Here is a 41,799-nt window from a genome sequence, read left to right on the forward strand (position 1 = left end):
ACCATTGCATCCATATTCTTCTTTATTAAAGCAATCTTATCTGCTGGCTGTGACTGCTCCTGCTCAAGTCCATAAAACACCATGGTATTTACCCTTGTTTCAAATACATATCCATATATATAACAATCCCATGTTGTATCCGTATCACTACTTGACTTAGCCAATGTAAGCTTTCCTTCAAACTTCTTCATCTTTATTCCATTAACCTCTGTGTCAGCAACTGATGTTAATGTCACAGGAACATCTTTTGTATATCCACTTATTTGTTCTGAAATACCATCATCAGTCCATACATGCTGTGATATATACTCAGATATCTTTTCTTTAGTTATATCTGATAATGGCTCTGTTTTCTTTGTATCCAAAATTTTTGATATATACAAATCAACCTTATCATTTGCATTAAATATTATTTTCCCTGAATTTCCTATTTTTTTATATCCATTAGGTATTTGTGCTGTATATCCTGTAAAATTTTCACCTTTACTCTCTAACATCGCTTCACTTGAACTTGTCTGCTTTTCTTCACTCTTAGAACTACTTTCCTGCGTCTGGCTAACCTGTGAGTTTCCTTCATTACCAGCAGTTGTTGTATTCTCCTTCTTCCCACATCCTGCTAATACTGATGTAATCATCAATGCTCCCATTACTGCATATGCTATTTTTCTTGTCTGCATTTTAATCCTCTCCTCATTCTCATATTGTACAATTCTTACATAGAATTATTGTGAGAATTATAGCACTTTTCCCCCCCCCATTGTAAATATTTTTATAGTATATCGTGTCTTTTTATCAATCTGAAAAGCAGACTGCCATATTCATAATAAATCCATTTATGTCTGTTTCAAGACTTCTATCCCTAACTCTTTATGAAAATATTGTAATGTTGAAAATCCATATTTTCTATCAAACATTTTTTTATGTAGCTTTCTTTTCCCATTCGTAAATTCCATATATTCTTCTACATAATCAAGTGCATCTTTTTTTATTCGTTCTAAATTTATCATCGTCTCATTATACTCATCTTTATCAACGATAGCATCTGTAGAATCCAAATAATTTGTCTTAGTTATAATGATTATTTTACTATAGTCCAATCCCGATTTATGTGCTTTAGATCTTTTGGTTTTTGAAAAATGAAAAGCATATGGATGATGTATTTCTGTTCTATATGGAATGCATATAAAAAAATCATAATGAGTCTGAAATAATAAGCAATTATATGCTCTCTGGTTCTTCTTCAATACTTCTCTATATGGCGGATCAGGATATGCATTATAAAAATGTTCCGTCAACCTAAGAATCTGATAATCATTCTGTGGTAAATTCATTCAATTGTCTCCTCTGGAAATAGCCACTCGACTGAGTAAAAAGAAACGAGAGACTATACAGCCTCTCGTAATTAGCTTCATCATTCGGTCACTTTTTATTTTACCGTCCTGTCGGAACCGTCACAGGACTCATCGCTCGGTCACTTTTTATTTTACCGTCCTGTCAGAACCGTCACAGGACTCATCATTAATGACGAAGAAGAACATTTCTGTTCTCAATTGTATTATATGCTTTTATAGCATAAATATCAATACTTTTTATTTAATTTTTATTGAATTTCTATTGGATGTTCCTTCACATATTCCCCAATCTTCTTATCCGAAGCAAGTATATGATTAGACAGCCAGCCAAGCAGGAATCCTATAAGATCCATAAGATATTCCTCCTGATTATCATCCATTGCCTCAAGCTCCCTGAAATCAATATTTACAAGCTTTTCTACAAATGCTGAATGTGCCCTTTTCTGTGCTTCAATTTCAGGATACCCGATTTTCTTCATCAGTTCTTCCTCATCACTGAAATGCGTCTCCGTGTATTCCCTCAATTCTGAGAGAAGTCTTATGATTTCATCATATTTATCATGAAGAAGTTCTGCATGTATAACATCATTAGTGTCCCTGATAATATCAAAAAGATGCTTATGCTCCTCATCGACAAGCTCAATTCCTGTTATATATTTGTCTGTAAATGCAAATGCGTCATCAACATTAGTTTCTGGTGCCATCTTTCCAATCATCATGTCGCTGCTCAAGATGTGGCTGTAAAGCCATCTGGTAAGATAAAGCAGCAGCTCATTAAGAGAATTTCTTGCTGCCTCCGGTGAAGATTCATCTAACTTAAATGTATTAATCTTTTCTGCAAATGCTTTGTGTTCTCTCTGCTGTATTGGCAGTTCCGGGTCATGAATACTCTTCATGTATTCTTCTTCATGAGCAAAATGTGTAATAGCATAATCCTTAAGATTATCTATAAGATTCTTCGCAATTGACGCGGCATTATCTGTTTCTTTTACCAGTGCAAATGCTTCATTAAGCATCTGGAACAGTTTTCTATGTTCTTCATCAATATTATCAATGTGTATCATACAGTCTTCTGTAAATTCGTACATATATATCAATCTCCTCGTGCTTATATTTGCCTTGTATTATAACACCTTTTCTTTAATCTGTGCAATGCTGTCCGACTGAAACATTAAATATCTGTTTTTAATGAGTCTATTCGCAAAACAAATGTAGTTTGTCAAAACATTTAAGGCTATAATTAACTTATTGAAAGCATTTTGCTTCGCAAAACAAGGAGGCAATACCTCTGCTCCTGCATGGGCAGTCGCATTTTGCTTCGCAAAACAAGGAGGCAATACCTCTGCTCCTGCATGGGCAGTCGCATTTTGCTTCGCAAAACAAGGAGGCAATACCTCTGCTCCTGCATGGGCAGTCGCATTTTGCTTCGCAAAACAAGGAGGTATGTATGAACATTTATCTTGCTGGAGATTCTATTGTACAGAATTATACTGAAGAAGAATTTATTGCAGGCTGGGGACAGTTTCTGCCACGCTTCTTTAAGCCTGATGTAAATGTATTTAACTATGCCAAGGGTGGCAGAAGTTCAAGACTTTTTATTAATGAAGGAAGATTTGAAGAGATTGACAGACATATTCAGTCCGGAGACTATCTTTTTATAGAGTTCTGTCATAATGATGACGATTCAAAGGATTACAAATCTATGTTTAACCGTCAGACTCCGCTTGGCGTACCAGATGAATCAGGTCGATTTCCTGTTATAGCAGGAGTTAAGATGCCTAAGAATTATATACCACCTGAATATATTGAGGCACTTAATAACGATGATTCGATATCTGATAAACAGGCTGTTCTTAACAGTGTTCTAGCCATAAACCAGTCTTATCCATATGACACTTACTATCCATACTCAAAAGACGCTTCTATGGGCAGTTACAAATGGTTCATCAAACAGTTTATTGATATGGCAAGAAAGCATGATGCATCTCCTGTATTAGTTACTGCGCCTGCAAGAACATTTTTTAATGATGACGGAACAATTATGGACGCTCCCGGCTGCCACGGCGGTAATAATTTCAGCTATATAAGAGCTATGCGCCAGATTGGCGAAGAAACCGGCACTCCTGTACTTGACCTGTTTTCTTATTCAGTTGAACTTTTTGAAAAAATCGGACATGACAATATCCACAGATATACTTCAATCAAAAAAGGTATCAATAAAGGAAAATGGCCTGACGATTTCTTAAAAGAACTTGCCAAGCCAGAAACTGTTTCTGAGAATACACATTTTAACAAGGATGGAGCAATGCTTATCACCGAAGGTCTGGTAGAATTGATTCTTAAATCCAAGAACCCCCAGCTTTGTGAATTGCAGTCTTCCCTGCTTCATAACGTGGTATAAGTATATTACTTATTAATGAATTCCCATGCTTCTTCGGGGCTGTGTACAACAAACTCAGCCCCATTATCCTTTAAGAATTCTTCATCTCTGAAGCCCCAGCCAACCATACATACATCCATTCCTGCATTAGCCGCTGTCTGGACATCTACTTCTGAATCCCCGACATATACAGCCTGTGTTCTGTCAACATCAAACTGTCTTAATACTTCATTAACGCTGTCCGGATATGGTTTTCTTCTTATGCCTTCTCTCTCTCCAACCGCATAATCAAATAGTCCCGGAAAATAATCTTTGCATAAAGTCTGCACTCCATAATCAGCCTTGTTAGATACAACCGCAGTGTACACACCGGCATTTCTTATATTCTCAATAAGTTCTTTTATTCCATCATAAGGTCTTGTCTTATCGGCACAGTGCTTCTTGTAATGCTCTGTAAATGTTTCATGCACCTTAACTATCATGCTTTCTGGTGTTCCCTGTGGTACAGCTCTTTCCATCAGCTTTCTTATCCCATTGCCAACAAAATGTCTGATTTCTTCAATCGTCCTCTCAGGCATATCAAATACTGAAAGTGCATAATTAGTACTATCTGCAAGGTCTTCCAATGTATTAAGTATCGTTCCGTCCAGATCAAATACAACGATTTTGTATTTCATATATCCTCCTTGTTATGGCTTCTTTATCCCAGCAGCTCCTCAATTATATCGTAATGCTCATCAATCGCTGCATTAAGTGTCTCAATATCCTTCTTTATAAGGCTATCATATATCATTTCATGTGTCTTTAAAAGTTTCTTTTTCTTAATTCCATCTGCATGCTTTATGACATAATCTATCCATTCGCGGTAGACTTCAACAACAGCTTCCATCAGTGTAATCCACAGGTTGTTTCCGGTATCTGCAATAAGTTCCTCGTGAAATGCTTTATCAGTATCAACAAGGTTTTCACCTATTACCATGCTCATCTGATTAACCATGCTTTCCAACCGCTCCCGTTGTTCTTTCGTAAGACCTGTATGTATTACTGCATTACACACTGACTTTTCCATCATGCGGCGGAATTCGCATACTTCACGCTTAGTAATAGTCTTTAATGCAATCATCATTAATATAGTCTGCTTTATAGACTGACCGACATTCTCTGATATATAATTACCAGAACCCTGACGGCGTTCTATAAGTCCCATTCCATGCATAATACTTAAAGCTTCTCTTGTTGAATTTCGTCCTATTCCAAGTGTTTCTGCAAGTGCACGCTCAGTAGGCAGCCTGCTTCCTATTGTAAGCTCCCCGCTTTTCATAAGCTCATAAATATATTGAATTGCCTTTTCGTATTCCTGCGATATTTTCTTCTGATTCATATTATCCTGTTTCAGCTTATAACACCCCTGTCTCATTAATATAGGCTTCTATAAGTCTTAGTGCACCATCTTCCCCAACCTTTGAAACATCTATGCATATATCGTAATATTCTGCATTTCCCCATTCTTCACCTGTATAATAATTGTGATATGAACGTCTTCTAAGGTCTGTATCTTCAACTATCTTAGCTGCTTTCTTAGGGCTGACATTGTGCTTCTTTTCTATAAGTTCTGCTCTTTTTTCTTTGTTTCCTGTGAGAAATACTGATATAACATCTTCTCTGTGTCTGAATGCATTATTTCCGCATCTGCCGACAACTACGCAATTTTCATTACCGATTATGTCAGCCATAGCCTTGCGTGGAGTTTTTCCATTATCTGATGTATCATCACCTGCCATTGTGTCAGCATACAGCATCATATCAAGTGGCATTTCTCCATAAAAATATGGATATTTTTCATACAGACCTTTCTCTTTTGCCAGCCTACAAACAGCATCCTTATCATAAAATGGTATAAAATATTTCTCTGCCAGTGCTTTTCCTATCTGGTCACCCATACATCCACATTGTCTTGCAATTGTGATTATCATATATACCTCTTTTCTGCGCACGCTTTTTTGCGCATAACAGGTTTGTGCCAAGTGCGCGCAGGCACAAACCCCGCATGTGAAAATAATATCTTCACACTGTTCTCCTAATTACCTACTATTTCATCATATTTAGCAATCTAGTAGGTCTTTTCCACATTGTTAGTTGATTTGTAATTCTTCTTTTCAACCCAAATACCTACTAAATAAACACTGTTCACACTTTTAGTAGGTATTTTTCTTATATGTCTATAATATCAGACAGTTCTAATCAGCAAAAAGACCTACTATTTTGGCTTAAATTATCAATTTAGTAGGCAATTTTCTTTATCCGCATTAATTATCCTCAGAATTTTCTCTTAATAAACCTACTATTTCATCACATTTAGCAGCTTTAATAGGTTTTTACCCCATTCATACATTAATTTCATATGCCATTTTACACTATCTTTTACATAAATCCAGCAAATACTGATGAAAGTACAACTGTAAGTATACCTGCAACTGCAATTGATAAGCTGCTCATTGCACCTTCAATTTCGCCCATTTCCATAGCCTTGGCTGTTCCTATCGCATGTGCAGCAGATCCCAACGCAAGTCCTTTGGCAATCGGTTCTTTTATTCTGAATATTTTACATATAAGCTCACCAAATATATTTCCAAGAACTCCTGTTACAACAATAACTGCAACTGTGATTGTTACATAACCTCCAAGTTCCTCAGAAACTCCCATACCAATAGCAGTAGTTATTGACTTCGGAAGAAGAGTAACATATTCTGCATGACTCAGATTCATAATTTTAGATAACACAAGTACCGTTGTTAAACTTGTAAGCACACCTGATGCTATTCCTACAACAACTGCCTTGTAATTCTTCTTAAGAAGACTCCACTGCTCATACAGCGGAATTGCAAGACATACAGTTGCCGGTGTAAGAAACCAGCTAAGATACCTGGCACCCTGATTATATACATCATAATCAACACCTGATACTGCAAGTACTATTATTGTTATTATTATTGATATAAGCAGTGGATTGAATATTCCAAGCTTGAATTTTTTCTTAAGCACAGAACCAATAAAGTATGATAAAAGACTTAATGTGACTCCGGCAAAAAGTGATTCTCTGAAAAAATCATTCATTAGTATTAACCTCATTTCTTTGTGCTTTGCGTAATTCTCTCTTCCTGTCAGCACGTATGATTATCTGGGAAGCCTGACCTGTAACCGCCATAACCGTAATTATAGCAACAACCGTAACAACAAGCACCGGCACGAGCATAGGTTTTAATACCCCCCATGAAGACATCAGTCCTACTCCTGCCGGAATGAACATAACAGGCATTACAGCTATAAGAAATTTTCCTGCGTCTTTTACCCAGCTAAGCTTTATAAGTCCGGTAAGAAGTCCAACAAAAAGTATCACCATTCCATATATACTGGCTGGAACCGGCAGCGGAAGCAGATATTTAAGTGCTTCTCCGACAAATGAAATAGCCAGTATTATAAGAAACTGTCTCAATAATTTCATAACATTTCTCCATAAATAAAAATTTGCGGTACAAATTGGTGCTACCAATTCATACCGCAAATTATAATACATTCTTATGTACAATAAAGCAAGGACTTTTTTATGCTCTTCTTGCCTTAGCTGCCTTAAGCAGATGTTTTGCAAGAACTGATGTTGTTACCGAACCTACTCCTCCAGGAACCGGTGTACATACAGAAGCGTTCTCTGCAACATCTTCAAAATCAACATCACCACACAGATTGCCGTCTTCATCAACATTTATTCCAACGTCAATTACAACTGCACCATCTGCAACAAATGATTTGTCAACCATCTTTGCAACGCCTGCTGCCGCAACAAGCACCTCAGCGCCCTTACATACTCCCGGCATATCAACTGTCTTAGTATGACACACTGTTACTGTTGCATTCTTCTTCATAAGCATCATCGCAACCGGCTTACCGATAACAAGACTTCTTCCGATAACTACTGCTCTCTTACCCTTTAAGTCAACTCCTGCATAATCTAACATCTCAATTACAGCTTCTGCTGTACATGGACCATATCCTGTCGGATCCCCTGCATATACCTTTGCAAGATTCATAGGTGATATTCCGTCCAGATCCTTCACACTGGCAATTCTGTTCTCAATTGCCTTCTCATCAAGATGCTTTGGCAAAGGTCTTAAAAGAAGAATTCCGTCAATATCCTCATCTTCATTAATCTTGTCAAATTCTTTCTGGAAAGTATCATTATCAATATCAGCAGGAAATGTATATGAAGTACATCTGAATCCTACTTTTTCCATCTTCTTGGTAGCGCCACGCTCATATGACATATCATCTGGTCTTTCACCAACACGCACAATTGCAAGATGTGGAATTGCGCCCTTCCAGTCCTTCATCTCTTCAATAATCTTCTCATTAATAGCATTAGCAACCGGTAATCCCTTAAGTGTCTCCATATATTCCTCCTTGTTTTGCGAAGCAAAATCCGAGCCTCTCCAGCGAGGAGAGGAATTTTCCTCCTTGTTTTGCAATCTTGTTCTATGGTCTTACAGCATCCATAACTCTTCCAAATGTTTCTTCTTCAATCTGTGCTGCTTCAGCAAGCATCTTATCTGCCTTAAAGTTCATATCTTCAGCAAGTTCTCTGTCCTTCATAAGCTTTGTATTGATAAATACATTAAGCGAAGCACCCTTCATTGCAGCCTCACACATTGTTATGCCGACACCTGCATCACTGATTGCAATTCTGCTTCCAATTACAGATATACGGTCGATAAGCTTCATGGCTTCAAGTATAAGCTCCATCATTGACAGAGGGGCTTCTGAGGCTGTAACAAGTGCCTTTGCCATAATTGCTTCTCTTTCCTTAATCTGTTCTTCTGTATGCTTAGGAAGACCATAAGCTGCTGCAAGAGGCTTAAAGCTTTCAGCATCCTTATCCATGCACTCTGCAAGTTTCTTTGTAAGGTCTGTCGCTTTAACAATAAGTTCTTCAATCTCTTCCTGATACTCTGCATATTTCTTCTTTCCTGTAGTAAGTGCAAGCACCATATTACCAAGGCTCATGCCTACTGCTGCCACATATCCGCACGCTCCGCCGCCTCCCGGCACCGGTTCACTTGAAGATAAAACCGCAAGAAAATTATCCATTGTCATATCTGTCATCATATTAAATATCTACCTCCCCTGTAAATACTGTTTTCGCCGGGCCTTCAAGATATACGGTATTCTCATCTTTATCCCATGTAATCTTTAAGTCACCACCAAGAAGATGAAGTGTTGCTGTTGTGTCGCACATTCCGTTAAGAACAGTTGCAACAAGGCTCGCACATGCACCTGTACCACAGGCAAGTGTCTCCCCGGAACCTCTCTCCCACACACGCATATTAAGATTATTCTTATCTACAACCTGAATGAATTCAGTATTAATTCTCTCTGGAAATGCTTTGTGATTTTCAAAGAAAGGTCCGATTTTTTCAATCTCAAATTTCTTAATATCAATATCTTTATCAAGATAAACAATAGCATGAGGATTACCCATTGAAACTGCTGTTACCTTGTACTCCTTACCTTCTACAACAATAGTCTCATCCACAACAGGTGTCTTAACAACCTTTCCGGCAATTGTCTCTATCTCACAGCCTTTATATTCTTTAAGTTCCTTCGTATCAACAGGAATCTGTGCTGCCTCAAGAATTGGTGCGCCCATGTTAACCCTTGCTGTCTCAACCTTGCCATCTGCACCAGTTTTAAGCTCAAGTATCTTCACACCTGCAAGTGTATCAATAGTAACTGTTGTTTTATCTGTAAGTCCGTTGTCATATACGAACTTTCCAACACATCTTATTCCATTACCACACATCTGTCCCTGCGAACCATCTGCGTTGTACATCTCCATAAAGAAATCAGCTTTATCTGAGTTCTTTATAAGAATAAGTCCATCTGAACCTATTCCAAAATGTCTGTCACTTAAATCAATTGCGACCTGTGACGGATTATCAATTACCGACTGTGTGCAGTCTACGTATATGTAGTCGTTGCCTGCTCCATGCATTTTAGTAAACTTCATACTGCGTCTCCCTTTTCCTATATATTATAAATGCAGTGATAAATCACATTTGTCATACATCCTGATATATTCCCATTACCATAGTTGCTGACTCTACCATTGTATTGCCACTGTCCATGCTACATTTCTGGATATATCTGAATGCCTCCTGCTCTGACATATTATTTCTTTCCATAAGCAGATGCTTTGCATCATCAATTATCTTCTGTTCTTCCGGACTTCTCTTTCTTGGCTGTGACCTTAATTTCCTTCTACGCCTTATCTGTGCCTGAAGCATCATCTCTATAGTTGACACAAGGTCATTAACCTTTATTGGCATTGCCGCACATACAATTCCATTGTCCTGACAATCTTCCCATCTGTTCTGGGACGCAACTAACAACATCTCAAAGCTCTTTGGCTTATATTCATATAATTCAGTATAAACCATATTATCTGACAGCTTATATCCGCATATTATGATTCCATCAGACAAAGTATCAGCCTGATTAATTGCCTGTGCCCCACTTGTACATGGTACAGCGACATCGAAGCCTCTGTGAATCAAAAGATTCCTTACTGCTTTAGCCTCCTCTAACTTAGGAAATGCTACAATCAATGTGGACATCAATTAACTCCTTTTCTACTTAGCATACGCTTTACCATGTTTAATCAATACTTGTAGAGATATTCATCAATTTCCCACTGTGAGACTCTTGTTGTGTAGTTTTCCCATTCTTTCATCTTAGCTTCAACATATTTGGTTGTAATATGTTCTCCAAGTACGCTGCATAAAAACTCATCTGCCACAAGACAGTCAACAGCTTCCTTAAGGTCTGCCGGCATATTCTCTATTCCTGCTGCCCTTCTCTCGCCAGGTGTCATCTCATATATATTGCAGTCAACACTCTTAGGCACTTCTATCTTGTTCTTAATACCATCAAGTCCTGCTGCAAGGCAGAGTGCCAGAACGAGATATGGATTAGCTGTAGGATCCGGATTTCTTAACTCAACTCTCGTCCCATTCCCTCTTGATGCAGGTATTCTTATAAGCGGACTTCTGTTCTTTGCTGACCATGCTATATATACAGGTGCTTCATATCCCGGAACAAGTCTTTTATATGAATTAACAAGCGGATTAGTTATTGCTGACATACCTCTTGCGTGCTTCATAATACCAGCAATAAAATGATATGCATCATCTGATAAACCAATCTTTCCATTCTCATCTGCAAATATATTCTTACCCTCTTCAGTTGCAAGTGACATATTAATATGCATTCCAGAACCGCTGATACCAAACTTTGGCTTTGGCATAAATGTTGCATAAAGTCCATGTCTTTTGGCAATTGTCTTAACTGTCATCTTAAATGTCTGTATATTATCTGCTGTCTTTAAAGCCTCATCATATTTAAAATCAATCTCATGCTGTGCAGGAGCAACCTCATGATGTGAAGCCTCAATCTCAAATCCCATATCCTCAAGAGTAAGAACCATGTCTCTTCTTATATTCTCGCCCAGGTCATTAGGTCCGAGGTCAAAATATCCAGCTTTTTCATGGCTTAAAGTTGTAGGAAGTCCGTTGTCATCTGTATGGAATAAGAAGAATTCACATTCAGGACCGACATCAAAGCGGTATCCCATTTCATTCGCTTCTTTAATAGTTTTCTTAAGTATCCATCTTGGGTCGCCCTCAAAAGGCTTGCCATCTGGTGTATGCACATCACAGATAAGTCTTGCAACCTTTCCCTGCTGTGGTCTCCATGGGAATATTTCAAATGTATCGTAGTCAGGATACAGATACATATCTGACTCTTCAATTCTTACAAAGCCTTCAACAGAAGAACCGTCAAACATGCATTTGTTATCAAGTGCCTTCTCAAGCTGGCTTGAAGTAATTGCAATATTCTTAAGTGTTCCAAAAATATCTGTAAACTGAAGACGTATAAACTCTACATCCTCTTCTTCAACCATTCTGAATATATCGTCCTTAGTGTATCTGCTCATAAGAAACCTCCGTTATAATTATATATTTCTTATTGTGGCTTATTGCCAACTTTTATAAATATACTACATTTTAATCTCTTTGTGTATAATACAAATATTTTTCTTGAATAATTTTGTTTCTTAATGTACCATAGTTATGCATATTTCGTCTTTTTAAGACATATATTAATAATTTTAAGGGAGATAAATTATGGCTAAGAAAACAAATGTACCTCTTAAGAGACGCAGACGCTCTGAGCTTAATGTAAAACTCATTGCTATCATTGCTGCTGTACTCTTTGTTGTAACTATAGGTATCGTATTCGCTGTTATCGGCAGTCACAAAAAAGAAAATAATCCTTCTGTTGCCGATAACCAGAATAATGAGACTACTGCTGAACCAACAACAGAGGAAGAAACTACAACCAAGGTTCCGACTGTCGAAGTCGACCTTATGATGATTGGTGATATGCTTATGCATGAAGGTGTAGTAAAAAGTGGTCTTATGGATGATGGAACTTACAACTTCGACCACCTCTACACTAACATAGCTAAGGATATCAGCTCTGCAGACATAAAAATCGTCAATCAGGAAACAATCCTCGGCGGTTCTGATTTTGCTTACACAGGATATCCAACATTTAACTCACCATGGGCACTTGGTGATGCAGAAGTTAAAGCAGGATTCAATATTATCCTTCATGCTACCAACCACACATTAGACAAGGGGCTTAAGGGTGTTGAGAACTGCCTTTCATTCTGGAAGACTTATCATCCTGATACTACTGTTCTTGGTATCAACGAAACAGAGGAAGACTATGAGAATATATATGTTTATGAAAAAGAAGGCTTCAAGATAGCATTTCTTAACTACACATACGGAACTAATGGAATTCCTATTCCTGATTCCAAGCCTTATATTGTAAACATGCTTGATAAAGATAAGATTACAGCAGATGTAACTAAGGCTAAACAGCTTGCTGATATGGTTATTGTACTTCCACACTGGGGTACTGAATATGTCTACACACCAGATTCTAACCAGAATTACTGGACACAGCTTTTCTTAAGCCTTGGTGTTGATGTAGTTATAGGTACACATCCTCATGTTCTTGAACCTGTCGAGGTTGTATCTGATACTAAGGGGCATGAAATGCTTGTATACTATTCACTTGGTAACTTCGTTTCTAATCAGGATCAGAAGCCTCGTATGATAGGCGGTATGGCTAAGATGACACTTGTTAAAGATGAAACAGGCTGTTATGTTAAGAATTATAATCTTACACCTGTCATAACACAGAAGCTTTTCGGCAAGAAAGCAATCACTACATATAAATTAAGTGATTACACAGAATCACTGGCATCAGGCAACGCAATCCGCAACGATTCCGGCTGCTCTGATTTCAGCCTTTCATACTGCCAGACTCTCGTTAAGCAGATTCTTGGCGATGATTACGATGAAAGCACAAGTGAATTAAATGTTTCACTCCATCCTGATGGTCTTGTTAAAGATACATCTGCAACAGAAAGCAGTTCTTCTGCTAAGTAATGAAAAAAGCAGTAATTTTTTAAAATGTAAAGAGATATATTGATACTAAGCATTATCCGAGGTATCAGTATGTCTCTTTTTTCTAATAAACAAATGCGCATTATATTCATATACTGCGTTATAATCATTTTAGTAATCTGTGGCATAATAACCGCAAGACATAAAAAAACATCATCAGATTCAATTGTAAAAACAACTAAAATCAATAACGAAACATCGGAATCATCAGACACCCAACATACTTCTGACAACACTCCCAATACCGACAGATTACCGCCATACAACTCATCCAATCAGGGAAATGGAATTGGCGGCGGAGCAATCATGGGCAATTGCAGCATAGGCAGCCGTAAACTTCCTATATACTGTGTTGACCTTAGTAAAAAAACTAATCTTGATACCTCCAAAAAATATGTTTCCATATCATTTGACGCCGCATGGGGCGATGAAGATACTATAAAGATTCTTGACATTCTTGATAAATATAATATCAAAACCACATTTTTCATGACCGGAGGCTGGGTGGACAGCTACCCTGATAAGGTTCTTGAAATCTATAACCGTGGACACGACCTCGGCAATCACAGCCAGAACCATAAAGAAATGAGTAAACTTTCTGTAGGTGAGCAGAAAGATGAAATCATGTCTGTTGCCAATAAAATAAAAGAAATCACCGGATATACGAGCTTCCTGTTCCGCCCGCCATACGGTGATTATAATTCAACGCTTATTGATACAGTCTATGGTTGTAACTTCTATCCTATAGAATGGGATGTAGATTCCCTTGACTGGAAGGACTATGGAACAGACAACATAATTAAGACCGTAACAACACATAAAGCTCTTAAGAACGGTTCCATAATTCTTATGCATAACGGTGCTAAATATACAGCCGAAGCTCTCGAATCTGTAATAACCGGGCTGCAGTCCCAAGGCTACGAAATTGTGCCTGTATCGCAGCTTATTAATACTGAGAATTTTCATATGGATGGAACCGGCCTGCAGATTCCTGACTAATTCTTATGCATAAGGTGCTTTATATAAAACTTAGCACCTTATGCAACTTTATTATTATAATCAGTGACATATACCTCACTGGCAATCTCTCTTGCCTTTTCTACAATCTTTTCCAAACGGGACATGACTTCATCTGAAAAATACTTTTCTCCACATTCCTCACATTCCTCACAAGGAACATTCTTAATTATAATTACACAATTATCAAAAGTAACAACATGTGTTGTAACCGATGGTTTTGTTGTTTTACATTTACAATAAAAACACATACTATTGCTCCTTTCTTGTCTTTAAATCTGCTTCAAACTTATCCGTATTAGGGTAATATGCTGTTACTATATACACATTCTCTCCATCATAACCTAATACAACATGTATAACTCTGTTTCTTAATGTATACCCAAATATCAGACAGCTAGGATAAGGATAATCATTAATATAATGTTCAATAATCTCCCCATTCATTATACAATTGATAACATCACTCCTCTTAATATCCCTCTCAGCCATTCTTGCTGCAACATGTACTGACCACTTTATCTTCCTTAATGTACATACTTCTCTTATTTTTTCTATATCCATATATACCCTCTCTTTATCATATTATAATCGTTTTATTTTAATTATACAACTTGCTTTTTTATTTTTATATTAAATATAATATACCAAATATAAAAAGAATTGTAAAGTGGTAAATTATTTTAATTATTTATTAAGTTTTGTATATAAATCATTTATACATATTTACTTGTAAATAACTCGCTATCGCATTATAATTTGGTGGTCAAAATATTTTAAAATCAAAAGAGGTGTACAATGAACATTTTCAAGAAAATATACTGCAGAAGTTTTCAGACTGTATTCAAGATTGCACTGCCATTTCTTCCATACAGGAAGCCTAAAATTGTAAGTGCATTATCTGACATTCCATCTGTACTTAACAAAAAGAAGAAATCATGTCCTATAATTATTACTGATCCTGGAATTGCAAAGCTTGGCATTCTTTCTATGCTTACAGATGTATTCGACAATGCCGGCATTGAATACCATGTTTACGATAAAACTGTAGCTAACCCTACAACTGATACCGTGGAAGAGGCACTTGCCATATATAAAGATAACAAATGTGACTGCATAATCGGCTTTGGTGGCGGTTCAAGCATGGACTGTGCCAAAGCTGTTGGTGTAAGAATTGCAAGACCTAAGACACATCTGTCTAAGCTTGGAGGAATCCTTAAGGTCCATGCAAAGCTTCCTCTGCTGGTTGCAATTCCTACAACAGCAGGAACTGGAAGTGAAACTACTCTTGCAGCCGTAATTGTAGACGCCACAACCCGCCACAAATATGCTATCAACGACTTTCCGCTTATTCCAAGATATGCAGTCCTTGACCCGAAGGTAACCCTTACACTTCCTGCTTCAATTACCGCAACTACCGGAATGGATGCACTTACACATGCCGTTGAAGCCTACATCGGAAACTCAACAACTCCGGGTACAAGAAAAGATGCACTTATGGCTACTGAGTTAATATTTAACAATCTTGACAGAGCATACACTAACGGTTCTGATACAACGGCAAGAAAGAATATGCTTAAAGCTGCTTATTATGCCGGATGTGCATTCACTAAATCATATGTAGGATATATCCATGCAGTTGCACATTCTCTAGGTGGCGAATATAATGTTCCTCATGGACTTGCAAATGCCGTAATTCTCCCAATGGTTCTTGAAAGCTATGGAGAATCCATATATACGAAGCTGCATGACCTTGCAATTGCCGCCGGTGTTGCAGATAAGGATATGCCAGATGAGACTGCTGCCAAAGCATTTATACAGGCAGTAAAAGATATGAAAGCAAGATTTAACATTGGCGATACAATTCCTGAGATTAAAGAGGAGGATATTCCTAAGCTTGCAGGGTATGCCGACAAAGAGGCTAACCCTCTCTACCCTGTTCCGGTTCTTATGGACGCTAAGACACTCGAACAATTCTACTATAAACTTATGAAAGATAATACACATGAAAATGAGGTATAATATGGAAGCTACACAAATCAATAAACTTGTACAATCGCAGCGACATTTCTTTCTTACAGGTACAACACTTGATGTAAATGTAAGAATTGATGCCTTAAAGAAACTATATTCGGCAATTAAGAAACATGAGAATGAAATATTTGATGCTCTCTATAAAGACCTTGGCAAAAGCCAGTTTGAAAGTTATATGTGTGAAGTCGGGCTTACTCTCAGCGAGATATCTTATATGCTAAAACATATTAGGAAATTCAGCAGAGAGAAAAATGTTCCAACACCCCTTGCGCAATTTCATTCCAGAAGCTTTAAGAAGCCGTCACCACGCGGAGTTGTCCTTATTATGAGTCCTTGGAATTATCCATTTCTTCTGACAATGGAACCCCTTGTTGATGCAATTGCCGCAGGAAACACTGCGATTCTTAAACCAAGTGCATACTCACCTTATGTCAGCGATGTTATGTGCCTTATAATAAAAGAAGTATTTGACCCTGCTTATGTATCTGTTGTAACTGGCGGAAGAGCTGAAAATAACTGTCTGCTTAATGAACATTTTGATTACATATTCTTTACAGGAAGCCAGGCTGTTGGCAAAGAAGTTATGCGCAAAGCCGCTGAATACTTAACCCCGGTAACACTTGAGCTTGGCGGAAAAAGCCCATGTATAGTAACAGAATCTGCGGACTTAAAGCTCGCTGCCAGAAGAATTGTATTTGGCAAATTCTTAAACTGCGGGCAGACATGTGTTGCGCCTGATTACATATATGTTCAGGACAGTATCAAAGACCAGCTTGTGAAAGAACTTATCAACGAAACAAAGCGCCAGTTTACAGATTCTCCACTTAACAACAATGATTACGGCAAAATTGTTAATGAAAAGCATTTTAACAGAATATCAGGTCTTATCAATAATAGCAAAGTCGTTCTTGGTGGTGCATCAAATGCAGATTCTCTGCGTATTGAACCTACGATAATGGATAATGTTACATTTGACGATGCTGTGATGCAGGAAGAAATTTTTGGTCCGCTTATGCCTATACTTGCCTTTCACTCTGTCGAGGAGGCAGTAAACACTGTTAATGCACACATGCACCCGCTTGCTCTGTATATATTCACTAAGAATAAGAAAGAAGCTCGTTATGTAACCTCAAGATGCAATTACGGTGGTGGCTGTATCAATGATACAATCATTCACCTTGCAACTTCCAAGATGGGCTTTGGCGGATTCGGTGAAAGCGGCATGGGCTCATATCACGGAAAAGCCGGATTTGATACATTTTCACACTATAAGAGCATTGTAGATAAAAAATGCTGGCTTGACCTGCCTATGCGCTACCAGCCATACACAAAAACAAATAACAGTTTAATACATATGTTTTTAAAGTAATCACTTTGCATAAAAAACAGCGCTATATTGCATACAATGGCATACGGCGCTGTTTTTATGTTAATAATGTTATTAATAAAATAAGATTGAAAATGACTTCTCGAAAACTTCTCCGGCATCAAGATGATTACTGTATTCCCTGTCCTTAAGCTCCCCTGTAAAATCTATGGCATCTGTTCTTCCATACCACGGCTCTATACATACAAATGGAACATTTTTTGATTTGCATGACCACAGACCAAATACTGGCGTATCAAACTTAACTGTAACAAAAGGCTTTTCATTTTTAACAAGACTTACCGTTCCTGCCTGACTTCCCTCAATTATAAATGCATCTTTTTCAAAGCTGTCCTCTTGTATTGTATATTCATGATTAATTAATGGCAGCTCATACTCATCCCTCGCCATTAATTGATAATCTCCTATCAGATGATATGTAATTCTGTCTGCATCAAATCTTATCTTACAGCCAGCCATGCTTGCATCATTCTCTGGTGTTACAAAAGCCGGATGACCACCTATGCTGAAATGCATCATTACATTATCTTTATTGATTACTCTGTACACTTCTTTAATTTCATTGTCAATAAGATGATACTCCAGCTCCAATGCAAAATCAAAAGGATATTTCTCTTTAGTATTTTCATCGGATTCAAGTCTCATAACCAGCGTATCGTCATTATGCTTAACAAGTGTGAACTCCATATCTCTTGCAAATCCGTGCTGACCCATTTCATATACTTTTCCATTATAAATGCTTTGGTTATCCTTATATTTGCCAATAAGCGGGAAAAGAACAGGTGCAACTCTTTTCCATCCTTCGGGATTGGCGTTCCACATTCTGTGTGTATTGTCAGTTTTACACAATACATCTCTTATTTCACATCCCTTAGAATCCACCGTAACTTTTAAAATGTTGTTTTCTAATACATACTCTGCCATATTGGCCTCCTTTCCGGACATGTTTTCTTTATTGTACACCACAATCTGATATTTTCCAAATCAAAAAAAGCTGACGCACAAAGAAGTGCATCAGCCTTAAAAAAATATGCGGATAACAGGAGTTGAACCTGCACGTCTGTTGACACTAGAACCTAAATCTAGCGCGTCTGCCAATTCCGCCATATCCGCGAACATGTGCTATATTACCATATTCTTACGATGTCGTCAACCTTACGCCAGATTCTGTTCACCTTCATTTTGTTTATTTTCCGCCAGTCTCATAACTTCCTTCCATGCAGGCGAGAACAGATAATAACCTATCATTGCAAACATTCCAAAGCTGAAAGAAATTGGGAAGCACAACATTACCCATGTTCCATCAAAGTATCTGTTAATAATATAGGCACTCGGAATTCTGACTGCCCAAAGCATAAGAATGTTGACAATTGTAGTATAACGCACCTTTCCGGTTCCGTTTACAATAGATATTATACAGTTAAAAATAGCATAAAACCACTGGGAAAGCAGCATGACAATAACATGCCTGCTCGCATACATCAATACCATTTCATCTGATGAAAAGAAACGGATTATAGGTTTATGTATCATTATAAAGAACAATCCAAAACTTAATGTAATAAGACCTGAACACAATGGAACTCTCCAGTGTCCCTCTTTAATTCTTGAGTATTTCTTAGCACCATAATTCTGTCCTGAAAATGTAGTGGCCGCCGAAGATAATCCGGTAATTGCTATGTTAGAGCATCCTGTAATTCTTCCTGCTACTGCACCTCCTGCCATAAATATAGCCCCCTGTGAGTTATTAAAGGTCTGTAATGCAACATGTCCTAATGAATATAGTGAATTGTTAAGACCAACAGGTAAGCCAATAGCCAGAATGTCTTTCATCATTGTTCCAGAGAATCTTCTCGGCAAAAATGTAAACTGTATCTCTGGAAACTTCTTTCTTATATAAACAATACTTACAATCCATGAAATAAACATGGCAATACTTGTAGAAAGTGCTGCCCCAGCTACATCCATTCCAAAACCTGCAACAAACAATAAATCAAATACTATATTAGAAACACATGATACAACCAGAAACCATAGTGAAGCCTTGCTGTCTCCAAGTCCTCTTAAAATTCCGGCATTCATATTATACCCCAGATTACCAAGTGTACCTAAGAATACAACCCTTGTATAGATTAATGCGGCACCCCACACATCCTGCGGCACTTTCATGAATTCCAGAATATACGGTGCTGCAAACCATCCAAGAATTCCAATCGGAATACCTATAATATATATAAATGTTATTGAAGTTCCACATACTGAAACAACCTTTCCCGATTCCCTGGCTCCGATATATTGTGAAATAAGAATAGACACACCTGTTCCTATTCCTAAAAAGACACATAATAATACTTCAACAGGCTGCGAACTCGTTCCTACCGCAGCTAAAGATGTATCACCACAGTATTTACCTATTACAAGTGCATCAACCGTAGTATATAACTGCTGCAAAACATTTCCAATAATAATCGGTATCGCAAACAGTATGATATTTCTCATGATATGACCTGTGGTCATATCAATCTTGCCTTTTTGTGAATTTGCCATAATATACTCCTATCATTAAATAACCTATCCGTATCTGTTAATTATAATAATACTGTAATTGAGTCATATATTCTAGTGATTTATGGCATGAAGTACAGAAAAAGTGTCCATATATTGTTTATTTGTATTATTCAATTCCATTTAACAAAAATACTTCCCAATCACTACAGCCCTCTCAATCCAGCTATGCCTGCCCTTACAGCATTCATACCCGCTGTCAGCGATTTCCTGCAAATGTTTCGTATCAGCTAATGCACATTTAACCTTATCCGTGATTCGTGCCGCAATACACTCATCATATCCCGACTTTTCATAGTCTCTTAAATCCTCAAGTGAATAGAACAACACATTTTCACCATCTGCAAATGTGTTCTCATAAAACAGCGAAGTATCAGTAAGTGCAACACCTCCATTAAGCATAGTATTAAACACTCTGTCGTGTGCGCCCATCTTAAACCATGGCATTACATTAAGAGAAATCTTTGCCTGACTAATCATATCAAGACACACCTTGGAATCAACACCTCCATGCTCAATTATATTCTCATGGTGGTTACATTCGATATAATTATAACCTTCGCCATAAGTATGAATCTTAAGTCCTAAATCAGCCAGTGCCCTTATTGCAAGCTCCCTGTAGTGGAATCTTACAGCAAGGTCTGCATACATCATATTAGGCATGCAGTCGACAAGCTGTTCGTCTGTAATATCAGGGAATTCCCTGCGTAACGCATTTTCCGCCGCCGCATCAATCGTCTCTGACGGATTGTCTATCAGATATGACAGCACACCCTCATAGAAATCTATATACTCATCATCCATGTTATCCAGATGTTTCCTTAGTATTCTTTTCGGAGTGTAATTACCTGTAAATATAATATCTATCGGTCTTTCCTTCATTGACAGGTAATTCTTATCAGGCATTATACATCTGTTATAATTAAGCTCTGTTCCGGCTGTAAGCATATATTCAGTATGTACTTCCGGGAAAAACCTGTTCATGTATGCAACATGCATTTCATCAATATCAAGCTGAATATACTTTTCAGGGTGCTTTCGGATATATTTGTTGTAATAAAGCGGGTGGTCTACAACCACATTTACAACCTTAACACCTGCCCAGTCCCAGAAATTCCAGCCATCATCACGATACAGACCGGCTTCTCCTGCTATTCCTTCAAAGTTAAATGTAAACATATACCACTCGTCTGAGCTGTGAGCCTTGAAAAATTCCACCAGTGCAGAAGAACTGGCCTGCTGTAACATTAAATTATACCAGAAAACGGAGCAGCCCATCTTCTCCCATACAGCAGCCATCTGCTCTGTAAAGAATTCTAATGTTTCTACTCCGCCTTTAAATAAAATCAATCTTTTCATTATTCTTCTCTGTTAAGCCATAATTGCATCAAATATTCCATCTAATGCAGACACATCAAGTTCCTCAGCCTTTCCTGAATCGACAAGCCCAGCTACCTTTGCGTCCATTGGAAGCTTTGCAACAGTCTTGATATCGTTAGCTGCTGCCACTTCATCAATCTTACTCTTTCCGTATATATAATGAATATTACCGCAATCTGGACATTTGAAATAAGACATATTCTCGACAATTCCAAGAACCGGAATATTCATAAGCTTAGCCATATTAATTGCCTTCTCCACAATCATTGAAACAAGATCCTGTGGTGAAGTTACAATAATAATTCCGTCTATCGGCATAGACTGGAAAACAGTAAGAGGTACATCTCCTGTTCCCGGAGGACAGTCAACAAACATACAGTCTGTCTCATCCCAGTCAACATCTTCCCAGAACTGCTTAACAACACCCGCAATAACAGGTCCTCTCCATATAACCGGATCAGTCTCCTTTTCCATAAGAAGATTAAGTGACATAACCTTAATACCATTCTTTGAAGTCTCAGGATACATTACAGTTCCATCTTCATTACATGTTACCCTTTCAGTAAGTCCAAAAGACTTAGGAATAGATGGTCCTGTAATATCTGCATCAAGTATTGCCGCTTTCTTTCCTTCCTTATTGGCTTTGACTGCCAGCATTGATGTGACAAGTGATTTACCAACGCCTCCCTTGCCACTGACAACAGCTATAACCTTCTTAACTTTGCCATTATTGGCATTTCTTAATATCTGTGGTCCTTTTCTTGATTCGCAGTCTGAACTGCAGCTTGAGCAGCTTCCTGAACAATTCTCGCTCATAACTTCCTCCCATTATTCATTCATATATTTTTGTTCAAATTCTTCGACTGGTATAGGCTTTGAGAAATAATATCCCTGGAATATATGACATCCCATCTCTGTCAGCATAAGAAGCTGTTTGTCTGTCTCTACTCCTTCAGTAATTACCTCCATTCCAAGCTTTCCACCAAGAGAAATAATAGTCTCCAGAATATCCTGTCCCTTAACCTCATTCTCTGTAGCACGAAGGAATGCCATATCAATCTTAAGAACATCTGCACTTATATCTTTTAACATATTCAGCGAAGAATATCCACTTCCAAAATCATCAATCTCTATCTTAAATCCATAACCCCTGAGGTTCTTAATTACCTCCATATTCTTCTTAAGATCAGACATAAGTGCTGTCTCGGTAATCTCTAACTTTAACATCTTAGGTTCAATATCATATTTCTTAACAATCGATGTAATAACCTCATATACATCTATAAGATAAAAATCCTTAGTAGATATATTTACAGAAATATAATGAACCGTATCACCCTTCTTCTTCCATTCACTTAATTTAGCTGCTGCACATTCCCACATATACATATCAAGCTTATATATAAGACCTGTCGTCTCCAGAATATCAATGAAGAAGAATGGCGACAGTAACCCTCTATCTGGATGCTGCCAGCGCACAAGCGCCTCTGCTCCATAAACCTTACCATGAGTATTAACCTGTGGCTGAAGAAACATTTTAAATTCTTTTCTTTCAAGTGCACCCTCAAATTCTCCAATAACTCTTCTTTCTTCAAGAGTTCTCTTTAACAGCTTATCATCATAGTATGCAATATTAGCTTCATAATTATTCTTAATAGTCTCGCTCGCAATAAATGCTTTATCACACATATTACTTACAGGCTCATCAACATCTTCAATATCATAAACACCAACTACAACCCTTATCTTAAATGATGCATTGTTGAATCTGTCCTGCATGCTTACAATACTATTCTGCATTATTTCATTCTTAAAACTGTCCTTCGGCATACACACAGCAAATCTGTCATTCTGGATTCTTCCACATATATAGCCACTTTCAGATGAAGCCTTGATAAGCCCCGCCTGCATTTTAATAATCTCATCACCTTTTTCGATTCCAAAAAGCTCATTAACAAGCTTAAAATCTTTAATATTACTGCACACCAGACAATATTTGTGATTCCTGTCGTTTCGCACTACATTGGCAGTTTCCTCATAGAACTGCTCCTTATTAAGAAGTCCCGTGAGATTATCATGTGTAGCTCTGAACTTTTCATATTCTAAAAGCTCAACAGCTTCAGTACGATCATTAAATATGAAATAATCACATATAAAATTATGCTTATCATCATATACACGATTATATGAAATATCAAAGCTTCTTCTCTCTTTCCCCTCGCTGATTGTCTGCCTGAATTTCTTATTATCATGCTCTGTCTGAGTCTGAAGCCAGCTTGCATAATTATGCTCTACTTCATTAATATTATCAGTAATAGAATACATTTCTTTAACAATACCATTACAGTATATACATCTTCCAGCGTTATCAAAGCATATAATTCCACTATTCATATCCCTGATTATAAGTGAAAATGTATTCTCAATAAGCTCATTAGGAACATAACTGTATGTCAGATAATATATAAGTACAGACATGATGCCAAATGCAACCATTGACATGTCATATATTGAATCAGACCATGTAGTCATTATATCAAGTAAAAATGCTGCAAATAATAATATGAGAATAGCAAAATATCTGAATCTGTAGAATCTTGACATTCTCTTAACCATTACTAAATAACTTAAAATAAGCAGCAACATAATGCCATAAGCAAATACATAATGTAACCTGCCCAGAACATTACCTTTTGCAAACTGAACAATTATCTGGTCACCCGATATATCTGTTATATCAAATATCCATCTCGTCCATGCATTAATCAAAAATGCAACGGTCTCAAACAGCGAATAGGCAATCATAAAAACTTTTACACCCATAACACCCTTAAACATGCCTGTATAATACTGGGTATAATACATAAGAAGTACCAGCAGCCAGTCAAAGCTCGCCATAATAAGTCCCTTGCACAACACTGTAATGGTAGTCCCTGGAACATATGTATATACTAAAAATATTATCCCACATATAAATGCACCAAGCTCATATAAAAACACAACTCTTGCCAGTGCACCCTCTTTTTTATATGCCTTTAAAGCACACGCCCCAATCATTAAAATTACCGCCGTAATTATAAGCCCATAAAATACTCTCATAAGCGATATCTCCTAAATCAATACTAAATTTCACGATTTGTATAAGTAGTATTATAGCGCAAACTTCTTATTATTGCAAATGTGGCACAGCCAGATTCTTTTAACTCTGGTAAACAAACAGACGATTCATTCCCTCCTGCCACGGATACTCAAATTCCAGATAAATAATTTCCTTTCCAAAACGTGCAAATCTTTCTTTCCAGTAATTTGTTGTAGCCTGTCTTAGTCTCATAATATGATTCTCTTCATAAATGTTATTTCCCATATTCTCATATCCGAAACTTTCCAGTTCTTCTTTTGAATAATACGGATTCATTTTAATAAACCAATATCCACCAGGCTTCAATACCCGTTCTAAATCTTCAACTACCTCCTTTGACACATCTTTTGGCATTACATCCAACACATTTGATAATATCACTCCATCAAATGAATTTTCTTCTAATTGCTTTACCGTATGGTCTGTACCTTCAAGAAAAGTTGCCGTTTTATAATCACTTAATCTTGCTGTTTCAGTTGCAAATTCTATGCCCGTTTTTGAAGCATCAATTCCTAAAACTTTATGTGTAGGCTGATACTGCAAATATTGAAAAGAAATATCTCCTGTACCACAGCCAAAATCTAATACATTTGTTGTTTTTTGTGCAAACAGCTTTAACGCTTCGTCAAACATTGTTTCAACTTGTAAATCTAAAGTTCTTAAATCCACAGGGGTACATTCCTTAAATACCTGATTCCACATTTCTGTTTCTCGCTCATATGCCTTGTTCATAATACTGCCATCTCCTTTTATTCTCACACATGCTGCACAATAGGACCGCCCTTATTAAATTCATTTAATCATGTCCTTTAATATATTGAACTACCTTTTTGTCACTCTTTGATTTTTCGTGTTTTATTATGCCCATTGCTCTTTCTTTATCCATAGATTGTATCATTTTCGAATCCTCCTTTAGTAATGTGTCAAGAGAAATAGCAAATTGCCAAACTCCTCTTGTGTTAATTGATTTTCTTTCCGAATGTTCAATATTTGATTTCCTATATTCATAATATTACGACCTCCTTTCAATAATATTATCCGAAAAATAATGTTCAAAATAAAGCAATCATCACATTACATTGCATATATAGTTACGCAAAGATTCTTTAACATGTGCTTTTCTCTATAAATTACAATTCATTTTACCCATTTTAACATAAAACTCAACCAAGTTAGAACTTCCATTTACAATCATTCTACTCCCACTGATACCAAGTGACATAAAAGTGCCCAAAATCATAATAATGTTTATTAAGGCAATATCACAACAGTTGAATGATATTTGTCCAAATCCATGCTATAATAATTTCCAACGATATATGTGTAAAGAGAATGGAAGGAGTAAAAAATGTATTCAAAGTTTGTGGCAATATTAATCAATAGTGCATTTGGTTTATGCATTACATATACTGTTTTTTCAGTGTATTTTGCTTTAACAAGTAAGTTTATTGTAGAACGCAGTTTTATATTAGGATTTTCATTGTACAACATTGTATGGATGGTGCTAGATATTGTTTACAATGAAGCAAGATATCATAGACAAGGCGGCGGTCTTTTCTTTTGGACATCCATCATGTTACCTCCGATATTAATAATGTTAATATTGATGTTGGTAATAGTGATGTTTTTTTAATCTGACAAGCGACCAAAATATAACCTCCTGAAGTTCTTTTTCACTCCTAAATGCATATTTCATGCCAGCCTCCTATTTCACAATGCTTACAGCGTCATTTACGGCGTTATAGTAATACAGATTGTCAGGGATTACATCTGCCTTCTCCAAGTTCTCTTTATTAGTCTCTTTAATCATTTTCCAAAATACTTTTTGAAATTAGTCAGTACAAAAATAGTCTCAGGAGTGTTGCTGACATCTTCCTGAGACTGATTATCTGTCTTTGATACAATATCCGTAAATCAATATCAATGATTATACAAGCATCTTCTTAATTGATTCAACCGTGTCCCTACTCAGATGATTTCGTTTAAATGTATGAATTGCCCTGTCGATATCTTCGACACTCTGCAAAATATATGTACTTTGAACTGGACTGTTACTTCTGATTAAAATAACATATCCTTCAACCCACACATTATAGCCTTCCAGATATTTCGCAAGGATATAAATCTGCCTTTTTACCTGCTTAACAGGATTTTTGACTTCTTTCACAAATGTATTTCCATATCCGTCATCTTTATATTTTTCCCAATTATAATCATCCTCATTGCCATAAAGTTGACCCTTGTAATTCTTAACTTCAAAAATAAACACACCATATTTATTTACAACAACATTATCAAGTTCTGTGCGCTTTCCATCGTATGATACAGAAATATTGGTGAATAAATAATCTCCTTCACGAAGTACTCCCTTAATGATTTCTGTCGCTATATGTTCTCCCCGACGACCAGCCCGCTTTTCAGGTGCTTCAATCACCCACGGTTCATAAGTATGTGGCTTTTTATTATTACCGCTACTATTATTACCAATATTAGTTACAACGATAATAATAAGTACAGCTATCAATATCGCTATGACTGTTATAATCAATTCATATCACCTCTGTATTTAAATTGATTCTATCATAAACCTATTTTAAAAATTAATAAAGAATAAATAAACCCACTGGGTTCGAACCCCGGTAAAGTAATCCTCATCCATTACCAATAACATTGACAACCTCCTATAAATAAAATAAGAGCAGGTATTTAAGTTTTATTACTCGAGTACTTGCTATGTTTCTTTGTATCAAAATTATTATATATAGTTGTATGTTGGTGGATTTACGGATATTCTGTAAGATGTAATCTATAAACAGGAAGCTATAAAACTTTTATTTCAATGGCAACAACACCATATTTCTCTATCATTTCTTTAGAATAATACATGAGCATTTCTTTCGGATTTGCAATCTCATCTTTGTTATATCCAATGGATACTTTACTGTGATGCTGATACAATTCTTCAAAAGATAGATACCGATACATGTTGATTACCATGCAGTCTATTTTCTCTTTATTACTTGTATCTGTAAATATAATGGTATAAACTAATACTCAAATTCCTACTTCTCTTTATTGTCATACTTATAATACATCATATTATTGTCTATTAAAATTTTCTCTATCATTTCACAGGCTTTTGAATATGATAATATAAAAAATTCTCTATCATTCCTTATTCGATACTGTGCTAATTCTTTATGAACCAATTTTTCAGAATATGATGCATCATAAACTCTAAAAACCTTTCTAGATGAAAATGGAAAAACTTTACCTGTTCTAATCGTTTTTATCAAATTATTAGTTTATAAATAAGTGCCTGAAAAGTGCCCAAAGTACATTGATAATAGTACCTAAACCTCGCATTGTAACCTTATTATATTTTTATACTAATATGTTTATCTGTTGTTAATTTAACTTTCTAAAATGTTATATTTATGTATAATATGTTCTATAAGCTGGAAGCTGCATATTCCTACATATACCAATAAGAATGCATTCCACATAAATATGTTTTGGAATTTTTTGGCATCTGCCTTATTGAATTGTAAATATTTAAGTAATCTCCAAACCCCGTTCCAATGCAAATAATTCCAAATAAGCCTACCCCAACAAATTGTGGAAATATCAAGAATAAAATATAGGGAATTATGCCTAGAATAAGATTTGGACACAAGCACATGAAAATAAATCGTGCCTTACTCATATCTTCTGTTCCTACTACAAACATCAAACCATGTATTAGGTCGTTATACATATATACATCTTTTTTAAAGCATACTGCATGCAATAATTCATGCGGAAACATAGACAATCCACCACAAATTCCTCCTGCCACCATCTGTATTTTGCTATTAGGAATATATTTTATGCCCATAAGCAAGAATGGAATTACTAATACAATCATTATCAAAACGCATCCTAAATTTGCAATAAGCGAATATTTCTTCATATCCTTTGGTTCTTTAAATGGAATTGCATTAGGATTATGCTCTTTGTATGGAAGACTATTTTCGTCTCCATTATATTTGCCTGCATAATGAAAAATCATATTATTCTTTCCTCCGTAAACTCCAAAGTTTCTGTTCCTTACAAACTGCGATTCATTTTCCCCATTTTAACATAAAACTCAACCAAGTTAAATCTCCTATTCTCAATCATTCCACTCCCCCAGACACCAAGTGCCACAAAAGTGCCCAACTTGCCTACAAACATTCCCAGTGTTTATACGGGTTTTCAAAATTACAATAATTAATGCATGGAAATAATAAAGAATGAATTTCTTCACAAGACGACCGTTCCCCTCCTAGTCAGTAGGCACGAAAAGAAAAAAGGGAATGGTTTTTCAACCATTCCCTTTGCAATGAGCCCACCGGGGTTCGAAGCCGTGAGACCGCTTAAACACTGGTTTTCTTTGGACTCCTTTATGGCACTAGTCCAGTAGGAGCCGATAGCCTGTGTAATGATTTTTATGTAAGTATTAATTAAGAAATAAGTGCCGGAAAAGTGCCCGAAATTTCACTAATATTTATTGTACTTTTGTCCATGTTGTATTTTTCCCCCAGTTAGTTGTTCCATTACTTCCTGTTGGACTAGTTAATGTTCCATCTGAATTCAATACAAATTTGGCTGTATAACCTTGTATTTCAGTTGGTCCATTTGGTGGAAAGCTATCAATACATTTTGTAAATGAACAAACAATAGTTCCATCTGACTCAACTTCATAATTACCACTATGATTATTTTTATATCCTTTACAAGAAACTGTGCCATCACTGTTAAATACTAATGTATATTTTGATGAATATTCCATACTTGGGTCATTTCCTGTATAACTTGTCCAAGAACCTTCTATAGCCTTTTTAGTTGTCGAAGCGGCTGAAAGAGTTTCCGTATTTGTTTTTGCCGTTTCACCAGACAAATCATCTATAATCTGCTGTATTGTCTTAGGTCTGTTATATACAAATGCTGTTTTTCCGCTAGTATCATAGGAATTGACTTCCTCTTCCTGAATCTTTCCATCACTTATCTTATATATTGTGTAAGCATATACACCCTGTCGTCCACTTTCAATGTAAAGTTCATTACTCTTTTCTGCATAATACATTTTCCCTGAAGCAATAATTTTTGTATCAATTGTCGTATTATCAGATGTAACAAGAATATTTCCTGCGGCAGTATTGCTTCCTAATATCATCAGTTCTGGAATATCATCATTATTCATGTAAATATATTCACATCCACCATAATTTTTAGAATCAACATTTTTTAAATATTCTATATACTGTTTTTTCCAGTTATTAGCTTGTGTTGTAGCCTCTGTTGATTTTACAGTTTCGTCTGCTGTCTCAGATGTTACGGCTGTTTCCAAGTCATTCTTGGCATTATTCTCATCATTATTTGATTTCCTGCTTGTCACTGTCACTATAATTATAACAATAACAGCAATAATAAGTACACCAATAACCCCACACAATATAGGTATCATCCGTTTTCTTTTTTCAACTGGCTTATCTGATGTATCAATTACAGCATTTTCCTGTTTTTCTGCTTCCTTGCTTTGCTCTGAATCTACTGCTTTTTCTTGTGGCACAGTCTCAACTCTTGCACCACATTCATCACAGAACACAGCACTATCTTCAAGCTCTGCTCCACAATTTTCACAATATTTCATTATGTAAACCTCCTAGAGCTTATATCCACATTTGCTACAAAACTTTGCCTGCCCTCTCAAGGCGGTTCCACAATTAGGACAATACTTAGTTGCACTATTATCAGATTCCGAAACCGCACTATTTTCTGCCTTAGCTTTATCAAGATATTCAACAAGACCATTGAAAAGTGGAACTAACTTATCTCCCGAAAGGCACTCTACAAAGAATTGTCCATCAAGCAATAATCCAGGTGTTGATTTATCTGTTGAGAATTGTTTGCCCGTTTTAAAAACATCAAGAGGTTTTATTATCACATTTTTTTCGAACATTTTTCTTGTATAAACACCCTTACTTGTTATAGCAAATCCATTTTTACCGCTTCCTAATAATGTTGCATCCTGAGCATAGTATACTTCACAATCAGATGGTAATGAAAGCCCCGCCTTTAATTTAGATGATGCCATCGCTTTTTCCGGTTCTGCATGTGTAGAAAAATATTGTTTTAAAAGTGCCGGAAGTTCATTACTGTTCAGTCCTGCTCTTAAATCAGATACTTTGTCTGTTGATTCAGCAGTAACATTATCTGCTTTCGTCATGTCATTATTTGGCGCAGTTACATTGCTTACCATCACAGGCGATTCACCAATATAAATATCAGAAGCCATAATCTCTTTTATCATTGCTTTTATATAAATAACGGCATCATCCATCTTATCACTGGCAAAATCATTTTTTAATTCAATTATTTTTCCTTCACTTGTAACAACCATTAACTTTGTTGATAAGAATTTTCTTGTAACCTCAAATGATATAATTGAATTGTAATCCAACATACTAATTTCATTTTGTTCATCAGTATATAATATTCCCTTATTAGTTAAAGCAAAACCTTGTTCATTACTTAAAAGAGTATCTTTCATTGTAAAGAACAATACCTCTGTGTCAGAATCTTTATCATTAGGCATAAAAACCTTATGAGCTGCTTCTAATTCTGGCACATATCTTCCCCTTACGATTTGTCTAGTTTCATTTAATGAGCGATAATTCTTTACATATGAAGTATATTTAAAGCAACTTTCAACATTACAACTAAGTTTCACATTAGCCATATACTTATCAAGTTTACAGAATAAATTATCATAAAACTTGTTATCTGTAAGTCTTCTTATTGATCTCTGTATATTTTCAGGGTATTGTCTTTCACTTAATAATTCAATAAATGCAGGTCTGTTTAATATAGAAAAATCATTATTAATTGCAGATGATAATTCATTAAAAGCTTCATTTATTATTTTATTATCTTCTGCTATTTTAATCAGTTTTACCTTTTTAGACTCTGCTTCACTAATAAACTTTCCAATTACTTCATAATCATTATAGTTATGTACAGAATCGGCTAACTTATCAATTATCAATCCTAAGTCATCTAATGATTTAAACTCATTAATTATTGTATTAATTGATGCATCAGTTGCTTTCTGTGATACTAATTCATTCCAATCTCTATTAGCTGCAACATAAAGATCATAAACTGGAGCCATATATAAGTCTTTTTCAAATTTTTCTAAATAAGTTAATACATCACATAAATCCCCATTATTATTAAAATATTTATCAGAAAATACAAAATACTTAACTATAAATAATAAAGAATATACAGGCTGCTCTTCTTTTAATTTCTTTGCAGCAATAATATAAGAACTTGCATCCTTTTGCTCTAACTCATATTTGATTATTTCGTCTGCTGTTTTACCATTAAACATGGTATCATTTTCTAATGTAAGTGAAATAAAATCGTCTTTAGTAATCTTCTTATTATTTTTATAAGCCAGTATTAACCCTTCTGCAATTTTTAATTGTTTTTCTGTCAAGCTCACATCAACTTCAATTTTTAGAAGATTCCCACATACATATTTTATTATTTTTGCAAATTCTATCTTTTCGGCTTTAATGTCAAAAATTTTATTAATCTCCGAATATGAATTTGCTACAGCCAGATATTTTTTTAAATATTCTGTAGTATCGGTATTTAATGTTGCAAGAAACTTTTCATAATCCTCTGTCAATATTTTCTGTCTCACAGAATCTGATGAGTATTCTGGTTTTTTAGCAGCGATTTTGTCCATTAACATTTGCTCATGTTTTTCATCATACTCTTCCAGATACTTATTTTTATCTAAAGAGAAATTATCAAGTATTTTTTCAAAATCTTCTCTGCTTCCAGAAATATTATCTTCTATTATCTTTTCAATAGATGAAAAAATATTTATTCCATTCATAGCTGCAAGTGCATATAAATTTCCGTTAGAATCTCCATAATTACTTATTGCATACTCATAATATTTTTTATTTGTTGGCTCAGTTTCCAATGCCAATAAAAGATATCTAAGCGGTTCACTTGCATTTTTGCATTTTTCAAATAGTTCTTCTCCGCTGAAATCATAATCAAAAAGTTTGCTTACTATTCCTGCTTCTTTTAGAATATCCATAATTTTTCTGCATATTATTACTGAAATTTTTTCATTTTTGCTCTCCAATACCTTATTGTACAATTCTTTTAATTCATCAGAAGATATAATGCCTTTTAATTTTTCTAAATAATCATCAACACATCGGTCTGCTAATTTTTCTCTTACATGCTCTAATATATCTGCTTTTTCTTCTTCTGCTGCTTCAATATACGTTCTTACATCACTGCTATATTCATTATATTCATTCTTAGTATCTTCCATAGTGCCATACGCAATTGCACCCATAACAACATCACCAAGTGTAATTGGAGAAAATAAATTTTCCTCTGCTGTTTTCTTTGATTTAATTGTATTTTTTAGTACATTTGCATTTTTACAGTCCGCATTAAATTCATCTACCAATTTATCCAATTCTATCTGCTGGTAATCATATGATGATTTAATGTATTCAACTACATTATTAATATAATTATTATATTCTGTATCTTCAAATATATCTTTCAGGAAATCTTTGTAACAAAAATCACTTTCTATATCAACATCCCAATTGTCAGCCACAAAATCTTCTATTACGCCACTTAAAAACATAAGATTTGACTGATAGAAACCTATAATATCTTTTATTATTTCTTTTTCATCAAGTGTCTTATCCTGATAAACATTTTGCAATTCATCATAAAGCGTTGAATATATTAATCTAGACCGTTCTAAAATACATGGTATTTTACTTTGCACAAACATATATGTATATTTGTCATCATCAAATTCAAGAGTTTTATTATATATAGAAATGAATTTATTATAATATTTTCTTAAATCTAAATCTAATTTCTCATTATAAATATTATCATAATTTAAAACTTCATCATAACTGCATCGTCCATGTGCATAGTACACTCTGCAGTTATCAATAGTCTCTCTAGCCTTCTGTATATTTTCCTCTGTGCCTTTACCTCTGCAATACAAATCACTAAGAATAATTCTTTCATCATCATCACAACTATTTTGTATATTATTGAAGAGTTTTGTATATAGTTTATCTGATTTGCTTAGGTCATATTTTTTAAAGCCATAGTTTTCATATAATCTTGCTAATAAATAATCTTTTATACTACCATCTTCTGCATTATTCAGAATTTTAAGAATCCCACTATAATCTTTCCATAAATTTAATATAAAACATTTTTCTATCCAGAATGTGTCATCTAATTCATTCAGATATTGTAAAGCGATAGATTTATCTGGATTTACAAACCTATTATCAGAGCTTACCATAGCCAAAGCAAATGCAGCTCTTTTTTCCCCCATATTCCATGCTTTGTCCAATAATCTTACTCCTGCATATTGCATATCTTTAGACTTAAAATCTTCTTTTACAATTGTATTAAAATCCAATTTAGTAAATTCATCTGGTAATTCTCCATTATCATTTTGCTTATAATTATAATCAAGATTTAATGCCCATAATTTAGCTGCATCATCATCCAAAAAGCATAAGCTCATACCTATTTCATATGTTGCTTTAGCATTTTCGCCGGCAATACTTAATAATAAATCTAATCCTTTTTTTATGTTCTCTTCGTCTCTTGTATTAACATAATACTTTCCTAATACTAATCTTGCATTCTTATTAACTTCTAATTCTTCCTCTAATAAACTTATAGCTAAATCCTCATCTTTATCAATTAAAACTCCTTGCAAGTACAATTCAGCTAATTCAACTTTGGCATTTGAATTATTCAATTTTGCTGATTTTTTTAACCAATCAACATATGACTTATTATTCTGTTTATTCTTATAATATACTGCTAATTCATATTGTGCTTCAGCATCATTCTCATATGCTCTTAATTCAAGTTCTTCAAAATTCTTATCCATTTCAATATCCTACTTTCCTAAAATTCTGCTTTTAACCCAAACATGAGGTTTTGTCGTACCACTTAAAGTTTTACCTCTTCTAGGACATGTACCCGGATCTGGTCTTCCTTGTGTAATAGTTCTCGTTCTTGTACTTCCGCACCAGGAACATTTATATTCAATAACTTTCAAACTTATCTCCTCCTATTTATAATTTTTTCTACTAAATATCTAAAATTATTTTAGTACAAATATTTACTAAAATCAATAGTAAAGATTTATACTTAGTATAATTAAAGAAAAGGGCTCAATCGGAGGATATATCTTATTGGATTACATTCGCAGAATTAGAGATTTAAGAGAAGATTCTGACTACACACAAGAGTATGTTGCCCATGTATTAGGTACATCGCAAACTATGTATGCCCGCTATGAACGAGGTGCAAATGAATTGCCTATTCGACATTTAATCTCATTATGTAAGCTCTACAATGTGTCTAGTGATTATCTTTTGGGATTATCAGACCAAAAATAAGAATGGTAAATATGAATTAATCATTTGCCATTCTTATTTTAATCACCCCATCGGGTTAGTAACTCGTATTGATATCAAACAGGCTATCTACGAGGCTTTATTAAACATAAACTCTCTTAACCACATTCCTCATCATCTCTCCTCAGAAGTACCTAAAAAGGTGTCATAAGAACAAAATAAATATTATATTAAAAATCCTGAGCAATCATTCATATGACCACTCAGGACTTAATCATTATTAGTTTTAGAATTATTTAATACTCTTCAACTATTCTAAAATAGTGTCTTCTGCAAACTCTCTGTCATTCTTCTACAGTCATCATCAAATACTCCAACATATATATTCATACTTGTTACAAAACTGCTATGCCCTAATGTATATTGGATACCATCATCATCCGTCAGTATATAGAAGTTTCCACATGCACCATCTTCAAAACATTCTTCTACAAGTCCAATGTGATACTTTGCATTATCTATCACCTTCTGTGGAATGCCTGCACAAGCCTGTATAACCTCTTGGAGCTCTTTTTCACTCCTAAATGTATATTTCATGCCAGCCTCCTATTCCACAATGCTTACAGCGTCATTTACGGCGTTATAGTAATACAGATTGTCAGACAGTACATCTTCCTTCTCCAAGCTCTCTCTATTAGCTTCTTTAATCATTTGCTTAACATAGCCACAATTTACATATTTCTTATCCATTACCAAAAGCAGAAATTCATGTACGGAAGATGGAATCATGTAAACACCATCCATATTTTTCTCTATACAGAAATTCTTCAACACATCTGGATACAAGATACATGAAGCCCCAAAATGCTTTTTGAAATTAGTCAATACAAAAATAGTCTCAGGAGTGTTGCTGACATCTTCCTGAGACTGGTTATCTATCTTTGATACAATATCCGTAAGTGACATGATACTCGGAGCATAGAGTTTCCGAGTATTCTTAGTCGCAAATGTATACAAATCATTTTCCGTAACTCCCAAATGCTCCATCAATGCATTTGTAACATCTGATGAAGCTGTAGCATTGAAATCAATATCAATGATTAGCTTATATGTAATGGCTAAATCCGTACCTTTCAATAGCCTGTAAGGTATAGTCTTTAGTCTGCTCTTATTAGAATCAGCATTCACCAATGTATAGACAATCCTGTCTTTTAGCTTCTCCAAATTGATTTCACAATCAAACTTAGGAAACAGGCTTCTATTAATCACAGCTACAATCTCGTCAACTGATTCACTAGTCCAGTAACATATCTTTGCAACATTCATGTCTTTTCTCCTGACCTGAATTCCTTTCAGTTATGTGTCATTGTTCTTCATAACTTCAACACTTTTCACCTCATATTCTTCTCCAAGTTTTTTCTGCACTTCATTAATCACATCATTCATTTTGTCATCCATAGTAACCTCCTATAAATAAAATAAGAGCAAGCACTTAAGTTTCTATACTCAAGTACTTGCTCTGTTTCTTTGTATCAAAGTTATTATATATAGTTTAAAGTTGGTGATTTACAGGTGATTTATAAGATGTAATCTATAAACTGGAAATTTCTCAATTCTTCATCTCTGTTTTTTCTTTTCCAATTAATAGACCAATCGTTGAAATAACAAAAATTAATGCTGATGTTAGAGAAAAAATACCATCAGTAACCACAAATATGATAAACGTGGCTAATGGAATATAATTAAGAATACTTTTCAAAATTTTCATATCCAATCCTCCTTTTTAAAATCTCATTAATCTTATAAAATATTTTGTTCTAAAAATCCCGATTTTCTTTATTCTACAAACTTGAATTGAGATTTCATGTATTCCAAGGAATTTAATAATTGTTATATTTTATTATCAAATATCTCTCAAGCCCTTGAAAACACTAAGTTTATCGCAGGTGAGCTTTCCCTTATTGTTTCCCTTGTATTATATTGTCCCACCAGTGTTTACGAACTCTGATAAGGGCAAATACAAGGGCAAGAAAATCCTATAAAACAGTATAACACAAAATTAAAACGACATGGTGAACTGATTGAAATGCTTCTATTTTTTTAACAAATGATTGATTGAACGATAAGGAGATTTGATACGATGAGAACGATATTTGCAGAATACAATCCACACAGAAACAGCATTGATGTATATACCAGTGCTGGCTATATGCTCCGCATTGACTGCTGGGAAGCAGAAAAGAATTTAAAAACAACACCTGGATCAGATTGTGCATTAAATGCACTTGCTATTGATGAACCACTTGAATATGCAAGATTGTATCTTGATGGAACGATGCAAATGTGGGTAGATGCGGAAGATTCCTTAGAAATTTAATTCAAAGATAAATAAGGGACAAATAACCCTTTTAGATTTATTTGTCCCTATTATTCTATATTTTTTCACTTCTGACAATGCAGATGAAACTTTTAAATTTGGTATTTTCCAGTATCATTGTTCAGTTTTTTTCACCAGACAGGGCACTGTATCCATATTGTTTGTATGTATTTTCCCCTGTTACTCAATCATAATTTCCTTGATAGAAATCTTCTTAATTTTTTCAGAATATATATACATCATAATTTCATAAATCGTGATAAAACAAGCAAGAGAAATAAGCATAGTAGGAAAGTCAAATTTATACGTAGGTACACCCTCGACATCCTTAAATACAATATCCACCATAAGCCGAAGCAATCCATACTGATATACTGTTCCGATTATAAAACCAATATAGGACAGCGGTCTGTATCCTCCTAAAATTGCCCTGCAACATTCTTTCTGTGAATAGCCGAATACTCTCATCATAGCAATAGTTTTTGTATTTCCGTTTATTACTGTAGTTATAGCAAGAAACAGAGTTGTAAACGCTAATACAAGTCCGATGACCAACATCATCACACCCATCATTTCACTTGATAAATCTTTCATACTAAACGACATTTGTGTCATAGCTGAAAAGCAAAACGAAGCAAAAATAATGAAGAATACAAGTGCCTTTTTAGATTTCAAGGTATTCCTTTTCAAATACTCTACAAACGACAATTCACTGCTTTTTTCGATTCTATGATTTGGTGTTTTAGAAGCAGTTTGCATATTATCTTTCAAAAGCAGCAACACAGGTTTTTTGAATTTGTACCAGGCATAATAAACTGAAAGTGCCGAAAAACACACAGTTGGCAATACCACAAAATAAAATAAAATGCTTGGATGAAAATTGATAGTTATCTCAGGAAGCATTTTATCTTCATTTTGTAGAGCGTAAAACCACGGCATTATAAGAAATGCTCCTGCATATCCGGTTACAGTTCCAATAAATATACTAATTCCGAATACCCAAAAGCTTTTTGCAATTTTGATATTTGAATATCCCAACGCCTTTAATATCCCAAGTTCCTTCTTATGCGTGTCAATATAATGCTTAATATAAAACAACAACATAACAATCGCAGTTAAAAGCAAGCATCCGCCACTTACAAGGCAAACGACTTTTGCGGTAGAAACCTGAGCATTATAAAAAAACATTGATAATTCAGATGTAATTTCACTCTCAATTAATCGAATATCAAAATAAAAGTTCAGAAACATTGTACAAACAAGAACAGCACAACAGGCTATAATGGAAATACCGATGAGTTTTGAAACATTTTTTATTCCAACGAGCATACCATCACCACCCTATCTCATAAGCAGTCTTTTGTGCTTCATTTGTGTAAATTTCAGATATTTTTCCGCTATTCATTTTTATAACTGTGTTTGCCATTTCCGCAATATTCAAATTGTGCGTTACCATTACAATCGTAAAACCATATTCCTTTTGAAGTTTACATATATAATCAAGAACCTGTCGTCCTGTTTGTTCGTCTAATGCTCCTGTCGGTTCGTCAAGAAATAATACTCTCGGTCTTTTTGCCAAAGCTCTTGCAATAGATACTCTTTGCTGTTCGCCACCCGAAAGTTCGCTGGGATATTTATGTAGTTTTTCTCCGAGTCCAACCGCTCTAATGACGTTTTTATAATCTTTATTATTTGCTAAATCAGCACCCATTTTTACATTTTTATCAACGCTCATATTGGGTAGCAAATAATACTGCTGAAAAATAAATCCGACATTTTCCTTACGAAATGAAGTTAATTCATTATCAGAAAGTGCTGTAATATCCTTTCCGTCATAAAACACTTTACCGCTGTCAGGGCGTTCAAGACCTGAAATTACATTCAAAAAGGTTGACTTGCCAGAACCAGATGCGCCGAGAATAACCACAAAATCATTATCCTCAATATCAAGACTGATGTCCTTTAATACTTGGAATCGGCTTTCTCCGTTTTGGTAGGATTTTATTATATTTCTCGCTTTAATCATTATTTTCTCCTTCCTTCAGCTTTTTCAAAATACTCATACATACCTCAGTAATCATTGTACTGATTTCTTCGTCTGTAAATCGGCACATTTTTGTGGCACAAAGCGTTGCAATTCCGTGTGTATATATCCAAAGATGATGATACAGTTTTTTCCCAGCTGCCTTGCAAATTTTGTAATCATCTTGAATTGACAATAGAATTTGCTCATAACTTTCATCTATCAGCGGAAGTACACCAGATAAGTCAGGAATTTGTTTTTGCTCCGTCATAAAGAGGAGTTGAAAAAGCTTAGGCTCATTAACAGCGAAGAGAATATATTGTGTACCCACCCCTTTAAACGGGGGCTCTGTTGTTAGTCCTTTATTGACATATTCTTTATACAGAGCTTTAGCAGATTTAATCATATCCTGCTGAACCTCCTCCATATTTTTAAATACAGTAAAAATGGGTCTTGCCGAACTACCGAGATATGTTCCTAACGCTCTTGAAGTCAAAGCCTCATATCCGTCTGCCCTGACAATATTTAATGCGGCTTCAATAATTTCTGCTTTTGTAAATTTGGCTTTTGGTGGCATACTTTATCTCTCCTTTTACTAAATCGCTTGTTTTAAATCAGCTGATTTAATTATAATTGAAGCCCACCTGAAAGTCAATAAGGCGGCAGAGATTAATTCCTTCAGCCTTATTGACTGCTTATGAAAAGATGATTTCTTCGTTCATAATATCCCAATTGCTACACTTTGTTGTATTGCGTTATGCGTTTTTCCAGCCCTTGCTTTTACCATTATGAACAGTCAGGGCAAGGGGAACATAGTGTGAAATCATATAAAGGGATAAAGCGAACACATTACAATGAATCCTTTGTTTTCAAAGCTTTTGTAGGATTTTATTAAAATACAAAGAGGTGTGATTAAGCACATATATAAAATTGTGTGTTTACAATCGGATTTTTAATAATATCCCCTTGTTTCCCGCCAGCCTTTTACATACCACCTGATTCCAACATATACCAGTTGCACGAATAATAAGAAAAATAGCAGATTGATCGGCAATACTGTCTTTATCCAATCTCCAAAATAGATTGCTATTGCCATGCTTATAAGTGTTACCAGTATTGTAATCATATCCCAGCAGTATTTCTTATATAGCCCGGCAATCTTTATCTCTATAAATGCTACAAGTATTCCAGCACCCACCAAACATCCACCGCAGATCAGTATTCTTATCAGCCAATATACAATTCCGGCAACGACAGGATTGGATATTCCATTACTAATCTGTGCCATGTTCTTTCCTGTCAGTATAATCCACCCTGCAATGGTCTGTATAAAAGTGGCGATTGTATCAAAGAATACCACGCAATCAGAAATAAATATTTTTGACCGTATCATCTGAAAAAGAGTAGTTGATACGGAATACCATATCAGCAGAAACATCAATGCTTCATACATGGCTGTTTTTGTTTTATATCTGCCTGCCAGTTTTTCTCTCTGCGTATCATACTTTTCCTTGGCTTTCAGATAAGCTGTCAGGTTACAGTTCCCACACTTTTGATAGAGTACTGGCTTTTCAACCGGTATCTCTACTTTTTTCTGATGAGAGAGTGCATAGTCCCGTTCCTGTTCTGCCTGCCTTAGCTTATCTTGACATTCCTCTGTCATGATTTCGGCAGCGTGCGTTTTTTCTTTCTCTCTCTGCAACAATTCTTTTGTTTTCCTCAAGTCGTTCTTTAAGGCTTGAATGTTCCCTGCTCTGTTCTCGCTGTTTAACCTCTCGTTCAAGGTCAGCGATTCGTCGAGCTGCATTTTCAGTTTCCTGATAGTTCGGTCTTTCTGGTCGAGTTCTTCCTGCATCTGCTCTGTCAGCAGAAGCAACTCTTCCAGTTGATCGTCGCTCTTTGAGTTTCTTAATTCGTTCATCAATCGACCTTCCTTTCTCTAATTGCTGTTCAAGTTCAGTAATTCGCTGTTCTGTTTCTGCAATAGCCGGTTCTCGCTGTTTAATTTCTGTGCCAATTCCTGCCATTGCTGATTTTCGTCTGTAAGCTTCTGTATCTGGTCTGTCTTTTCTTCCAGAAG

At 35.4% G+C, this 41,799-nt stretch carries 42 protein-coding genes, 1 tRNA gene and 1 pseudogene; 7 read left to right on the forward strand and 37 right to left on the reverse strand.

The genetic code is table 11. The features are described 5' to 3' along the window. The 3 genes from GKE48_RS13875 to GKE48_RS13885 all read right to left on the reverse strand — a co-directional run. Window positions 1-677 (reverse strand): hypothetical protein (locus tag GKE48_RS13875; protein ID WP_154301348.1); only part of this gene is annotated, 677 nt, incomplete at its 3' end. 156 nt (window positions 678-833) lie between these two features. Beyond that, window positions 834-1,331: a type III toxin-antitoxin system TenpIN family toxin gene (gene tenpIN / locus GKE48_RS13880; protein ID WP_154301349.1), complete on the reverse strand. Its 498-nt coding sequence runs from the start codon at window positions 1,329-1,331 to the stop codon at window positions 834-836. Between the two features lie 269 nt (window positions 1,332-1,600). Continuing rightward, on the reverse strand, window positions 1,601-2,440 hold the full coding sequence (locus GKE48_RS13885) for a bacteriohemerythrin (RefSeq protein WP_154301350.1): 840 nt from the start codon (window positions 2,438-2,440) through the stop codon (window positions 1,601-1,603). 359 nt (window positions 2,441-2,799) lie between these two features. Here GKE48_RS13885 and GKE48_RS13890 point away from each other — a divergent pair, with 359 nt between their 5' ends. Next, on the forward strand, window positions 2,800-3,753 hold the full coding sequence (locus tag GKE48_RS13890) for an SGNH/GDSL hydrolase family protein (protein ID WP_055288163.1): 954 nt from the start codon (window positions 2,800-2,802) through the stop codon (window positions 3,751-3,753). Window positions 3,754-3,758: 5 nt separating this feature from the next. Here GKE48_RS13890 and GKE48_RS13895 read toward each other — a convergent pair whose 3' ends face one another. The 10 genes from GKE48_RS13895 to glnA form a co-directional block, all read right to left on the reverse strand. Beyond that, window positions 3,759-4,409: an HAD family hydrolase gene (locus GKE48_RS13895; protein ID WP_055288164.1), complete on the reverse strand. Its 651-nt coding sequence runs from the start codon at window positions 4,407-4,409 to the stop codon at window positions 3,759-3,761. 23 nt (window positions 4,410-4,432) lie between these two features. Beyond that, window positions 4,433-5,113, reverse strand: a complete 681-nt coding sequence (locus GKE48_RS13900; RefSeq protein WP_242854974.1) for a FadR/GntR family transcriptional regulator — start codon at window positions 5,111-5,113, stop codon at window positions 4,433-4,435. 16 nt (window positions 5,114-5,129) lie between these two features. Then, entirely contained in the window at window positions 5,130-5,705 is a 576-nt protein-coding gene (locus GKE48_RS13905; protein ID WP_118265722.1) for a cytidylate kinase-like family protein, read from the reverse strand. A 448-nt stretch (window positions 5,706-6,153) separates the two neighbouring features. Next, on the reverse strand, window positions 6,154-6,846 hold the full coding sequence (locus GKE48_RS13910; RefSeq protein ID WP_118009783.1) for an LrgB family protein: 693 nt from the start codon (window positions 6,844-6,846) through the stop codon (window positions 6,154-6,156). Further along, the gene (locus GKE48_RS13915) at window positions 6,839-7,234 is read right to left on the reverse strand and encodes a CidA/LrgA family protein (protein WP_012738688.1); all 396 of its coding nucleotides are present in this window, start codon (window positions 7,232-7,234) and stop codon (window positions 6,839-6,841) included. Before GKE48_RS13915 ends, GKE48_RS13910 begins: the two co-directional genes overlap by 8 nt. Window positions 7,235-7,334: 100 nt before the next feature. Then, complete coding sequence (locus GKE48_RS13920; protein WP_012738687.1) at window positions 7,335-8,177, reverse strand: bifunctional 5,10-methylenetetrahydrofolate dehydrogenase/5,10-methenyltetrahydrofolate cyclohydrolase; 843 nt, start codon at window positions 8,175-8,177, stop codon at window positions 7,335-7,337. An 82-nt stretch (window positions 8,178-8,259) separates the two neighbouring features. Continuing rightward, the gene (locus GKE48_RS13925) at window positions 8,260-8,889 is read right to left on the reverse strand and encodes a cyclodeaminase/cyclohydrolase family protein (protein ID WP_154301351.1); all 630 of its coding nucleotides are present in this window, start codon (window positions 8,887-8,889) and stop codon (window positions 8,260-8,262) included. A gap of 1 nt (window position 8,890) precedes the next feature. Continuing rightward, window positions 8,891-9,790, reverse strand: coding sequence for a diaminopimelate epimerase (gene dapF / locus GKE48_RS13930; protein WP_055288170.1), 900 nt, complete (start codon window positions 9,788-9,790; stop codon window positions 8,891-8,893). A gap of 52 nt (window positions 9,791-9,842) precedes the next feature. Further along, window positions 9,843-10,397, reverse strand: a complete 555-nt coding sequence (locus tag GKE48_RS13935; RefSeq protein ID WP_055216886.1) for an ANTAR domain-containing response regulator — start codon at window positions 10,395-10,397, stop codon at window positions 9,843-9,845. Between the two features lie 44 nt (window positions 10,398-10,441). After that, window positions 10,442-11,776, reverse strand: a complete 1,335-nt coding sequence (gene glnA / locus GKE48_RS13940) for a type I glutamate--ammonia ligase (RefSeq protein WP_055288171.1) — start codon at window positions 11,774-11,776, stop codon at window positions 10,442-10,444. Between the two features lie 190 nt (window positions 11,777-11,966). On the opposite strand from glnA, the gene GKE48_RS13945 reads away from it, so the two are divergent. Together GKE48_RS13945 and GKE48_RS13950 are read left to right on the forward strand one after the other, a co-directional pair. Further along, entirely contained in the window at window positions 11,967-13,304 is a 1,338-nt protein-coding gene (locus GKE48_RS13945) for a CapA family protein (protein ID WP_154301352.1), read from the forward strand. A gap of 69 nt (window positions 13,305-13,373) precedes the next feature. Further along, a complete protein-coding gene (locus GKE48_RS13950) occupies window positions 13,374-14,321 on the forward strand; it encodes a polysaccharide deacetylase family protein (protein WP_243138518.1) in 948 nt (315 codons plus the stop codon). A 38-nt stretch (window positions 14,322-14,359) separates the two neighbouring features. Here the strand turns inward: GKE48_RS13950 and GKE48_RS13955 are convergent, their stop codons facing one another. Together GKE48_RS13955 and GKE48_RS13960 are read right to left on the reverse strand one after the other, a co-directional pair. Beyond that, on the reverse strand, window positions 14,360-14,590 hold the full coding sequence (locus GKE48_RS13955; RefSeq protein WP_022098729.1) for a YgiT-type zinc finger protein: 231 nt from the start codon (window positions 14,588-14,590) through the stop codon (window positions 14,360-14,362). A 1-nt stretch (window position 14,591) separates the two neighbouring features. Then, entirely contained in the window at window positions 14,592-14,903 is a 312-nt protein-coding gene (locus tag GKE48_RS13960; protein WP_055288173.1) for a DUF4258 domain-containing protein, read from the reverse strand. 234 nt (window positions 14,904-15,137) lie between these two features. On the opposite strand from GKE48_RS13960, the gene GKE48_RS13965 reads away from it, so the two are divergent. Both GKE48_RS13965 and GKE48_RS13970 read left to right on the forward strand, forming a co-directional pair. After that, window positions 15,138-16,361 carry an iron-containing alcohol dehydrogenase gene (locus GKE48_RS13965; RefSeq protein ID WP_055288174.1) on the forward strand — a complete coding sequence of 408 codons (1,224 nt, stop codon included), beginning with the start codon at window positions 15,138-15,140 and terminating at the stop codon, window positions 16,359-16,361. Between the two features lies 1 nt (window position 16,362). Then, entirely contained in the window at window positions 16,363-17,742 is a 1,380-nt protein-coding gene (locus tag GKE48_RS13970; protein WP_154301353.1) for an aldehyde dehydrogenase, read from the forward strand. Window positions 17,743-17,814: 72 nt separating this feature from the next. Here the strand turns inward: GKE48_RS13970 and GKE48_RS13975 are convergent, their stop codons facing one another. From GKE48_RS13975 to GKE48_RS14040, 14 genes are all read right to left on the reverse strand, one after another. After that, a complete protein-coding gene (locus GKE48_RS13975) occupies window positions 17,815-18,684 on the reverse strand; it encodes an aldose 1-epimerase family protein (protein ID WP_173016954.1) in 870 nt (289 codons plus the stop codon). 107 nt (window positions 18,685-18,791) lie between these two features. Next, window positions 18,792-18,873: transfer RNA gene (locus tag GKE48_RS13980), tRNA-Leu, on the reverse strand. A gap of 42 nt (window positions 18,874-18,915) precedes the next feature. Continuing rightward, the gene (locus GKE48_RS13985) at window positions 18,916-20,307 is read right to left on the reverse strand and encodes an MATE family efflux transporter (protein WP_055288177.1); all 1,392 of its coding nucleotides are present in this window, start codon (window positions 20,305-20,307) and stop codon (window positions 18,916-18,918) included. A 141-nt stretch (window positions 20,308-20,448) separates the two neighbouring features. Then, window positions 20,449-21,684 (reverse strand): glycosyltransferase family protein, encoded by a 1,236-nt coding sequence (locus tag GKE48_RS13990; protein ID WP_055288178.1) that lies wholly within the window; start codon window positions 21,682-21,684, stop codon window positions 20,449-20,451. A 12-nt stretch (window positions 21,685-21,696) separates the two neighbouring features. Then, complete coding sequence (locus GKE48_RS13995; RefSeq protein WP_022097453.1) at window positions 21,697-22,521, reverse strand: Mrp/NBP35 family ATP-binding protein; 825 nt, start codon at window positions 22,519-22,521, stop codon at window positions 21,697-21,699. Between the two features lie 12 nt (window positions 22,522-22,533). Then, complete coding sequence (locus GKE48_RS14000) at window positions 22,534-24,804, reverse strand: EAL domain-containing protein (protein WP_154301355.1); 2,271 nt, start codon at window positions 24,802-24,804, stop codon at window positions 22,534-22,536. A 100-nt stretch (window positions 24,805-24,904) separates the two neighbouring features. After that, window positions 24,905-25,576 carry a class I SAM-dependent methyltransferase gene (locus GKE48_RS14005; RefSeq protein WP_118148916.1) on the reverse strand — a complete coding sequence of 224 codons (672 nt, stop codon included), beginning with the start codon at window positions 25,574-25,576 and terminating at the stop codon, window positions 24,905-24,907. A gap of 1,195 nt (window positions 25,577-26,771) precedes the next feature. Next, window positions 26,772-27,392 (reverse strand): nuclease-related domain-containing protein, encoded by a 621-nt coding sequence (locus GKE48_RS14010; RefSeq protein WP_021866286.1) that lies wholly within the window; start codon window positions 27,390-27,392, stop codon window positions 26,772-26,774. A gap of 272 nt (window positions 27,393-27,664) precedes the next feature. Next, on the reverse strand, window positions 27,665-27,841 hold the full coding sequence (locus GKE48_RS14015; RefSeq protein WP_154301356.1) for an ASCH domain-containing protein: 177 nt from the start codon (window positions 27,839-27,841) through the stop codon (window positions 27,665-27,667). Window positions 27,842-27,906: 65 nt separating this feature from the next. Further along, window positions 27,907-28,140 carry a GIY-YIG nuclease family protein gene (locus tag GKE48_RS14020; protein WP_154301357.1) on the reverse strand — a complete coding sequence of 78 codons (234 nt, stop codon included), beginning with the start codon at window positions 28,138-28,140 and terminating at the stop codon, window positions 27,907-27,909. A 179-nt stretch (window positions 28,141-28,319) separates the two neighbouring features. After that, window positions 28,320-28,895: a DUF3267 domain-containing protein gene (locus GKE48_RS14025; protein ID WP_154301358.1), complete on the reverse strand. Its 576-nt coding sequence runs from the start codon at window positions 28,893-28,895 to the stop codon at window positions 28,320-28,322. Between the two features lie 477 nt (window positions 28,896-29,372). Next, complete coding sequence (locus tag GKE48_RS14030; RefSeq protein WP_154301359.1) at window positions 29,373-30,518, reverse strand: zinc ribbon domain-containing protein; 1,146 nt, start codon at window positions 30,516-30,518, stop codon at window positions 29,373-29,375. A gap of 12 nt (window positions 30,519-30,530) precedes the next feature. Continuing rightward, a complete protein-coding gene (locus GKE48_RS14035) occupies window positions 30,531-34,847 on the reverse strand; it encodes a zinc-ribbon domain-containing protein (RefSeq protein WP_154301360.1) in 4,317 nt (1,438 codons plus the stop codon). 9 nt (window positions 34,848-34,856) lie between these two features. Beyond that, window positions 34,857-35,018, reverse strand: a complete 162-nt coding sequence (locus GKE48_RS14040; protein ID WP_154301361.1) for a hypothetical protein — start codon at window positions 35,016-35,018, stop codon at window positions 34,857-34,859. A gap of 136 nt (window positions 35,019-35,154) precedes the next feature. Between GKE48_RS14040 and GKE48_RS14045 the strand changes: the two genes are divergently transcribed. Then, entirely contained in the window at window positions 35,155-35,361 is a 207-nt protein-coding gene (locus GKE48_RS14045) for a helix-turn-helix domain-containing protein (protein WP_154301362.1), read from the forward strand. Window positions 35,362-35,634: 273 nt separating this feature from the next. Here the strand turns inward: GKE48_RS14045 and GKE48_RS14050 are convergent, their stop codons facing one another. The 3 genes from GKE48_RS14050 to GKE48_RS14630 all read right to left on the reverse strand — a co-directional run bounded on the left by GKE48_RS14050 (window position 35,635) and on the right by GKE48_RS14630 (window position 37,087). Beyond that, complete coding sequence (locus GKE48_RS14050; protein ID WP_154301363.1) at window positions 35,635-35,916, reverse strand: hypothetical protein; 282 nt, start codon at window positions 35,914-35,916, stop codon at window positions 35,635-35,637. A gap of 9 nt (window positions 35,917-35,925) precedes the next feature. Beyond that, the gene (locus tag GKE48_RS14055) at window positions 35,926-36,645 is read right to left on the reverse strand and encodes a DUF5688 family protein (RefSeq protein WP_154301364.1); all 720 of its coding nucleotides are present in this window, start codon (window positions 36,643-36,645) and stop codon (window positions 35,926-35,928) included. Window positions 36,646-36,928: 283 nt separating this feature from the next. Next, a complete protein-coding gene (locus tag GKE48_RS14630; RefSeq protein ID WP_173016955.1) occupies window positions 36,929-37,087 on the reverse strand; it encodes a hypothetical protein in 159 nt (52 codons plus the stop codon). Window positions 37,088-37,459: 372 nt separating this feature from the next. Between GKE48_RS14630 and GKE48_RS14060 the strand changes: the two genes are divergently transcribed. Next, entirely contained in the window at window positions 37,460-37,696 is a 237-nt protein-coding gene (locus tag GKE48_RS14060) for a DUF6061 family protein (RefSeq protein WP_008373065.1), read from the forward strand. 180 nt (window positions 37,697-37,876) lie between these two features. Here GKE48_RS14060 and GKE48_RS14065 read toward each other — a convergent pair whose 3' ends face one another. From GKE48_RS14065 to GKE48_RS14085, 5 genes and pseudogenes are all read right to left on the reverse strand, one after another. After that, window positions 37,877-39,025: an FtsX-like permease family protein gene (locus GKE48_RS14065; RefSeq protein ID WP_015541486.1), complete on the reverse strand. Its 1,149-nt coding sequence runs from the start codon at window positions 39,023-39,025 to the stop codon at window positions 37,877-37,879. A 4-nt stretch (window positions 39,026-39,029) separates the two neighbouring features. After that, on the reverse strand, window positions 39,030-39,722 hold the full coding sequence (locus tag GKE48_RS14070; protein WP_015517697.1) for an ABC transporter ATP-binding protein: 693 nt from the start codon (window positions 39,720-39,722) through the stop codon (window positions 39,030-39,032). Continuing rightward, window positions 39,715-40,296 carry a TetR/AcrR family transcriptional regulator gene (locus tag GKE48_RS14075; RefSeq protein WP_008373078.1) on the reverse strand — a complete coding sequence of 194 codons (582 nt, stop codon included), beginning with the start codon at window positions 40,294-40,296 and terminating at the stop codon, window positions 39,715-39,717. The genes GKE48_RS14070 and GKE48_RS14075 overlap by 8 nt, the downstream gene beginning before the upstream one ends. 375 nt (window positions 40,297-40,671) lie before the next feature. Further along, entirely contained in the window at window positions 40,672-41,382 is a 711-nt protein-coding gene (locus GKE48_RS14080) for a DUF6040 family protein (protein ID WP_129899321.1), read from the reverse strand. Then, window positions 41,360-41,799, reverse strand: a pseudogene (locus GKE48_RS14085) (MobA/MobL family protein); the annotation flags it as partial. The gene GKE48_RS14080 and the pseudogene GKE48_RS14085, both read right to left, overlap by 23 nt.

Source organism: Lachnospira eligens (genome assembly GCF_009680455.1).
Taxonomy (GTDB): domain Bacteria; phylum Bacillota; class Clostridia; order Lachnospirales; family Lachnospiraceae; genus Lachnospira; species Lachnospira eligens_A.

Bases quoted from the DNA above. Each gene is read 5' to 3' on its own strand.
- GKE48_RS13910 (WP_118009783.1), bottom strand. From the start codon at position 6,846: ATGAATGATTTTTTCAGAGAATCACTTTTTGCCGGAGTCACATTAAGT.
- GKE48_RS14050 (WP_154301363.1), bottom strand. From the start codon at position 35,916: ATGAAATATACATTTAGGAGTGAAAAAGAGCTCCAAGAGGTTATACAG.
- GKE48_RS13990 (WP_055288178.1), bottom strand. From the start codon at position 21,684: ATGAAAAGATTGATTTTATTTAAAGGCGGAGTAGAAACATTAGAATTC.
- GKE48_RS13905 (WP_118265722.1), bottom strand. From the start codon at position 5,705: ATGATAATCACAATTGCAAGACAATGTGGATGTATGGGTGACCAGATA.
- GKE48_RS13945 (WP_154301352.1), top strand. From the start codon at position 11,967: ATGGCTAAGAAAACAAATGTACCTCTTAAGAGACGCAGACGCTCTGAG.
- GKE48_RS13975 (WP_173016954.1), bottom strand. From the start codon at position 18,684: ATGGCAGAGTATGTATTAGAAAACAACATTTTAAAAGTTACGGTGGAT.
- GKE48_RS14055 (WP_154301364.1), bottom strand. From the start codon at position 36,645: ATGAATGTTGCAAAGATATGTTACTGGACTAGTGAATCAGTTGACGAG.
- GKE48_RS14000 (WP_154301355.1), bottom strand. From the start codon at position 24,804: ATGAGAGTATTTTATGGGCTTATAATTACGGCGGTAATTTTAATGATT.
- GKE48_RS14025 (WP_154301358.1), bottom strand. From the start codon at position 28,895: ATGATTTTTCATTATGCAGGCAAATATAATGGAGACGAAAATAGTCTT.
- GKE48_RS13950 (WP_243138518.1), top strand. From the start codon at position 13,374: ATGTCTCTTTTTTCTAATAAACAAATGCGCATTATATTCATATACTGC.
- GKE48_RS14035 (WP_154301360.1), bottom strand. From the start codon at position 34,847: ATGGATAAGAATTTTGAAGAACTTGAATTAAGAGCATATGAGAATGAT.
- GKE48_RS13985 (WP_055288177.1), bottom strand. From the start codon at position 20,307: ATGGCAAATTCACAAAAAGGCAAGATTGATATGACCACAGGTCATATC.
- GKE48_RS14030 (WP_154301359.1), bottom strand. From the start codon at position 30,518: ATGAAATATTGTGAAAATTGTGGAGCAGAGCTTGAAGATAGTGCTGTG.
- GKE48_RS13965 (WP_055288174.1), top strand. From the start codon at position 15,138: ATGAACATTTTCAAGAAAATATACTGCAGAAGTTTTCAGACTGTATTC.
- GKE48_RS14070 (WP_015517697.1), bottom strand. From the start codon at position 39,722: ATGATTAAAGCGAGAAATATAATAAAATCCTACCAAAACGGAGAAAGC.
- GKE48_RS13915 (WP_012738688.1), bottom strand. From the start codon at position 7,234: ATGAAATTATTGAGACAGTTTCTTATAATACTGGCTATTTCATTTGTC.
- GKE48_RS13890 (WP_055288163.1), top strand. From the start codon at position 2,800: ATGAACATTTATCTTGCTGGAGATTCTATTGTACAGAATTATACTGAA.
- glnA (WP_055288171.1), bottom strand. From the start codon at position 11,776: ATGAGCAGATACACTAAGGACGATATATTCAGAATGGTTGAAGAAGAG.
- GKE48_RS13995 (WP_022097453.1), bottom strand. From the start codon at position 22,521: ATGAGCGAGAATTGTTCAGGAAGCTGCTCAAGCTGCAGTTCAGACTGC.
- GKE48_RS13955 (WP_022098729.1), bottom strand. From the start codon at position 14,590: ATGTGTTTTTATTGTAAATGTAAAACAACAAAACCATCGGTTACAACA.
- GKE48_RS13960 (WP_055288173.1), bottom strand. From the start codon at position 14,903: ATGGATATAGAAAAAATAAGAGAAGTATGTACATTAAGGAAGATAAAG.
- GKE48_RS13900 (WP_242854974.1), bottom strand. From the start codon at position 5,113: ATGAATCAGAAGAAAATATCGCAGGAATACGAAAAGGCAATTCAATAT.
- GKE48_RS13925 (WP_154301351.1), bottom strand. From the start codon at position 8,889: ATGATGACAGATATGACAATGGATAATTTTCTTGCGGTTTTATCTTCA.
- GKE48_RS14015 (WP_154301356.1), bottom strand. From the start codon at position 27,841: ATGGTAATCAACATGTATCGGTATCTATCTTTTGAAGAATTGTATCAG.
- GKE48_RS13935 (WP_055216886.1), bottom strand. From the start codon at position 10,397: ATGTCCACATTGATTGTAGCATTTCCTAAGTTAGAGGAGGCTAAAGCA.
- GKE48_RS14005 (WP_118148916.1), bottom strand. From the start codon at position 25,576: ATGAACAAGGCATATGAGCGAGAAACAGAAATGTGGAATCAGGTATTT.
- GKE48_RS13895 (WP_055288164.1), bottom strand. From the start codon at position 4,409: ATGAAATACAAAATCGTTGTATTTGATCTGGACGGAACGATACTTAAT.
- GKE48_RS13920 (WP_012738687.1), bottom strand. From the start codon at position 8,177: ATGGAGACACTTAAGGGATTACCGGTTGCTAATGCTATTAATGAGAAG.
- GKE48_RS13885 (WP_154301350.1), bottom strand. From the start codon at position 2,440: ATGTACGAATTTACAGAAGACTGTATGATACACATTGATAATATTGAT.
- GKE48_RS14060 (WP_008373065.1), top strand. From the start codon at position 37,460: ATGAGAACGATATTTGCAGAATACAATCCACACAGAAACAGCATTGAT.
- tenpIN (WP_154301349.1), bottom strand. From the start codon at position 1,331: ATGAATTTACCACAGAATGATTATCAGATTCTTAGGTTGACGGAACAT.
- GKE48_RS14075 (WP_008373078.1), bottom strand. From the start codon at position 40,296: ATGCCACCAAAAGCCAAATTTACAAAAGCAGAAATTATTGAAGCCGCA.
- GKE48_RS14630 (WP_173016955.1), bottom strand. From the start codon at position 37,087: ATGAAAATTTTGAAAAGTATTCTTAATTATATTCCATTAGCCACGTTT.
- GKE48_RS14080 (WP_129899321.1), bottom strand. From the start codon at position 41,382: ATGACAGAGGAATGTCAAGATAAGCTAAGGCAGGCAGAACAGGAACGG.
- GKE48_RS13970 (WP_154301353.1), top strand. From the start codon at position 16,363: ATGGAAGCTACACAAATCAATAAACTTGTACAATCGCAGCGACATTTC.
- dapF (WP_055288170.1), bottom strand. From the start codon at position 9,790: ATGAAGTTTACTAAAATGCATGGAGCAGGCAACGACTACATATACGTA.
- GKE48_RS14065 (WP_015541486.1), bottom strand. From the start codon at position 39,025: ATGCTCGTTGGAATAAAAAATGTTTCAAAACTCATCGGTATTTCCATT.